Here is a 55,415-nt window from a genome sequence, read left to right as displayed (position 1 = left end):
AGCGGTGGTAGGTGCCGCAGCCGCGGGTGCTGCGGCGGCGGGCAGCGGATCCGCCGAGTCGTCAGATCCGCAGAGCTCGAAGTCGACCACCGATGGCGGCTCCGGCCAGCGCGCGCAGGACGGCGACAGCCCCACGGGAGGCACGGAAACCACTGCAACAGAAGCCGATTCGGGTATTACTGCCACCGTAGGGCCGAAGGGCGATCCGACTGCCGCTGTAGACGCAGGGACCGCAGCCACGGCCACGGCCGCAAAGTCCGGGGTCTCAGGGTCCACTGCTGCCGGGTCCGGTGCCGCCGGGTCCGCGGCTGCCGGGTCCGGTGCCGCCGGGTCCGCGGCTGCCGGGTCCGGGGCCGCCGGGTCCGGTGCTGCCGGGTCCGGGGCCGCCGGGTCCGCGGCTGCCGGGTCCGGTGCTGCCGGGTCCGGGGCCGCCGGGTCCGCGGCTGCCACGGGAGCGGGTGGCTCACGGGGCCAAAAGCCGGGTGACGTCGATGCGACCGAGAAGTTCGAGACGGGTGGGTCGAAGGGCGGCGGTCCCGCTTCCGAGGATCAGACCGTGGCGATGCGGGTGGTGAGTTCGGCGGATGCGCCGACCACCGCCATGCCGGTGCAGCGGGCGAAGACCGCCGGGCCGGGTGGAACCGATCGGGTGGTGCCGCCCGCGGGTGGGCGGCCTGCGATGACGCCGCCGCCGAACACACCGCGCGGTCCTGCCGGGCCGCGTCAGGCCGGGCAACAAGGGCTCGCCGGGCCGGGCCAGGTCGGACCTGCCGGGCCGGGCCAGTACCCGGTCGGTCCCGGACACCAGGGCACTGACCATCGCGGACCAGCAGGACCGGGGCAGCAAGGCTCAGGTCAGCAAGGGCCCGTCGGTTCTCGGCCCGGTGGTCCCGGCCAGCACGGGCCTCTGGGTCCAGGACAACAGAGCCCCGGCCAGCACGGGCCCGCAGGTCAGCACGGACCGGGCGCTTCGAACCAGCAAGGACCCGCAGCGGTCGGCCTGTCAGGACTCGCGGCCGCGGGCAACCAGTCGCCCGGTCGGCCCGGACCGGGCGACTCCGACGAGCAAGGTCCGCGTGGCGCGGGGCCGGGAGTCGAGGAAACTCAGCCCTCGCCGCCGCGCGGGCCGGGTGGGCCGCAGCGAACGGGTGGGTCGGCGCCTTCGCCCGCGGATATCCAGCCGACAAAGCCCGCCCAGCAGTTGGCCGATGGGCAGCGGGCGGTGGCGCCGCCGCAGCGCATCGGGGCCCAGCAAGGCGAGGATGGCGGTGAGGCCGGGGCCAAGCGGCCCAAGAAGTGGTTGCTGGCCGCCGGTGGGGCCGCGGTGCTGGTTGTCGCCTTGATCGCGACGGTCGTGGCGCTGATGGGCGGTGCGGACGATTCGCCCGAGGGGCAGGTGAAGGCGGTAATCGGGGATTACACCGACGCGCTGCGCAGCGGTGACCTGGAGGACCTGCGGGCCAGCACGTGTGGCGAGCTGCACGCGTTCTACCAGGGCATCACACCCGAGCAGTTCAAGGGCGTGCACGAGGTCTCGACCGAGCGCGGATCCATTCCGGTGGTCGACAGCGTGGACGCGGTGCGGATCACCGGCGAAACCGCGCTGGCCCAGGCCACGGTGTACACCACGGCGGATCCGTCGAAGCGGACCGCGCGGACGTTCGACCTGCAGCGCACCGACGGTAGCTGGAAGGTGTGTGACCCCGCGGGTACCCCCTGATCGTGCGTTGACCCGTCGTAGCGGACGCTTCTGCCTGCTATGACGGGTCACACATAACTGGTGATCCAGATGGGTAAACAAGTAAAGTTTTCCGGATCATGAGCAGGGAACAGACAGTGGTGCAGCCGGACATCGAAGCTGTGGTCCCGGATGCGACGCTGGTTGGTCAGCGCTTCGGATTCCGCGATCACTACGAAGTCGGCCGCGAGAAGATCCGAGAATTCGCCAGGGCCGTGCAGAATCTGCACCCCGCCCATCAGCAGGAAGTCGACGCGCGCAAGCTCGGCTATGACGGGGTGATCGCCCCGCCGACCTTCGCCTCGGTGATCGGCATGACCGCCACCCGCGCCCTGCTCGACACCGTGCTCACCGAGTACGACCTCTCCCAGGTGCTGCAGACCGACCAGGTTTTCGAGCTGTTCCACCCGATGCTGGCGGGCGACCGGATCAGCACCGAGATCGAGATCGAGTCGATCCGCCAGTTCGGCGACAACGACTTCATCAATGTCGGTTTCAAGCTGCGCAACCAGCACGACCAGGTCGCCGTGCAGGGCACCACCACGATCGTGGCCCGCCGTGGCATCGAGGTCGACGCCAATATCGTCGAGGCCGTCGAGAACATCAGCATGCAGCCCCGCCCCGATGTCATCGCCGACACCGGCGACCTGCTGATCCGCCGCACCGGCCCCGCCCCCGCGGTTCCACCGCGCGAAACCGTCGCGGTCAACACCACCCCCGAATTCGACACCCTGGCAAAGGGAACCGAACTCCCGCCCGCCACCGCCCGCCTGACCCGCGGCGACCTCGCCAACTACGCAGGCGTCTCCGGCGACCCCAACCCCATCCACTTCAGCGACCGCGCCGCCGAACTGGCCGGCCTGCCCACAGTGGTGGCCCACGGCCTGCTCACCATGGGCCTGGCCGCGCAGTACCTCACCGATTGGCTGGGCGACCCGACCGCCATCGAGAAGTTGAGCGTCCGGTTCTCCGGTTTCGTTCCGGTCCCCCCCGCCGAGGCAGGCGTCATCGAGTTCTCCGGAAAGATCAAGTCGGTCGACCCCGTTCGGCGCGCGGCAACAGTCCTCCTGAGCGGAGTTTCCGAGGGCCGCAAACTCTTCGGCCGAGCAGTAGCCGAGATCCGGCTTACGTAGGCCCCACCCGCGACCCAAGGAGTGGCTGGGTCGCCACACCCGACCCAGCCCTACTTCACCGCGATGAACACCAAAACGGTTCCGCCGATACGGATTACATCCCCGTCAGCCAACAGCGCACCGCTGTCGATAGGCGCCTCATTGACGTAAACCCCGTTGGCGGAGTGCAGATCCTTGATCAGCAGACCAGCCCGGCTCGGCATGATGTGCGCGTGATACCGACTGGCCTTCGGATCATCGAGGACCAGCTCGTTATCCGTCATCCGGCCGATCCTGATGCCGCCGTGCGGAATCGGCAAGGTGCGACCATCCGCGAACCGCAGATTGCCGTTCCGGATCGACTGCGGCACCTCGGTAACCGTCTCGGTCATCGCCGCGGCCACCTGATCAGATCGCCTGGACGCCAACACATTCAACGGCTCCTGCCGCAGAACCCGCTGCTCCAGCTCGATCAGCGCCGCGCCGGGATCGATCCCCAATTCCTCGGCGAGCACCCCACGTACCCGTCGGCACGCCTCCAGCGCATCCGCCTGCCGCCCGGACAGATACAGCGCGGTGATCAACTGCCCCCACAGCGGCTCGCGCAGCGGATGCTCGTTGGTCATCGACACCAGCTCGCCGATCACCGAAGACGCCCGACCGCAGGCGATTTCAGCGTCGACACGGGCGGAGACGGCGAGTAGCCGCTCCTCGTTCATCGCGGTGGCGAAACCGTCGGCGAACTGCAAGCCGGCCAGGTCGGCCAGTGCCCGCCCGGTCCATTCACGCAGTGCCGCACCGAAAAGGTTGGCGGCGCCGGGGTGGTCACCCGCGTCCAGGCATCGCGAACCCGCTTCGCGCGCGCTCTCGAACCGTCCGAGATCACAGGCGGTATCCGGGATTTCGAGCCGATACCCCGCACCCTCGGTCCGCAATACCTGCGCCGAATCGATCCCCGCGTTGCGCAGCGCTTTGCGAATGTTCGACACGAACACCTGCAGACTGGCCGCGTAGGAATCCGGTGGATCCTCGTTCCAGACCATCTCGGCCAGCACAGCAGAAGACACCGCGCGCCGCCTGTTGACGGTGAGCGCGGCAAGGAGAGCGCGCGGCTTGGGCCCGCCGACCGCTACCGGCTCACCGCCGACGAGCAATCGGACGGGCCCGAGCACACGGACATCAAGACTCATGAGCTCGGGCCCCGTTTGTTGATGCGAAAATCAGGAACCGCTGACGGAGCGACCGGCCGACTTCAGGTCGTTGCAGGCCTCGGCCACACGCTCGGCCATCGAGGTCTCGGCCTTCTTGAGGTAGCTGCGCGGGTCGTAGACCTTCTTGTTGCCGACCTCACCGTCGATCTTCAGCACACCGTCGTAGTTGGCGAACATGTGGCCGGCGACCGGGCGGGTGAAGGCGTACTGGGTGTCGGTGTCGACGTTCATCTTCACCACGCCGTAGCGCAGCGAGTCCTCGATCTCGGACTTCAGCGAGCCCGATCCACCGTGGAAGACGAAGTCGAACGGCTGCGCACCCTCGGCCAGGCCCAGCTTGGCGGCCGCGACGCGCTGGCCCTCGGCCAGCACCTCGGGCTTGAGCACCACGTTGCCCGGCTTGTACACACCGTGCACGTTGCCGAAGGTGGCGGCGAGCAGGTACTTGCCGTTCTCGCCACCGCCGAGCGCGTCGATGGTCTTCTCGAAGTCCTCGGGCGAGGTGTAGAGCTTGTCGTTGATCTCGGCCTCGACGCCGTCTTCCTCGCCGCCGACGACACCGATCTCGACCTCGAGAATGATGTTGGCCGACTGACAGGCCTTCAGCAGTTCCTTGGCGATCTCGAGGTTCTCGTCGATCGGGATGGCCGAGCCGTCCCACATGTGCGACTGGAACAGCGGGTTCAGGCCGTTGTTGACGCGCTCCTGCGAGATCGCGATCAGCGGACGCACGTAGGTGTCCAGCTTGTCCTTGGGGCAGTGATCGGTGTGCAGCGCGATCGTCACGTCGTAGCGCGCGGCCACGATGTGCGCGAACTCGGCCAGTGCCACCGCGCCGGTGACCATGTCCTTCACGCCGAGGCCCGAAGCGAATTCGGCGCCACCGGTGGAGAACTGGATGATGCCGTCACTGCCCGCGTCGGCGAAGCCCTTGATGGCGGCGTTGATCGTCTCCGACGAAGTGCAGTTGATAGCCGGGAACGCGAACGAGTGCGCCTTGGCCCGGCCGAGCATCTCGGCGTAGACCTCCGGGGTCGCGATAGGCACAGCAGTGACCTCCGTCTTGTGGGGAAAAAAACATTCTGTCAGGCCACACCCTAAATTACAGCGTGTCCGAACACTTGTTTGCATCCAGACACCGCCCTTCCCGGGCGTCCTCAGCTCACACCACGCGTGGTATGAGCATCAGTTCCCGCGTCGACCGGGACGGTTTCACCGATACCACGAGGGTTCCGGTCAGCGCCTTCCCGTCGGCGGACATTGGTGGCCCGGCCCCCTGCTCGGGGGTCCGGGGATCGTGAAAAGACCTGGTCACTTGTCGGCCACGCAGCGAGATTGACCGCCGCGTTGTGGTCACGGTCGGCACGAAACCCACACCCACAGAAGAACGTCCGATCCGCCAACGTCAGGGTGGGGTTGATCGTCGCGCAGGCCGAGCAGCGCTTGCTCGACGGATACCACTGATCCGCGATCGCGACCGTGCCGCTACGCCACGCCTGTTTGTAGGTCAACAGTCGGGCGAAGTCGGCCCATCCGGCGTCGCTGATCGCGCGAGCCACATGATGGTTGCCGAGCATCCCCGCCACGTTCAAGTCTTCGATCACGAGCCGGTCGTGGGTTTTGACCAGCCTATTGGCGACCTGATGGGCGAAGTGACGACGAACATTCGCGACTCGATGATGATGGCGCGCCAACCGTGCCGTGGCATCTCGACGGTTGTGCGAACCCACCTGTTTCCGGGACACCGACCTCGCCAGACGGCGTTGCCTGCTCACCTCTGTAACCAACGGTCTGGGAGCGGTGACGATGCGCGCGACCTCGGTTCCGTCGGCGGTCGCGGCGACCGCGAACACTGCCAGTCCGCGATCGATCCCGATCCAACCGTGGTGATCGTGATGCTCCCTCGGCCGGTGATGGTGCGCCGGGTGCAAGTCCGCGGCTTCAAGCGTCAGGCAGATCCACCACCGTCGAGCCCGACAGGAGACGGTGACAGAGAGGATCCTCGCGCGTTCCTTGGTGAGTAGGCGCCGCAACCGGCGAGTGTCGTCACGCACCCGGATCGCACCGATTCCGGGCAAGGTCACCGACCGGACGATGCCGTTGTCACCGACACGGACCGTCGGCCGTCCACCTTTGGGGTGCTTGTTGCGGATCCGGAACGATGGCGTGGTCTTGTTCTTCTTCTTGAAACGGGGGAACCCGACCCGTTTACCCGCGCGTTTACCGCTACGGGAGTCCGAGAACGCCGCCAGGCCGCGTCCACAGTCCACGGCGGCCTCTTCGAACACTTGCTGGCACACCTGGGTGCGCCACGCCAACCCGGTTACCTGGATCTCTGCGACCCCGTCGGGGCTGACGGTGAAGACTCGTCCGGCGGCATCAGTCTTCTTCCAGGTGTTGAATGCGTTGATCAAGTCGAACCGGGTCCACGGAACTGGGTGTTGCGGGGTGGTTTTGCGGCGGTCGAGGGCGGTTCTGACGAAGTCGAGGCTTTGGTTGAATGCGAACCGGGCCGCACCGGCATGCCGCGCGAGCACGTCGGACTGCTCGACGGTGGGGTCGAGGCAGTATCGGAAAGTGGTGTGGCGGCTCATCGTCGACGAGTGTGACACGGGACACCGACACTGATCGCTCGAGGACAGCGGGACCGTAACTGGGCTCTCGATCAGTAGGATTCAGGCAGGCGCTGGACGTGGGCGGGCAGAGGGTCTCGGACATCCTCTCAGGAGGACGAGAGCGGAATCACCCGGTCGCGAGGTTCACCCGCAGGGCACTCATGTCACAGATCGGACCGGTACTGTGGGGGCCGTGACTTTGCTGGCGGTATCCGATGCGGTGACGAGCAACCTTGCGTTGACCCAGTTGCTGGACCCGATGTATCTGCTCCAGGAGACGTGGCTCAAGAATGCGGTTCTGCCCGCCATCCTGGCGATCGTGTTCATCGAGACCGGTCTGCTGTTCCCGTTGCTGCCGGGTGACTCGCTGCTGTTCACCGGCGGCATGCTCGCGGCGCAGGAGAACCCTGTGGTCTCGATCTGGTGGCTCGTGCCGCTGGTGATTCTCACAGCATTCGCCGGCGACCAGTGTGCGTATTGGATCGGCCGCAAGATCGGTCCGGCCATCTTCAAGAAGGAAGACAGCCGCTTCTTCAAGAAGCACTACGTCACCGAGACGCACGAGTTCTTCGAGAAGCACGGCCCCAAGACCATCATCCTGGCCAGGTTCGTGCCGATCGTGCGCACGTTCATGCCGGTGCTCGCGGGTGTGTCGCAGATGAGCTACCGCAAGTACGTGGCGTTCGACATCGTCGGCGCGGTGCTGTGGGGTGGCGGTGTCACGGTCATCGGCTACTTCCTCGGCAATGTGCCGTTCATCCGCGACCACGTGGAAGCGATCTTCCTGCTGATCGTGTTCGTCTCGATCCTGCCCGCGATCATCACGGTCGGTAAGAAGGTGCTCGAGCGCCGTAATGCCCCGGCCGCCCCGGCACAGAGCGGCGAGCTGGCTGCTTCGACGAACGAGACACACTGATCCCTGTGACCGCAGTACCGTCGACCCTCGCTATGGGCAGCTTCGATCCGCTGATCTCGGCAGGCCCCGCTGTGGTCTGCACGGTGGTGCTAGTTTTCGTCTTTCTCGAATGCGCGTTCATCATCGGGCTGTTCCTGCCCGGTGATTCGATGCTGATCACCGCAGGCATCGTGCTTGCCTCGCACGCCAACGGCGAAGCGCAGGTCTGGGCGTTGTCGGTGGGCACGATGCTCGCGGCGATCGCGGGTAACCAAGTGGGCTATGTCGTCGGGGCGCGTACCGGGCATCGCGTGGTGGCGCGCAAGAACGGCCGCTACATCAACACCAAGAATCTGGCCAAGGTCACCGATCTGCTCGAACGGCACGGGTTCCTCGCGGTGCTGGTGGCCCGCTGGATTCCGTGGGTGCGCACGCTGTGCCCGATGGTGGCGGGTGCGGCCGGGATGGATCATCGGCGCTACACCGTGGCCAGCACGCTCGGCGCGATCATCTGGGCGCCGGTGCTGTTGCTGATCGGGTATTACGCGGGCGAGTTCCTCGAGCAGGTGCCGTGGCTCATGCCCGTCGTGGTCGGCACGCTGATCGTCGGTCTGATCATCGGCACCGTCGTCGGTATCCGGCACTATCGCCAGGAGATGGCGAGGCCGGTCGAGGACTACGACCTCGAGCCCAGCATCGCGGCCGACGCCGAGCGCTGAGCTACAGCCCGGCCGCGCTGACCTGGTAGGCCGCTTCCATCAGCATCCAGCCGGACAGCTGCACGGATAAGTCGCGTTCCGGCACGGCCGAGGCGGTCACCGAACCACCCGCGGTGAACTTGCCCGCGCCCGCGGTACCGCCGGGAAGCCGGGACGGTTTGCTCCAGTCGTGCCCGAACAGCGGCTCGCCTTCGACCTCTAGTCGATTGGCCCAGGCCGCGGTGGCCGAGGCTTTGACGATGGCCGCGGCGGTGCGCCGATCGGTTTCGGCCTGCTTGCCCTCGCCGGGCAACATCAGGGCGACCACCGCGAGATAGCGCGCCAGCACGCCGTTGAACAGGCCACCGTCACCGCCGCCGCCGCCGTTGATCACCAGGCGGGTGGTCATGTGTTCTTCCACCGCGGCCAGCAGGGTGCTCACCCGAGCGATGTGACGTTCGTCGTCGGTGTGCACGGCCAGCTCGGCTTCCAAACCGAGGACAACACCCTGGCAGTAGCTGAACACCGGGCGTTCGATCTCACCGGAGGGTAGGTGGATGCCGTCGAGGATCAGGCCGGTTTCGGGGTCGCGGAGGGTCGCGTCGAGCCAGTCGGCCATCTCTCGCGCGCGCTCGACGCGACCCAGGCGTAAGAGCGCGATGCCCGCCGGGCCGTTGGCGGGGGCGTTGAAGAAGTCCGATTTGATCCGCCACGGAATGCCGCCGCCGACCTCGGGTTCCCACGCGCCGTAGAGCTTCTGTTCGAGGGCGAGGAGTCCGCTGCGGGCCGAGGTGAGTTCCTGGGTTCGCTCGGCGCGCTCCAGGACGATGGCCAGCCAGGCCATGTCGTCGTAGTAGCGGTTGGTCCAGCCGGTGATGTTGCGTAGCCGGATGCCGCGGGCGATCGCGCCGATGCGCCTGCGCCTGGCGGGGGTGGGGACGCGATTGGCGGCGTCGACCGCCACATCGAGCAGGTGGGCCTGCCACCAGTAGTGCCAGCCGACGAAGGCCCGTTCACGACGGGTCGCCGGCCAGCCGACAACACCCAATTCCGTTCCCGGACAACCCCACAGCATTCGCAGATGCCGCGAGATGATCGCGGACTCGGCCATATCGGCACGCTCGGACCACAGCGCCGGGGTTGGCACGGATCCGGCGCGATCAAAGGGCTGGGGGCGCCGGCCGCTGCGCGAGGTCATGGCTCCATGGTGCCAGGTGGAACCGACATTGGCGTGCCCATTCCGTTACCAAGCCGCGGATAGGTCGGCGTGTTGACGGATCCAGGCGTGCATGGCGATGCCCGCGGCGACACCGGCGTTGATGCTGCGGGTGGAGCCGAACTGGGCGATCGAAACAGTCAGCGCCGCTGCGTCTTTCGCGTCATCGCTGACGCCGGGGCCTTCCTGGCCGAACAACAGCAGGCAGTTGCGTGGCAGGTCGGCTGTTTCCAGGGGGACCGCGCCGGGCACATTGTCGACGGCAACCACCGTCAAACCCTCGCGCGCGGCGAATTCACGCAGTTCGGCGAGGTCGCTGTGGTGGACGAGGTGCTGGTAGCGGTCGGTCACCATCGCGCCGCGACGGTTCCAGCGCCGCTTGCCGACGATGTGCACCGCCGCGGCGGCGAAGGCGTTGGCGGTGCGCACGACGGTGCCGATATTGGCGTCGTGGCCGAAGTTCTCGATGGCCACGTGGAAGGGGAACCGGCGGGCGTCGATGTCGGCGACGATCGCCTCGCGGGTCCAGTATCGGTAGGCGTCGACGACATTGCGGCGGTCGCCCTCGGCCAGCAGGACGGGGTCATAGCGCGCGTCGGTGGGGACGGGGGTGTCGTATTCCTGCTCCCACGGACCGAGGCCGTACGGGTGCTCGCCCCACTCGGTCGGGCCCGCGACCTCTTGTTCATTCACCCGGCAATGCTAGGCGGGGGCTCAGTAGGTCGAGGAATGCGGGCGCTGATAGTAGCCCGGGGGCGGGTAGCTCATCGGCCAAGCGTAATCGCGGCGGCCGTAGGGCGCTTACCCTGGAAGAACACCGACTTGCGGGTGGTGAGCGAGATGGATCATGAGCGGGTATTCCGGGCGCTGATCGGCGTCGTGGCGGGGTATCTGATCGCGCTCGCGGTGTGGCTGGGATGGTTGGCGCCGCACGCACCTCCGGGCACGGCGCCGTATCAGGTGATGATCATGGTCGGGTTGTTCGGCTCGGCCTGCGGGATCGCGATGACCTGGGCTTCGATGCCGACGCGGGCGGACCGGCAGTTGCGCAAGCACGGGCTCGAGGGATGGGCACGAATCGACGGGGTGCATCCGTTGCGTCGGACCGATCATGCGAGTGAGCTGACCGAGTTCGATGTGGAGCTCACGGTGCCGGGGTCCGAGAGCTACCACGGGACGATCGTGGTGGACGTGATGCCGGTGCACAAACCCAGAATGGTTGTGGGAGAGACGGTTCCGATTCGTGTCGACCCGCAGGACCGGGATCGGATCATCCTGGTTCTGTGAGCGGTCTTTCAATCCGACGGCTGGAAGCACCACGGGCACAGCTTCATTCGAAGGTGCCGGTTCACCCCGCGTGTCCAGGCGTTATGTGGGTGCGGACCCGACCGCCTTGGCGGATACGGGCTCAACCGTTTGCGCGGGCTCCGGTTCGGGCTTGGGCTCGAGTGAGGGAAGGCCGACTATCGGACGGCCGCGGCGGAGTGTGCGCTGCCAGCGGACGGGGTCGAAGACGGCCGGATCGGTCTCTTCGATGAACGAGCGGATCAGTTCGACGAAGCGGTCGGGGTCGAAGTGGTGCGGGAAATGGCCTGCGCCCGCGAAGATTTCGATGCGACTGCCGGGGAAAGCCCGGTGGGCGCGATCGGCGTGGCCCGACGGGATGACGGTATCGCGGGTGCCGCCGATGACCAGCGTCGGGAGGTGGGCGGCGAGGTAGCCGCGGTCGAGCATGGTGATGGTCTGGCCGCGGCGGTCGGCGGCGGCGCGGATGGTGCGCAGGAAGGCGTTGCGGGCGCCCGGTTCGGCGAGGTGGCCGTAGAGGCGGAGCACGTATTCGGCGTCGGGCCCGAGGCCGAGTCCACCCGCCGCCGTCACCACCGGAATCGCGGCGCGCACGGCGGTGCGGACCGGCCAGCTGGTGATCGCCATCAGCGCGGGGCCGGCACCCGCCAGGGTCGCGAGCCGGAACGCGGGGTGCACGCCCGCACCCATCCCCGCCGGGCAGACCAGCGCGATCCGTTCCACCTTCTCGGGGAACTGATAGGCGAACTGCATCGCGACCCCGCCGCCCAGCGAATGCCCGACCACGGTGATCCGCTCGATGCCGAGGATGCTGAGCAGGTCGCGCATGCCGTTGGCGTAGGCCGCTACGGCGTAATCGGCGCGTGGTTTGGCCGATTCACCGTGACCGAGCAGGTCGGGCGCGATCACGGTGTAGTGCTCGGCGAGCGCGTCGAACACGGGCGCCCAAGTCCCCGAACTGTCGGTGATCCCATGGATCAGCAACAGCGGCGGACCGGTGCCTGCCATCCGGAACGCCCGGCGATACCCGTGCACCTCGATGAACTGCGATTGCCGGGTCATCGTTGAAGCGTGCGCGCGGGCTGTTGCGTGGCGACGACACCCAGGTAAGCGCCATGTGACAGTCCCGCCTCTCCGCGATTCACAGCCAGACGGAGGCGCGGGGTAGGTGGCGTCGGCGTCTTGGGGATCGCGATCGGGTTGGCTCGTGCCCGATGAGTTACCCATGTGCCGGCGAGATCAGTGGTTGCGGTCCCGCAGTGCGTCCGTAAGCAGGTATTGCGCAGCGACGTAGGTTGCCAGGATTACACCTTCGGTGACTCTACGGGTGCGGTCGTCGTTGGCGAAGAGGCGGCGTAGGACGATCAGGCCGTCCGAAACCGTGAACAGCAGGGCGCCGATACCGAGGCGACTGCGTGGGTCGGCGTTCGGAATGTTCAGGCCCGCAATATTCTTCGCGTCCGGCGCAAGGGCAGGATCCGAAGCGAGGGTCGCGGCGGTACCAAGGGTCGCGCCGTAGGCGGTGAGCGGGATCGCGAGGACGGGGGCTTTCGCGCGCAGCAGACCAGCCGCGCCTACCCAGGCGATTACCCGGGGAAGCGCGATCTCGGGGCGCGGGCGGGCGCCTCGTTTCCACCACAGCAGCGAGTAGCCGGTCTGCATCACCGCGAACGATGACGCGCCCGCGATGAGGCGGCGGTCGTCGTCGGGGTCGAGGAGCAGCACGTCGCCGACGGTGGCCGCGGCCAGCGAGCCGAGCAGGATCCGGCGTTCGGCCGGATCGATCTCGACTCCGCTGGTCACCGTGTCGGCGGCGAGCAGTGGCATCAGCAGTGGCTTGGCGACCCATTGCAGGCGGTCGCGGCCGGTGACGGCACCGAACACGGTGACCGCACCCGCCGCTAGATAAGCGGCGCGCAGTCTTCGCATGTCAGAAGCTCGGTTCCTTCGGGGCGGGCGGCAGGGTAACGACCTGGCCCGCGTAGCTCAGGCCCGCGCCGAAGCCGAGCAGCAGCGCGAGCTGACCGCCCTTCGCCTTGCCGGTGACCAGCATTTCCTCGATCGCCAGTGGCACCGAGGCGGCGGAGGTGTTGCCGGTGTTCTCGATGTCGTTGGCGATCGGGACGCTCTCGGGCAGGCCGAGGTTCTTCTTCATCAGCTCGTTGATCCGGGCGTTGGCCTGGTGCGGGACGAACACCTCGATGTCGTCCTTGGCCACGCCGGAGGACTCGAGCGCCGCCGAGAGCGCGCGCGGCAGGGTGACCGCGGCCCAGCGGAAGACCTTCGGGCCTTCCATGTGCAACGACATCCGGCCGACGGCCTCGACCGAGGGATCGGTGCCCTGCAGGGCCTGCGCCTTGTCCATGTACGCCAGGAAATCGACGTCCTGGGCGATGGCTTCGGCGTTCTCGCCGTCGCTGCCCCAGACCGTCGGGGAGATGCCGTTGTCCTCGGCCGGGCCAACGACCACAGCGCCCGCGCCGTCACCGAAGATCATCGCGGTGCCGCGGTCGGTGGGGTCGAGGCCGACGGTCATCGTCTCGGCGCCGATCACCAGCACATAGTCGAACGAGCCCGCGCGGATCAGGTCGGCGGCGACACCGAGGCCGTAGCAGAAGCCACCACAGCCGGAGGTGAGGTCGAACGCCGCGACGCCGTTGAGCCCCAGGTCGGAGGCCACCGAGGGGGCACCGTGCGGGGTGAGCTTGAGCCAGCTCGAGGTGCACAGGATGACCGCGCCGATCTTGGATCGATCGATCGGGGTGTTGTTCAGCGCGCGCTCACCGGCGGCCGCGGAGATCGACCGGATCGTCTCGTCGCCACTGATCCAGCGCCGGTTGTGGATACCGGTGCGTTCGAAGATCCAGTCGGGCGTCGAGTCGAGGGTCTCGCACACTTCGGCGTTGGTGACGATGCGCTGCGGACGGTAGGCACCGATCCCGAGCATCGCGACGTTGTCGCGACCTTTGTTAACTGCAATGCTCACCACAGGTGACTCACACGTCCTTCAGACTTTCCGGACAGACCACGTCGTCGTCCGGGTTCGGCGTTGTTCAGGCTAACCCAGGGCGAGATCGTCGAGGCCGAGGATCGATCGATATTCCAGCCCCTCCTCGGCGATCACCTGGTCAGCACCGGTTTCCCGATCGACAACGGTGGCGACGCCGACCACGATCGCACCGGCGTCACGCAGCGCGCGCACCGCGGTGAGCGGCGAGTTGCCGGTCGTGGTGGTGTCTTCGACGACGAGCACTCGCTTGCCGACGATGTTGGGGCCCTCGATCTGGCGCTGCATGCCGTGCGCCTTGGCCGCCTTGCGAACCACGAACGCGTCGATCGGGCGACCCGGCGCGTGCATCACGGCCATCGCGACCGGATCGGCGCCCATGGTGAGCCCGCCGACCGCGTCGAAGTCCCAGTCGGTGACGAGCTCGCGCAGTAGCGAACCGATCAGCGGGGCGGCCTGGTGGTGCAGGGTCGCGCGGCGCAGGTCGACGTAGTAGTCGGCTTCCTTGCCCGAGGACAGCGTCACCTTGCCGTGCACGACCGCGAGCTCGCGCACGAGGGCGGCCAGCTGGTCGCGATCGGCCTTCGTGAGCGACTGACGTGCTTGGTCGATCATCTGAGTCATGTCCTTCCGCGTGCGTTGAAGAGTCCGCGATTCATCCGGGCCACCAGGGTGCGCGGGACGAAGCCCGCGACCGCGGTGAGCACCTTGTACTGCACGCCGGGCACGCTGATCACCCGGCCGGAGTCCAGATCCCGCAGGCACCCTTCGACGACCTGATCGACGTCGAGCCACAGGCGCTTGGGCAGCGAACTCATCTCGATGCCCGCGCGCTCGTGGAACTCGGTCTGCACGAATCCGGGGCACAGCGCTTGGACGCGGACACCCGTGCCCACTAATCCACCCGCCAAACCCTCCGTGAAGGATACGACGTAGGCCTTGGAGGCCGAGTAGGTCGACCCCCGTCCGGGGATCAACCCGGCCACACTCGCCACATTCACGATCGAACCCGCGCCCGCCGCGACCATCAGCGGCAGGGCTGCCCTGGTGAGCTGCAGGACCGCGGTGACGTTCACGTCGAGCTGCGCTTGCAGCTGCGCGGGCTCGAGTGTCCAGAACTCACCCGAATGCGCGAAACCCGCGTTGTTGAAGAGGAAGTCGATGCCGCTCGCGGCGCGCGCGGCGACGCGAGCGCGGTCGTCGTCATCGGCCAGGTCGGCGACAAGGATCTCGGCCGAGGTGGTGAAACGGCGGGCCAGCACGTCGGCGAGTTCACGCAGTCGTTGCTCGTTCCTGGCGACGAGCACCAGGTCGTAGCCGAGGGCGGCGAGGCGGTGGGCGAAGCCCTGCCCGATGCCGGACGTCGGCCCGGTGATCATGGCGACGGGGCGGTGCACGCCGGGTAGGCGTACCTCCGCCTTCGCTCCGGCCGTGCGCGAAAGACTGTCGAACGCTGGCGCGTCAGTGACTGTTGGGCGCAAGGGACTGTCGGTCATCGCAGAGATCGATTCCGGTCGAGGAGGATGCCGCGACGACTACCGCGGCAGGTGGATCACTTCGGGACAGGGCCCTGGTATGGGCGGAAACCGGGGTGGAACGGACCACCCGGCTGGCCCGGTTCCGCGTCGTCGAGCGGTGGCTCGGTGCGGGGACGCGGCTCGGGGACGACGGCCAGCGACGGGCGCTTGGGCTGTTCGCCGAGTGGGCGGCGGCCGGGTGCGGGCTGGTCTTCGAACTCGGGGTCGTCGAGATCGGGGTCGTAGTCGGCGGGCAGCGCGGGGGCGCGGCCGCCGATCGGGGCGCGATCCTCGCGAGACCGGGCGCCATAGGACTCGTCCGGGCGCGCGGCAGCACCGCGCGAGGCGTAGCGCTCGTCGTCGTCGATGCCGACCGCGGCGCCACGACTGTCGTAGGGCTCATCGGTCTCGGGCAGGCGTGCCGCCGGACCACGGGCGGCGTAGGGCTCGTCGTCGGCATCGAGTTCGTCAGGACCGGGGAAGCGGGCACGACCGTGCTCTTCGACGTCGGCGTATTCCGCCCGGCCCGAAGCGAATTCGCGATCGTCGTCTTCGTCGTCGTACTCGGGGCGGAAGCCGGGCGCGAGATTGGCACTCGACCTCGGCCGCGTGAATTCGTTGGGCTCGGCCACCGGCGGCAGCACGTGCAGCAGGCCCGACAGGCGGAGCACCACGTCGATCGCGGTCTCCCAGTCCTTGGATCCGCTGCCGACGGGGAGCATGCCGAGAGTCCAGTTGCCCTCGCTCCACAGCATCTGCACGGTGTCGGACAGCGACTCGATGAAGCCGACCATCCGCTGATCTACGGCGTGGCGCGCGATCTCCGGATCGGTGGCGAACACGACCCGGTCGCCGATGGCGCCGAGCAGTTCCAGATCGTGGTCCTTCGGCGGCGCCGCGGTCTTGAGCCGCATGTCGACATCGATCTCGGAGCCGATCTGGCGTCGCACGGCCACCAGCGTCGCCGCGTCCTCCAGGTCGAAGAGCACGAACTTCTCGCCCTTGCGAATACCGGAGACCACGTCGACCGCCGAGAGGTAGCCGAGCTTGGTCAGCGCGCCACGACGCCACGTCGAGGCGAGCGCGGGCTCCACCGACACGTAGGTGTAGCCCTGGGACTTCGCCCACACCTGTCTCGCGTGTCCGGTGCGCTGCCGCTGGACCCGATCGAAATACAGCAGGACTATCGCACCCACGAGTGCGATCGCTGCTAACCCGAACCACATAGCCGTCATCGTCGCCTAGCCTATCCAGCCGTCGCCGTGATTGCCCGGTAGCACCGGGGATTCGACGCGCGGGTCGCTCATCGGGGGCCGCCCGGCAACGCCGTACTGATGATGATCTTGGCGTGGATCGACCCGTCTGGGTTCTTGTCGCCCTGCACCATAACCATGTCGCCGACGGGAAGCTCGCTCGCCTTCGTGCTGGTCAGCGAGATCACCTGGGTGGCGTCGTCGATCAGCACTCGCACGTCGGATCCGCCGAGGGTGCTCATGGTGATCTCGGTGCCGGTATTCGCGGTGATACTGCCCATGGTGGCGCCGAGATCTTCGCCGCCACCCAGACCCGGCAAGCCGGGGAGCCCGCTCGCGCTCGGCGGCGTGCCCGGAGTGGTCTGTTTCAGCGTCGGCGGGACGAGCAGCTGGGTGGTCGTCGGCGCCGAAGCGGTGTTCTCATCGGAGTTGTTGCCGCTCAGCACGAGACCGGCCAGCACTCCACCGACCGCGATCAACGCCAGCACGCCCAAGCCGAGCGCGATCCACAAACCGGTGTGGCGTTTGGGCGGTTCTTCCTGGTCACCGTCCTGCGGCCGCGGCGGATAGCCCGGTGGCGGCGCGGCGGGATAGCCCTGGTCGTACCCGGGTGGCGGCGCCTGATAACCCTGGCCGTAGCCGGGCGGCGCCTGCTGTGGCGGGGGTTGAGCTGCGGGATAGCCACTTTCGTAGGCACCCCATTGCGCGTCGTGCGGTGGCAACGCCTGCGTCGGGTTCGACGGTTGCCCCCACTCGTCGAACGAATTGCCTCCGTACGGCGTGGTCGAGTCGGTGCCCGGCGAACCCAGCCGTTCGGTCGGCGAATCCTCCGGGCGTTGCCCCCACGGATCGTTCGGGTTCGTCATGGGCTCCAGGGTAGGACAGCCCGGTACGTTTGGGTGGTCCCTACGCACCGGGCTGTGGATAAATCACGGGCTGTGGATAACTTCGCGTTCGACGACGAGCTTGTCGGTGGCGTCGTCCACACTCACCTTCACGGTGTCACCATCGGCGACCGAACCGGAGAGGAGTTCCTTGGCCAGGCTGTCGCCGATGGCCTGCTGGATCAGCCTGCGCAGCGGTCGCGCGCCGTAGGCCGGGTCGTAGCCGCGCACGGCGAGCCACTTCTTGGCCTCGGAGGTGACATCGAGGGTCAGCCTGCGCTGTGAGAGCCGTTTCTGCAGCTGACGCAGGTTGATGTCGACGATCGACTCCAGTTGCTCGGCGTCGAGCGCGTGGAACATCACCACATCGTCGAGCCGGTTGATGAACTCCGGCTTGAACGCGCGCCGCACCGCCTCCATCACCTGATCGCGGTCGCCACCGGCGCCGAGATTGGAGGTGAGAATGAGGATCGTGTTGCGGAAGTCGACCGTGCGACCCTGACTGTCGGTGAGCCTGCCCTCGTCGAGAACTTGCAACAAAATGTCGAAGACATCCGGGTGTGCCTTCTCGATCTCGTCGAACAGCACCACCGAGTACGGCCGCCTGCGCACCGCTTCGGTGAGCTGGCCGCCCTGGTCGTAGCCGACGTATCCCGGCGGTGCGCCCACGAGCCGGGCCACCGAGTGCTTCTCGCTGTACTCGCTCATGTCGATGCGCACCATCGCGCGTTCGTCGGCGAACAGGAAGTCAGCCAGCGATTTCGCCAGCTCCGTCTTGCCGACGCCGGTCGGGCCGACGAACAGGAACGAGCCCGTCGGCCGGTTCGGATCGGCGACACCGGCACGCGCCCTGCGCACCGCGTCGGAGACCGCCTGCACGGCTTCTTCCTGCCCGACAACGCGCCCCGCGACCTCGGTTTCCATCCGCAGCAGCTTGGCGGTCTCGCCCTCGAGCATGCGCCCGACCGGCACCCCGGTCCACGCCGAGACAACATCGGCGATGTCGTCGGGAGTCACTTCCTCGTTGAGCATCACGTCACCGTCAGATGCTGCGGCACTGGCCTTTTCGGCGTCGGCCAGCTCCTTCTCCAGGTCGGGGATGCGCTTGTAGCGCAGCTCTGCGACCTTGCCGAGTTCACCGTCACGTTCTGCCCGTTCGGACTCCCCGCGCAGCGCCTCCAACTGCTCCTTGAGCCCGCGCGCCGAATCGAGCGCGTTCTTCTCGTTCTGCCAGCGGGTGGTGAGCTGGCTGAGCTTCTCGCGGTCATCGGCCAATTCCTGGCGCAACTTCTCGAGCCGCTGCTTGGACGCGGCGTCGGTCTCCTTCTCGAGCGCCACCTCTTCGATCTCGAGGCGCCGCACCGCTCGCTCGATCTCGTCGATCTCGACGGGACGCGAGTCGATTTCCATCCGTAGGCGCGAAGCCGATTCGTCGATCAGGTCGATCGCCTTGTCGGGCAGGAACCGCGAGGTGATGTAGCGGTCCGACAGTGTCGCGGCCGCCACCAGCGCCGAATCGGTGATCCGCACGCCGTGGTGCACCTCGTAGCGTTCCTTGATGCCGCGCAGGATGCCGATGGTGTCGGCCACCGACGGCTCGCCGACCAGCACCTGCTGGAATCGCCGTTCGAGCGCCGCGTCCTTCTCGATGTACCTGCGGTACTCGTCGAGGGTGGTCGCGCCGACCAGGCGCAGCTCGCCGCGGGCCAGCAGCGGCTTGATCATGTTGCCCGCGTCCATCGCCGAGTCGCCGGTGCCGCCCGCGCCGACGATGGTGTGCAGCTCGTCGATGAAGGTGATGATCTCGCCCGCGCTGTTCTTGATGTCGTCGAGCACGGCCTTGAGCCGCTCCTCGAATTCACCGCGATACTTCGCACCCGCCACCATCGCGCCGAGGTCGAGCGAGACAACCTTCTTGTTGCGCAACGACTCCGGCACATCGCCTTCGATGATGCGCCGCGCGAGACCTTCGACGATGGCGGTCTTGCCGACGCCTGGTTCGCCGATGAGGACCGGGTTGTTCTTGGTGCGCCTGCTCAGCACCTGCACCACGCGCCGGATCTCGGTGTCGCGCCCGATCACGGGGTCGAGTTTGCCCGCGCGGGCCAGGTCGGTGAGGTCGGTGGAGTACTTCTCGAGTGCCTGATAGCTCGCTTCCGGATCGGCGCTGGTCACCCGGCCGCTGCCGCCGCGGACCGCGGTGAACGCGTCGCGCAGGGATTCCGGGGTGGCGCCGTGCTTACGCAGCAGCTGGGCGACGTCCGAAGAGCCTTCGGCCAGCCCGACCAGCAGGTTCTCGGTGGAGACGAACTCGTCGCCGAGCTCGGTGGCGAGCCGTTGGGCAGCGGTCATCGCGGCAAGGACTTCGCGGCCCAGTTGTGGTGTGGTGGTGGCGCCGGTAGCACGCGGCAGGCGGTCGACGAGGGCACCTGCCTCACGTTCGACTGTCGCCGGATCGACCCCGATGGCCTTGAGCAACGGTGCGGCGATGCCATCGGTTTGATCCAGCAACGCCACCAGCAAGTGTGCCGGACGGATCTCCGGATTGCCTGCCGCCGCGGCGGCCTGAAGGGCGGCGTTGAAGGCCGCCTGCGTCTTGGTGGTGGGATTGAACGAGTCCACGAATCTCCCTACTTGTGTGTGTCCGGTATCGACTTGTTCAACGCTCACAAAGTTGAGTCTGTTCCGCTCAACTCTAAAAATTTTCGGCGGACTTCGAAGCCGCGCTTCACGGTACGCCGCGACACCACCGAAGACGATCAATCACCGCATGTCGAACGGCTATCCGCCTAGGATTGCGGTGCCCGGCTCACCCCCGATGCGAGGAGTTCACCCCCATGCGCGCGATCGTGGTTCAGAAGTTCGGCGCCACACCGGAGCTCGCCGATGTGCCCGTCCCCGGGGTGGGTCCCGGTGAGGTTCAAGTGGCGCTCGACGCGGCCGGGGTGAACCCGTTCGACCTGAAAATGGCCGACGGCATCCTGGAGGGCAAAATGCCCACCGACTTCCCGATGATCCTCGGCGTCGACGGCGCGGGCACCGTCTCGGCGATCGGCACCGGTGTCACCAAATTCAAGGTCGGCGACAAGGTGGTCGGTAAGTTCCTGACCGCACCGGCGGGACACGGCAGTTGGGCGCAGTACGCCACGGTCCCCGAGGACGCGACCCTCGTCCCGATCCCCGACGGGGTCACCACGGTGGCCGCCGCGGCGCTGCCGGTCGCCGGCGTGACCGCCCAGGATCTGGTCGACGCCGCGCACATCCAGCCCGGCCAGACGGTACTGATCGTCGGCGCGACCGGCGGTGTGGGTTCCTTCCTCGTCCAGCTGGCCAATACCGCCGGTGCGCACGTGATCGCCACCGCCCGCGCCGACGCCACCGACCAGGTCGCCCGCCTCGGCGCCGCCGAAACTGTCGACTACACCCAGATGCGCCCCGCCGACCCGAATTTCGTCGATCCGGACCCGGCCACCCGCCATGACTCGAGCGTCACCGACGCCGTCCGCTTCACCCATCCCGACGGCATCGATGTGCTCTTCGACGTGATCAGCTCGCCGGGAGATTTCGCCTCCCACGCCACCCTGGTCCGCCGAGGCGGCCATGCCTTTTCGACGACCTGGGCGGCCGATGAAGCGGTGCTGCGCGAAAACGACATCACCGGCGGCAACTTCGAATCCAAAGGGCGCTCACCGGAATTGAGCCGACTATTGTCCCGCGTCGCCGCCGGTGATGTTGTCGTTCCGGTGCAGATGACCGTGCCCCTTGAAGCCGCTCCTGCCGTGCTCGGCCAAGGCAACGCACGTGGAAAAACCGTCCTCGCCATCTGATTCCCGCTCGCCGAAGGTTGGAGGAAATGATGACCATGACGTACGAGTATCAGGGTCGGATCGCACGGAAATACGTCGCGCAAGGTCGTGAAGAGGGGCGTGAAGAGGGGCTTGTCGGTGGCATCCTCACTGTTCTGGAAGCCCGCCACCTCACTGTTTCCGCTCTGCAGCGGGCCCGCATCGCAGAATGCGCCGATATCGACCAGCTCACCGCATGGTTGCGGCGCGCGGCAACCGCCGCTGATGCCGACGAGATCTTCGGCTGAGAACACACCGCCGTTCACGCATTCGCTGAATTCAAGGGCGTGACAGCCGCATTGCACGGGCCTGCTCGATGTGGGCTTCTCGATCACCTTCGTTGCGCCGCTCGGTGGGTATCGCCGCGACGACTGACCGACGACGTCCGGTCGGACTACACCGTATGGAGCACCCAAGGGTGCCGGTGTCGTAACCATCCCTGCCCGCTTCCCCGCACCGAACCCCGATTTGCGTCCTCGGCCAACACAATTGGCCCCACGCCTGTTTCGGCGTGTGGCGATGTTGGACCTGGGCGAAGGTGTGCACTCCCGAACCGACCAGGTGCGTACGTGCGAGGCGTACGACGAAGGTGCTCGCAGGAGGCTGGGTGTCAGGGTTGTCTGCCCCTCGGTCGGGCTCTCCGATAACGACCGACAGGAGCGGCCAAGGCCCAGGACACGACACAGACAGCCCGTCGTCAGGGTATGGACACACCCCTGGAACGACGAAAGCCCGGCATCAAGAGACGCCGAGCCGTTGCATGTAGGATTTCACCCTACGGTGCGAACAGCTGTTGACTGTTTCGTACCTAGGCCGTTCGGTGAGTTGGCGCTCGCCGGGCGGCCGTTCTTGTTCGTGTGACGCTACACACTCCCGCGCGCACTAGCAACTAGCGAGTTTCCGCTCTGGCCAGTAACTTCCGCGAGAACCCTGTGACTAGTTCACATCGAGTTTCACCAGGGCCGCGCGGGCGGAAAGATCGTTCCCGCGATCCGATTCGCGCTCGGTACGCTCGCCGTCATGTCTGATGTGACCTTGGCGAACCTGCTCGACGATGCCGCGCTGTATTCCTTCGAGCATCAACTGCATCTCGCCGATATCGCCGGTGATCGTGGGTGGAGTGTCGACTTGGCGGTCGGCCGGTTCACCTTGACCGGGGACCAGCCGATCGAATGCGAGCGGATGCACCTGCTCGGGTCGGCGGCTCCGGGACCTCAGTCGTGGTTGTGGGCGTGGGGTAACCCGGCGGGCTACCCGGATTCGGTCACCGGACTCGCGCAGTCCGTGCGCGACTTCGGAATCCGTTATGGCATCAGTGGACTCGCTGATGCGGAAGTGCCGTTCGCCGTGCTTCCCGGTTCTCCCGATCGGGCCGAGGGTGTGGTGAATGTGTTCATGGACGCAGCCAAGGCGATCTCCGGAGTGTGGACTGCCTATAGCGGGCCGGTCGGTGGCGGGACCAGGGCCGCGTTTCTGATCGAGCATCCGTCGTTCGTGCTGCCCGCGCCCTTCGCACCGCGCATCGCCCGGGTTATCCAGGAGGGGCTCACCGAGTTTCCGCTCACCGATCGACGCCGCGCTCTCCACGCCTACGCCAATCATCGAGGACTCGGCGTCCAGTGGTCCGGCGACCACTCCCTGGCAACGGCCACCGGGCCGGGCCTCACCGGGGAGATCGCCTTCGACGAATTGGCCAGGATGAAGAGCATGGACTTGCAGATGAGCAACGGATAACCCTGCCTCGCAGAACAATAGCCATAACCTCGCCAATGAGACATAGCACACAATAGGGATCCGCGGCACGGCCTCGTGCGTCCAATATCTCGACAGCACTGTTGGGCGAGGTTGGGGTTTGCGATGAGTTCGATCAAGGCTGATCCCGATGCGCTGCGCACTACGCAGTCCTCGTTCGATGCGGTCGCTTCGACTCTGTCTGCGGCGTTGACCACGTTGACCTCGGCGTTGGCCGCCGAAGGTGAGTGCTGGGGTGGGGATGAGATCGGGCAGGCGTTCGCGGGTAACTACACACCGGGTGTGGAGCAGGGCAAGACCTCGGTCGGCAATCTCGCGAAGTCGATGACGCAGCTCGGCACGAATATGGTGACTGTCGCGGACAAGTTGGTCGAGCAGGACACGGCCCGTGCGGCCCAGCTGAAGCAGTCGACGGGGTCATAGTTCGTGGGTATCGAAATCCCGGACTCTTTGCAGTGGGTTGCGAAATACATTCTCGGGGCGGGTGATTGGCCCGAGGGTGACGAGACCGCGATGCGGCGTCTGGCTGATGCATGGACCACTACGGCGAACACGCTCAACACTGTCGACGAGGACGCCGCGCGGGCTTTGAACGCGGCATTGAGCGCCTTGTCTGAAGGCGAGACCCACGACGCGATCGCGGCCTACCGCGACAAGCTCCTCGCTGGTGACGAGGCGGCGTTCACCGCGATTCGTAAGTGGTGTGAGAAGCAGGCCGAGCTGCTCGAAGACGGTGCCAACGATATCGAGCACACCAAGCTGGTGATCATCGGGACGATGATCGTGGCGGCGGTCGAGATCGGTATCGCGTTGGCGACCGCGTGGACCGGGGTCGGTGCTGCGGCGGGTGTGGCGGCGCGGGTTGCGGCGCAGGTCGCGGTGAAGATGGCGATGAAAACGCTGTTGACCAGGATGATCGCGCGCGGTATCGCCAAAGCGGCCGCGCGGGCCGCGATCCGTGGGGCGGCGTTCGAGGCGTTGGAAGAGGGCGGGATCGACGCGCTCGCCCGCACCATCCAGGTCGCCAAGGGCGATCGCTCGACCGATGACTTCGGTTGGGCCGACCTGGGTTTGGCGACGTTCGGTGGTGCTGTTGGTGGTGCTGTCGGTGGTGGTCTCGGGGACAAGCTGGGCGGTGTCGGGGACAACGTCACTTCCGGTCTCGGCAAATTGGCGGCCAAGTCCGCGGCAGGTGCGGCGACTGAGCTCGGTGCTGATCTGTCGGCGCAGGTCGCGTCGGCGAGTGCGGCGTCGTTGTTGATGGGTCAGGATTTCAAGCTCGATATCGGGGTTGATACGTTCACCAGTGCTGGTGCGGGTGGGTTGCAGAGCGGGTTGGAATCCAGCTCGCAGGGCGGCGGGGACTCTCCGGCGCCGACGGTTCCCGAGTTGGGCGATACGGGCTCGCCTACCAGCCCTGCCGGTACGGGAGATCCGGGTTCGTCTCCGGCTCAGACGAACGGTGGTGCGCCGGGATCGACTTCGCCCGCATCGACGGGTACTCCTGGTTCCCCAGCTCCGGCATCTGAGGGCACCCCGTCAACACCTAATGGGGACAACGCAACCCAGCCTTCCGGAGCGGGTTCACCTTCCTCTCCTGGCGACAGCTCGCCATCGAACAGCAATCCGGCCGATACTCCCGGCGCTGCGACACCTGCCGGAACGGGCACCCCATCCGCGGATGGTTCTCCCAGCCCGAGTTCGCCTGCCGACAGTTCACCCAGCCCCAGCACACCCGGCGACAGCACGCCCAGCCCCAACTCGCCCAGCGACAACTCACCGAGCCCGAGCTCACCTGGCGACAACTCGCCAAGCCCCAGCTCACCAGGCAACAGTTCACCAGGCGACAACTCGCCAAGCCCCAGCTCACCAGGCAACAGTTCACCAGGCGACAACTCGCCAAGCCCGAGCTCACCTGGCGACAACTCGCCGAGTTCCAACTCGCCCGGCGACAGTTCCCCTACCTCGCCAGGCGACAGCACGCCTAACCCCAGCTCACCCGGAGAGACCTCCCCCGGCCCGACATCGCCCGCCGACAACGGAAACCCGTCCAGCACAGGTGCACCGGACTCGCCGAGCAACCCCAGCCCGTCGGAGACCAACCCCTCGACACCCTCCGACAACGGAAACCCTTCCAGTACTGGCTCACCGGAATCACCGAGCAACCCCAGCCCCGCGCCGACCAACCCCTCGACACCCGCCGACAACGGCACGCCCTCATCGCCGAGCAACACCGGCACCACGAATCCGAACCCAACCGGATCGCCCAACAGCACAAACCCAAGCACTCCGGGCGACACCTCCAACCCCACCAACCAACCCAGTCCGTCGGCACCCCCCTCGTCCTCGCTCGACCTCCCACCGGTCGATGCGCCCACGACACCTACTGATTCGCCCGCAGCCCAACCAAATCCATCGAGCCCGGCCCCCACCCAGGCACCGACCACCAGCGAACAGACGTCGACCAGCAGCAACCCGACTACCTCCACCCCGTCCACGGTCGGGACGACGCCACAACCCACCACCCCGAGTACGACCACACCAACAGCACCGACCCCGAACAACCAGTCCCCCAGCGACACCACCCGCCAGCCTCAACAAGCCGAGGCATCAACAACCAGCGCGGCGACCACCGCCACAGCACCCAGCACGGCACCCACCGCAACACCGACCACCGCAACACCTCCCAACTCGACACCGTCAACCCCACCCATCAGCGCACCGATCACCCCGGCCACGCACCAATCGCCGACATCGAACACTCCCCAACCATCCACAACCACCAGGCCGACAACCCCCACCGCCCAACCGCCCGCCACCCAGCCGACAACCCCGAACAATCCCGGGTTATCCACAGGCCCCACACCCACGCCAAGCGCCCCACCATCCACTGCGAATCCGGCGACACCGAACACTCCCCACTCATCCACAGGCACCACCCCGACGACTCACACGGCACCCCCGTCCGCTGCTCGACCGACAACCCCGAGAACCTCGCCGACGGGCCGCACCCCAGCCGCACCGAACACGGCCCCCAACTCGCCGACCCCCACAGCGAACGGAACCCACAGCGAGGTTCCCTCGACCACGACAACTCCCACCGACACGACCCAACCCACGAACCCGACAACTCCCACCAACACCACCCCCGCGACGCCGCCAACAGACCCACTCCTCACCCCCCAAAACCTCGAAGCGGCCAACCAGGCCCGACAAGCCCGCGAATCCCTCCGCCCCATCCAGCCCGCCAACAACCAAGCCCTCCAGGTCAACCCACCCACGGGCCGCCCCTACCAAGCCGCCGACTACCCCAACACTTTCGCCCAGCCGGTCCGAGTAGTCCGCCTAACTGTCGCCGTAACCGGCTCCCCCACAACCCCTCCCACCACCATCGACACCGTCGCCGACAATGCCCAAACAGCCACCGACATCGCCTTCAACCAAGGCCATCAATTCCCCCTCGGCGACTGGCTCATGGTCGACGCCGTCCCCACCACCAACCCATCAACAGCCGACCTCACCATCAACGCGGATACCACCCCCACCCTGACCGACCTCGCCAACACAGTCCGCACCAACCTCGGCCTACCCCCACGCGACAACCCCACCCTCACCCCCGACGACATGCACCGCCTCGGCTCCGACATCTCCCGAGCCGACCTCTCCCGAGCAACAATCCCGTCCTGGGCAGACCAACACGCAACCCCCACAACCCAACCCGACAACACCGTAACCACCACCCCCGACACAAACACCACCCCCGACCTCGACACCACCGTCGACCTCGACGCAATCCACAACAACCACGCCGAACAAACCCCAGCCGGCGTCTCCCACCACCGCGGCGACCCCACCATGGGCGACCTCCCCCACCGAGTCCCCGCCGACCCCAACCGCTTCACCGCCGACACCCACATCACCCCCGACGGCCACGCCGTAATCGGCGGCCAAACCCTCACCCCCGAGCAATACGGCGACCTCCTCCGCCGCTCCGGCTGGGACGGCGTAACCCCCATCCGCCTAATCGGCTGCGACGCCTCCACCAACGGCTTCGCCGACCGCCTCGCCCAGCACTTGGGGGTAGAGGTACTCGCACCGACCCAGGCCGCCTGGACCGACGCCAACGGAAACGTATTCAGCACCAGCGGAACCACAAATCCCGACGGCACGCGAACCCCAACGGTGCCACCCGACGGCATGTGGCAGACACACAGGCCCGACGGCACAACAAGACCCGAGGGAACTGGCTCCCATCCGCCCGGCACCATCCCGACGACACTCGCGCCCGAGACCGCCGTCGACAGAAGTAGCTTCCATCGACCGGATCGAAATCCACCGAACGACTACACAGCCCTCGCCGGTGGTCGGCCGATCGAGCATATCCGGCGACCAGATCCGCGCGTGCCTGCGAAAGGTAAGCCATTCGGCCGAGAACGCGGCGGTACATTTGCGAATCCGGCCGACCCCGTGAGTTTGGATCCGAATACCGCCTACCGTGTAACGGATCGGAATGGTCGGGACCGCGGCCTCTTCATTACGGATGAAAACGGAAATATTGTCGAGGTACACACGGACTCCGGGGATTCCGAGCAAGGCTTCAACCCAGATCTCAGGACACCGCTACCCAATTGCCAGTACACAGTCGACGGGGGACGGTTTACGTATATTACCGACGACCACGGCCGTGTCGTACAGGCACGCGGTCGACTCGAACTCGTACCCTCGCTAGACTCACGACGTGGGCCTCGCCAAGCCGATATCGGAAATATTGGCCAAGCAGAGATCGCCCAGATAAACCAGGAAGCGATCGACGCATTCCGGGAAATATACGATCGCGATCCGACCGCGCAAGAAGTGACGCTATACCAAATGGCAACATTCGACGGTGGCCATCTTTTCGCAACACAGTTCGACGGTCCTGGCGAGGAAATAAACATGGTACCCGAGCTGACTAACCTCAATCGATTGATCGGCGACGGTCGCAATGCAACAAACAACTGGCGAGCTTTGGAAGTGCTTATCGGCACTCACTTGTCACGAACACCACCACCTATAGTCGATATGACAATCGACCTCGACTATAATCCGTCTCGAACAGACCTCACTCCGACGAACATCACTGCAGTACTGACGGTAGACGGTGTTCCTGTTCTGACCAATCCGTACCCCAATATGCCACCACTTCAGGAGTAACATTGGTTCAATACGATGCGGTTGACCCACTGGAACAAGCCGCAATATTGCAGTCAATAGGCCAAGACATGGTTTCAGTCGCGCCGGCCGAATGGACGCAGCTCAGATTCATCGCCAGAGAAACGGTTCAGACGGCGGAAAGAATCCTTGAGATCGTCGATGCGGATGGAGCCGTAGATATTTCGCAATCTATAGCCATGCCGTCACAGTCCGACAGAATTCAGAAGCTCCGTACCGGAATGTACGAACCCGATAAAGGCACGTGGTACACGATGGTGCTCGTCGTCGAAAATAGCGGGGAATACCACGCACGATATGAGTACAACGACGAGCCCGAGTTTCGGTTTCCGACGTCGCCCCATGCCTTCGCAGCAGACCTTGAGTATTTCCCTCGCGACACCGCGCACACGCCCGGATGGCTTGCTCAAAGGGCAGTAGATCTCGATAACGGCACTACGGAGCGCGGGTGACCTCCCGAGCGCGGCCGGATCCTCAGAATCGCGAAAGGCTGCTCGCCTGGCAGCAAGCGTTCGCCGATGGGGACCACGAAGATCTATCGGAAATTATCCTCGAAGCGGCGCCCGACGATTGGGACCGGATATTTTACCGAGCCCATACGTTGATCAATTGTTTCGGTTTCAGCGCCGTATCGGTTGCACCGGACGGAAAAAAGACTTCCATCACTCCGGATATCGAAGTTCTTGAGATGTTCGGGGACCTCCGGCCGAGAATGTATCTGCCAGGTATCGGCGCCTGGTTCTCGGTCGACTACACCTTTGACCGGTCGGGAAACCCGCGCATGGCTTTCGACTATGCAAGCGATCCGTTCAATCCCTCCCGGCCACCCGAAGCATACGCAGAAGACTTCGACTACTTTCCGAGAGACGTCGACTTCGTGCCGGATTGGTTGAAATCTAAGCTCGACGCGGCACGCAAACCTGCGGGCTGGTACATCCATCCTCAACTCGATGGGTTGGACAGGCCACGAAAGAAGGTGAGCCGCCCGACCAAGATTCAACGAGACGATGTCGTATCGGGAAATACAGAAATCGTCGGCCTAAAGGTCCGTGATCCCGCGACACCACGCATTGTGGTGCCCACGTCGAACAGAGTTCCTACCCCGGCAAAAGGCGACCACGAACCGACTATCGACGACCTTAAGAATGAGATCACCAGACTATTGACGCAGGTCGTTCCCCCAGGATGGGCTTCGATTAGATATAGCTTTCGCGAAATTTGGTCTTGTAGATCTCGCACATTCGAATGGATTGGGGTCGACGGGCGAGTCACCCGATTTTATCCCGAGAAATCCCCGCTGAAATATTCAACTATAGACGAAGGGAGGCGCGCTGCCGCGGCGAAGGAATGTCCGCCCAGACCGGTTCCAGGTTGGCGTGAAGATGATCTCTTTAGGTGCTTTTCGGCCCTCAGGAGACTGATGTACATTCCAGGAAATGGGACATGGTTTACCGCCGTATCGACAATTGACCGCACCGGGACTCTCACCCTTGCGATCGACCACGACAATGCCCCGACTTTCTTCCCCCGCCTCGTCAACGGAATGTATGCCCGCGACCAAGAACAATACCCACGAGATCAGGACCACATCCCCCATTGGCTGCAGAACAAGTTGAACCGCGCAGCTTCGGAACCATTGGGGTTCTCCTGAACAATCAAATGAACGACGAGAGATTGATTTCCAACCGAGAACCGCTTCACATCATGGAGCAGCAGGAAATTCTCGACGAAATTACGCGCGAGATACTGCCGACCTTGCCACACGAATGGACTCGCCTTATCGCCCGAGGTATGTTTGTCGGCCGACATACCGATGCCGAAACGGGCATCAAAATGCCGAACGGATCGATACTTCCATGGCAGTTTCCAACACCAGTGTGGCGCAGATTCCAGGATCTCCGCAAGGGCATGTACACCGAAGGATTCGGTACATGGTTTGAGTTCGAGTATATTCTGGAGCCGCCCGCGCGGTTCAATATCAGGTACAATCGCGACAACTATCCCGGATTTGCGGTTGCACCGAAGGCCGAAGACTACGCGCTGGAAAATCAACGGTATCCACGTTCGCCACAGTACATACCGGACTGGTTTCGAAACGGTTTGAGCGCGGCCCACTAGAAACGGGCGGGGAGGGGTTTCCCAACCCGTGACTGCCGAAAGATCGCGGAGGTTGATGCCCTATGGCGGGTGAGACAAGCAGGCGAGATATGGAGTCTTTCGGTCAGGATCTGATAGTGTCCGGGTTTGCAACGAATGACTCGATCATTGGATGTGGCGCAGACGAGATCACGCAATCTCGTTCCGGCGCACCCGGCAATTGTCGCATTCGCGGGGATTACTACCCCTTTCTGGGATATATGGGAAAGGAGGCTGGCACCCTCGTTAGAGGAACCGATTTGTTCTTTCCACAGATGCTTAATTCCATCGACGGAGCCAAAGATATCCCCAATGACGGCCTAGCCCTGGAGCACGGCATCACCAAGGCTATAAGATCTATTTCTTCGAACCCGGATTCAGTGCGGTTTATTGCTACCAGGAGGGAAGTGCGGACGTCAAGAAGCTGGCCGACAACTTCCAGGATTTCCTTCGAAACGCCTGGCGCATCCAGCAGAGATTCGCGAAGATACGTCGGCGATTCGCAGCCAAAGCTGATGGAACGATAGAGATGGCGGAAAGAAGAGAATCGAGAGCTGATCGATGACCGATATCGACGACGTCGAAGCCGCTTACCGCAGTGCGGCCGACGCTGGTGACATTACCTCGATGGCCAACCTCGGCATCCTGCTAGCCGAAAGGAACGACATCGAAGAAGCCGAAATCTGGTATCTCCGTGCCGCCGAAGCCGGCAGCACAACCGCCATGACGAATTTCGGCCTCATGCTCGAGGAGTACGAACGCGAGGAAGAGGCTGAAGTCTGGTATCGCCGTGCTGCCGACGCCGGTGACACCGAAGGCATGTTCTATCTCGGCCACCTGATGTGGCTGAACGAAAACTTGGAGGAAGCCGAAACCTGGTGGCGCCGTTCCGCGCAGGGCGGTGACACTGATGGCAGCATCCACCTCAGCAGCCTATTGATCAAACGAGGCGACCTCGACGAAGCCGCAACCTGGCTACGCAAAGCCGCAGACCACGGCTCAGAGTCGGCGATGCACCACCTCGGCCGTCTGTTGATGAAGCGCGGGAATCACGAAGAGGCCGAGATCTGGTACCGCCGCGCCACAGATCTCGGTTCGACGTACGCCATGTATGACCTCGGTGTCCTGCTGAAGGAGCGCGGCGACCTCGACGAAGCCGTGGCCTTGTGGCGCCATGCCTCCGAATCCGACCCTTCCCAATACCGGAGGCCCGGCCACACCGGCGCCATGCACGCCCTCGGCACCCTGATGAAGGAGCGGGGCGATCTCGACGAGGCCGAAAGCTGGTTCCGCCGCGCTGCCGACCACGGATACAAACGTGCGATGGCCGACCTAGGTGCACTGCAGCTGGAGCGCGGAAACCTTGACGAAGCCGAAGTTTGGTTGCGCCGCGCCGTCAAGATCGGCTACAGGCCTGCCATGACCCGCCTCGGCAAGCTACTCGAGGAGCGCGGGCAATTCGACGAAGCCAAAACCTGGTACCGCCGCGCCGCCGGTATCGTCGCAGTGCCGCCGGGCACCCCCACTGGGCAGTACCACGTCGCTCACTAGCTGGTGCAACTGCGCATCTGCCCTTTCCGACATCGGCTCCCCGACGCCTAGATGCCCCAGAGTCGACCGGTTCTCAACGCAGACACCGACGCCACCAAGCCCGCGCTTTCCAACGCATCGAGGACGTCCTCAACAGACTCAGGTGGATTGCGCCGCGAATCGGCAATCTGCTGAACGCACGCCCACACGATCCGGTCATCGAGCGCGATCTGGTCCAGCACGAACTCGTCGGGGCTCTTAGCCTCCATGTTCCAGTCGGCCAATATGTCTGCGGGGAAGTCGCGCAGGTTCGCAGTGACGATCACCTGCGCACCGATCTTGATGGCAGCCGCGAGAACGTGACGATCATCGAGATCCGGCAACTTCAAACCCTCGATCAACGGCTCGAACCCGGACACTAGGCAGTCGGGGACTGCGGCGATCATCAGTTCACGTAGCCGACGCAACTTCGCTGGCTCGATATCCGGCCGTTTTGCGGCCAGGTTGGACGTCATTTCGTCGAGTATGGTCTCGGTCCACTTGGCTTGGACCAGACCTGACCTTGCCAGTCGGATCATCATGTCCCGCAGGGTGTTTCCGTACAGCACATTTGCGTCGAACAACACGGTGAAGGCCATGGTCAGATGCCGAGTTCCTGTCCGAGGTCGGAGAGTTCATCTGCTGCGGCACGACTGCGGGAAGCACTGCGGCGCTGATAATCCTTGAGGTCGTCGTAGCGGATGCGTCGGTGAGTTCCCACCAGACGGAAGGGGATCTCGCCGGCTTCCAGCAGGCTGACGACGAACGGTCGCGACACGTTGAGCAGATCTGCAACCTGTTGCGTGGTCAACTCAGCATGGGAAGGAACGATCGAGACGCCCTGGCCATCCGCTGCCTGAGCAAGGATGAAGGCGACCATGTTCACGACCGACCGCGGCAGGATCAGGGCGTTCTCCGCGCCGGTTTCACCCGCGACCTGAATGATCTGGTCAGTCGGATGGCTTGTCAGGTAATCCCTGACACGGCGCAGCGCGCGTTCGGCTACCTCGGCATCGATCTCGCCGGGCTCGATCCGCTTGGCTTGGATTCCGGCCATGGCTACCTCCTTCTAAACGAATTATACGCAACAATCGAAACAAACGAAATGATTCAGGTATAGCCAGGCATGGCTTCGGTCGCGATCATAGGGATATGACCAAGACGATCACCGAGGCCGAGCTTGGTAGCGCGGGCGTGATGGACGCGCTCGCAGCGGGCGATACCTTCATCATCACCAGGAACGGAAACCCGGTTGGAGAGCTGCGTGCGATTCGGGTGCAGCGGAACGTGTCGACCTGCGACATCAAGGCACGACTCGCACGCTTCGCCGGGGCAGGGGATGCGACGGCTGAACGAGCTGAAATCGATGCAGCGTTCGGTGAACACCGCCTCGATGACTGATCAGCGGCACTTCGGTTGGGTCCTCGGCGGCTCGACGATTCACGACGATGGCCGAACTGGTTGTTGCCAAAGGCCGGAACCCGAAGCCACGCAAGTGCGATCTGATGATCGCGGCCATCGCATCGGTCAACAACCCCCGCTCTATACCCCGAAATCCCGATGGCTGTTCGAGGCGCTTGACCCAGTTCTCACCCTGGTGCCGTAACCGAAACTTGCCCGCGGTTAGTGGGGGAGGTAGGTGCCGGTGCGGGCTTTGGTGGCTGTGGTGGTGAGGATGGTGGCGAGGGTGGCTTGGATTCGGGGTGGGGTGGTGGGTTTGGCTATGAAGGTGGTTTCGCCGTAGAAGACGTAGCGGCCGTCGCCGGGGATGTCGTGGAGCTGGAAGTCGTCGCGGCCTTCGGCGTGGCGGTTGTCGACGCTGGCGTGGGCGTAGACGCCGATGTGGGTGAGGGTGGTGGTGGGTTTGGCCAGGAAGGATTCGAGTTGTTCGCGGGGGGTGGGGTTCCAGCGGTCGCGGACGTGGGGGCGGGGGGCGGCGAGTTCTGCTGCGGTGACGCGGATTTCGCGGCCTTTACCGGGGGCGACCTTCGGGAGGGTGGAGAGGACGGCGGCGGCCAGGGCATCGGGGGCGCAGAGGTGGAGGGTGATGTCGCCGGGGTTGGTCTCGTCGCCGGGGGCTTGGACGGCGAGGGCGGCGTAGGTGTCGCGGGTGCCGCCGTGGGCTCGGATGGTTTTGACACCCTTGGCCGCGCCCGCGACCTCGACGCGGGCGTGCGGGGCGAGCAGGGCGGCCATGGCGCGGTCGAGATCGCTGTCGTATTCGGCCATCAGGTTCTCGGCGGCCTTGCTGCGCAGGCGCAGGACCTCGGCGTGGGTTTCGACGTCGGTGTGGCGGTGATGCAGGGGGTACGGGAGCACGTCGCGGCCCGCTGCTTCCCATAGGGTGCGGAAATCTAAAGCCGTTAAATGCCAGGTACGCACGGGAGATCTACTCTGTTCCATCAGGATTGGCGACTAGTCGGCGCCGATGACGGGCGGGACCATCTTGGGCAGGGTGTCCAGTCCGGTGAGTTCGTCACCGTGTTCCTGAGTGATGAGGTAGTCGGGGATGCCCTTGGTCGATTCGTCGTCCTTGCCGCCACCCTTGCCCGCACCGGGGCTCATCATGCCGGGCATGCCGGAGCGGCCCGCTGTGCCGGAACCCGTGCCGGTGCCACGGCCCGCTGCGGTGCCTGCCGCCGTCGGACTGCCGGCGACCGCACCGCCGGGAGTGCCCGCGCCCGGCGTGCCCGCGCCCGGCGACCCGCCGCCGGGAGAGCCTGCGCCACTGGGTGATCCGGAAGGTGAGCCGGGGATGGTCGAGCTCGGGGTGGTCGAGGCGGGGGTCGTCGAACCCGGCTCCGTCGACTGGGGAGTGGTCGATTCGGGGGTGGTCGAATCGTCGGTCGAATCGTCGGTGTCGTCCGGGTCGGTGGTGGGAGTGGTCGACGCCGGTGTGGTCGGCGTCGTCGTGGGCTGGGTGGTGGGTTGAGTTGTCGAGCCCTGGGTGGTGGGTTGTGTTGTGGTGGGTTTTGTTTCGGGTTCGCCGCCGTTTTCGATGGTCTTCGGGATGGGGATCACCGGGACCTTGTTGTCGGACTCGTAAATCACTGGGGCGTAGACGGTTTGGAGGATACGGACAGCCTCGACGCGCGCGTTCTCGTTCGCGACATCGTCATTGCGCCACCCGCGGCCGGTGAGCAGGGCGCCGACGTTGTCGAGACCGCTCCGGTGCTCGGGCGCGTGCGGGACGAGACGTTTCGTCGGTTCGAGGCCGGTGCGGAGTTCATCCAGTTTGGTGCTGGTGAGCGCGGCCGCGGTGGTGACCTTCTTGCCCGTAGTGTCATATGCCGCAACGGTTTGCGCTGCCGCGTTCGCTGCTGAGCCTGCCCAGACGTCGGGGGACATGCCGCGTGCGATCTGCTTGCGGAAGTCGTCGAGGGAAGTGCTGTTGCGGGTGGAGATTTCGGTCCAGGCGCCGATCAGACCGTTGACGGCGTCGAGATCGATCTTGTCGACCTTGGTCCGCAGTTCCTCGACAGTTCCCGGGAAACCATCGTTCCTGGCCACGGTGCTGGGGCGGTACTCACCGTCGAAACCGAGGTCGCCGGCCTTCTTTCGGTTGCCATCGCGCTGAGTGTTGTACTTGTTCTGGATGTCTGCGATTTCGGAGCTGTCGAGTTCGCCGTCGTCGTCGGAGAACGGGGACATGACGAAGTTGCGGAGGTTGCCGAGTAGGTCGACGCCGCCGATGCTCTGCATGCCGGTCATGTCAGCTCACCTGCCCGGTGGCGTAGTCGAGGGCGTTGGCGTTCTCGATGTCTTTGCCTGCGATGCGCTTGAAGGAGATGGAGAAGACCTCACGCAGTTGCTGCACAGCCTCAATGTCCTTCCTCACCACGGCATCGATCGAGTTCTGATCTCCAGTCGCCTGAAGGAGGAACTTCTTCTCGAGATCCTTGCCTATCTGGAAGTCACCGAAGCCGGTGACGCTCTGGACTCGGCGGGTAACAACCAAGATCTCTTGCAAGTCTGCAAGTCGGTCGTCGCACGCCTTGAACATATGGAAGGCCGCAGCCTCGTCGTTCAGATAGACCTCGCCCGCCTTCGCCTGCGCAAGCAAATTGGTGTACGCGGTGTTTTCACTCATGAACCCTCCCCGGTTCAGCTCGGAAAGATCGGAACGAGCACTTCGCCCACACGCTCGAGGTACGTGCAGGGGTCATCCAGCCCCGTCTTCAGCGCCGAGTTGAAAATCTGCAACTGGACGACGCCTTGCTTCGCAGGAAAGACCACGTCACATCCGAGATCCTTCGACGCACCCGTGACCTTGAACTCGCGTCCTGTACGGCCCGCGATGGTCACGTCCCGGAAGTCGACATTGCCAGGCTTCTGCTCAAACTCATCCACAGGCTTGTTCGTCGTGTACACAGTGAGCGAGAAGTCTGGCCCAGCCCATCCGCAGATCTCCCACCCTGATTGCGGAACCCCCGCGACACCCTTCTCCTCCGTCGCCGGATCCACCCCCGCCTCCGTCAACGCAGCATCGGAAATCTCCGTGCACGGATTCCACAGAACCGGCTTAGCCGTAGTCGTCGCCCCCTTCGACGTCGACTCCCCCGAGTCACACCCGACCAGCCCGACAACCGCCAAACCGGCAACCAGCATCGCCGTACCTGCGCGTTTCATCCCCACCCCTTCCGGCCGAGCACTGCCTTGACCAGGCACATTAGCACGGTCAGCCGCTGCGAGCCGGGGCCGCGTAGGTTGTGTGAGCATGAGCGAACTTCGACTTTCGGCGCCGTTCGACGGGCGTGATCCCCAGGGCAAACCGGTAGTGAACCGATCGGCGGTAGACTCCGACATCCAGGATCAGGTGCTGGCCTACCTCGAGCACGCACCGGTGATTCTGAGCGCCCGCAGCCACGACGCCGACGAGTTCGACCCCACCCAGCGCGACGTGCCGTTGAACTTCCACACCGACGGCGTCTTCGTCTGGCCGGGCGCTGTCGGGTACTACCTGCGCAAGTACGGACTGCCGCCGGAGCCCGCGCTGGTCCAGCACATCGTGGGCAAGGGGTTCGAGATCGGGGACGTCGATGAACAGGCGCGGCAGGCGGCCGTGCAGAAGGTCGTCGGCTGACGCGGTCTCAGCGCAGGCTGTGCGACAGCGCTTCGACGCCCGGTCCACGCAGGTTCGCCACGGCCACCGATCTGCCGGTCATCACGAGCAGTAGGTCGAGGATCGGGCCGTGCACCGGAGTTCCTGCGCCCGTTGACCATTCGATATCGTCAGCGGCCAGGTGCAGGCCGCGCAGGTGGCGCTTGGCCCAGAAGGGCCAGCCCATCGTCCAGACCCGTTGTGCGGCAACGGCGGCCGCGCGCGGGGCGACGTCGACGGTGCGGCCGAGCGGGCGGGCGATGTCCTGGGCGTGGACGATCACGTCGAAGAAGATGTTGCGGTAGCTGGTCACTGCGGGCAATCGGCGCGACGCCGCGTGCGCGCGGATCTCCCCTGCCAGGTCGGGGCGATCCGAATAGTGCACCGCTACATCGTGATTCATTCGATGGAAGCGGCCGCCCGCCTGGATCCCCAGCCGAACCATCGCGGCAGGCCCGGGCGGCTGCGGTGCCATCGCCAGATGTGCGGCGACATCGCGCACCCGCCAGCCCGCGCACAGTGACGGCGATTCCCATTCGGCCGGGGTGAGGTCGTCGAGTAGGTCGGCGACGGCGCGGCGCTGCTGTTCGATGACCTCCCACTGCTGCTCGCGATCCATGATCGACCTCCGAATATTAGTCAGTGTATCTGACCAATATAGTCAGATACACTGACCGAAACAAGGAGGAGAGCATGAGCGACGAGCTCAACCTGGGCGTGCTCCTGTTCGTCCCGTACCGGGAAATGGAGCGCCGGGTATTCGCCGCGCTCACCGCGGGCGGTCACGCCGAACTCACCCCCGCCAAGGCCCGCCTGGTCGCCCGGATCGCCCCCGACGGCACCCGCCTCACCGACCTCGCCGCCCAGGCCCAAGTCACCAAACAAACCGCGAGCACCCTCGCCGACCAGCTGGTCCGCGCCGACTACCTCGAACGCGTCCCCGACCCCACCGACGGCCGCGCCCGCCTCCTGCGCCTCACCCCCACCGGCCGCGCCGCCGCCGACCTCGCCAACCGCACCGCCGACGAGGTTCAGTCCGAATGGCTCGCCCACCTGGGAAAACGAGCCTCCACCGAACTACGTAAGACGCTCACCACCCTCCGCGAAATCACCGACCCGTACGACTGAGCGCGGGTACTGGCGCCTAAGACACGGAGGGTGATCCGGCGGGCTCGGCGTTCGATCGCCTCGCTCCGTGCTGCGCCCAGAAGGAGGTGGCCGATGCCGCGTCCTTGGTGGCTTCCGAGGGCGGCGTTGTTGCCGTGTGCGAGCAGAACGTTCCCCGGTGATGTCCGATCAGCGACGCAAGAACTCGATACTCACTCGTTCGAAGGCATCCTTGGCCTCGGTGTTCACCCAGTGGCCGCAGTTGGGGAACACATGCAGTTCGGCATCGGGGATCAACCGCAGTGGGATCGTCGCCATGTCCAGGGGGCACTGCCGGTCGTCGAAGCCCCAGGTGAGCAAGGTGGGGCACTGCACCTTGTGCAGCATCGACCAGTAAGGCGGCACATCCGAATCGGCCAGGAATTGTTGTTGCCGCGCAATCGCTTCCGAGCCGTACATCGCCCGTATTGTCCGCAGCGCACCCGGATCATTCGCCGCCTGCCAGCGCTCCTCGATCAGCTCGTCGGTGACCAATTTCGGGTCGAACAACATACAGTTCAGCCACCGAATCAGTCCGTCCCTGGTGGGATTATCGGCAAATTCCTGCAGCAGCCGCGACCCCTCGCTCGGCCCAGGACTGAAGATGTTGGTGCCCACGCCGCCGATAGCAACGAGCTTGTCGATCCGCGTCGCATGGTTGATGGAGACGTTCGCCCCGACGACACCGCCCATGGAATTGCCCACCACAGAAGCGGATTCGATGCCCAGCGCATCCATGAAGCGCACGACCGAGTCGACGGCAGTGAGGACCGGATGGCCCCGCACCGGGTCACTGACGCCGAATCCAGGGAACTCGAGCGCGTAGCAGTGAAAGTGTTCAGCGAACGCCGCCAGATTGCCGCGATAGTTTCGCCAGCCGTTGACGCCGATTCCAGAACCGTGCAACAGCAGCAACGGCGGCCCGTCACCGACCTCGTGATAGCGCAGCACCCCCTTCTCGGTGCCGACCTCCCTCAACGTGTTCTCGTATGTCACATCCACACATCCAGACTAGAACACGTTTCAGTTTCCGCACCAGGGCCTTACCCACTCGACCAGTTGCCGATCGCACCCACCTCCGATATACCATCAAATGCATGGCCTTGTTCGAGATCCGCGCCGAGCCGGAGGTAGTCGAGTGGTTGCGAGAGCTTGCTCCAGCTCAGCTGGCTCGAGTTGACGAGGTCGAATGATGAAGGGCCACAATCGAATGGCCGACGATCCAGTCTTGGCGGCGAAGCGAGACACCGACGAATATCGCGCAGCGCGAGACATCGCCAGAGTTGAAATCGCGCTCGGCCGGGCCGTTTTCACGCGACGCACCGCCTTGGGCATGTCGCAGACCGAACTAGCTCGACGAGCACAGATGACGCAGCCTGCGGTGTCGCGATTGGAGGGCGGAGGAGGCGGAGTACCGACGCTCTCGGTCCTGGATCGGCTCGGCCGCGCGCTCGGCGTCCGGTTCTCGGTCAGTGTCGGCGCGGACCCCGACACCGCAGAGGAAACACTCGGCCTCATCGCATAGTCAGGGCAGGACCGCGAAATCACCGACCCGTACGCGTGAGGTCGGCGCATTCCGTCGTAGCCGACGGTTCAAGCTGACCGACCGGACACCGCGCTACCAGCTTCGCTGCACAGCCGCCTTGGAGCCAGTCACCAAGCTATTAGCCGGAACGTCGTCGGCGACGATCGCGCCCGCGGCGATCACCGAGTCGCGGCCGATGGTGACGCCCGGCAGGATCATCGCACCCGCCCCGATCCATACGTTGTCCGCGACGTCGATCGGTGCGCCGGTGAGGAATCGGCGCCGTTCCTCCGGGTCGACGGGGTGGCCCATGGTGATGAAGGTGGCCTTCGGGCCGACCATCACGCCCTTCCCCAACCGGATTCCGGCGTAGTCGAGAAACGTGCAGCCCTGATTGATGAACACCCGCTCGGCCAGGTCCAGGTTCAGCCCGTGATCGGTGTAGAAGGGCGGGTAGATGGTGAGCCCCGACGGGAGCGGGCGGCCCAGGATCTCTTCGAGCAGCGCCGCCTTCCCGGTCTCGTCGTCGAAGGGCAGCAAGTTGAGCCGGGAGGTCAACGCGCTGACCCGCAGAACCCGCTCGTGCATCGCCCTGAACTCGGCCCCGAGAACCCGCTCACCCCGGGCCAGAAGTTCAGGATCGTGAATGTCCATGAAGTTGTCGCTCGCCATCCCCCGATTCTCACACCCTGATCACCGGCGCACGACGTCGAAGACGAACCCCTCGATCGTGACTCCTGGCGCGAACGAGAACGCGATGCCCGTAGGCGCATGAGTCGAGGATCTAGCGGGTCGACCGCGAATCGCCGGGTGTTGATACCCCACCCGGTGCTTGTTCCGTGGCCCGTGCCGGTCGTTTCGAAAGCGATACCCTTGAGCAGGGAGGACTGGCACTGAGGAGATAATGTGGGGCAACCACGATCCTGGGCCGCGCGCGCAGCAGCCACGTTATCGCCCGAGCCGATCGACCTGGTCGATTCGGCTGAACAAACCCGCACCGCGCTTGCCACCGCCGTGGCACGGTTTTCCGAGGCTTGGGCCGCCGGATCCCCACCCGAGGTGTCGGCATACCTGCCCCGTGAACCGGCCAAGCGGCGAACGGTACTGATCGAACTGATCAAGATCGACCTCGAGTACCGCTGGCTTCGGTATCACTTTCCCAAACGACTGGTCGACTATCGTGCGGAGTTCGCCGAGCTGCAAGATGGTCCGCTGCCAGCCGAGCTGGTCTACGAGGAATTCCACGCAGTGCGCCGTGGTTCACCCGCCCCCGATCCGGCTATCGCCGAGGTCACCGACGCGGCGGCCGGCTCCGAGCTCGTCGGAGTCACCGACGATTACCGCAGCACATTGATCGCGCGGCCGAATGCCCAAGTAGTGCTCGACGCCATCGCTGTCGGACACCATGTCGAGGACTTCGACCTCTTGATGCGGATCGGGGCGGGCGCCTTCGCCCAGGTGTATCTCGCTCGGCAGCAATCGATGCAACGATTGGTCGCGGTCAAGATTTCCCACAATCACGGCACCGAGCCGCAGACCCTCGCGCAATTGGACCACGAATACATCGTGCGCGTCTTCGACCAGCGACTCATTGCCGATGGCGAGCTGAAACTGCTCTACATGCAGTACCTACCCGGGGGCACACTGCTCGATGTGCTGCGCTTGGTGCGCTCGACGCCACCGGAACACCGCAGCGGGCAATTGCTGCTCGATGCCATCGACAAGGTACTGGAGAAGAAGGGCGAGGTTCGACCGACAGAATCAGCTGTTCGGATACGGACCGCCGCATTGACGTGGCCGGAGACCATCGCCTGGTTGGGCCGCCGACTCGCGGACGCGCTCGAGCACGCGGCTGAACGGGGGGTATTGCATCGAGACATCAAACCCGCGAACGTGCTGTTGAGCGCCGAGGGGATCCCGAAGCTGGCTGACTACAACGTCAGCTCCAGCACAGGCGTCAAAGGCACAAATCCCCTGGCTTACTTCGGCGGATCGCTGGCGTACATGTCACCCGAACAGCTCGAAGCCTGCCATCCGGACCTGCCGACGACCGCCGCCGACCTCGACACTCGAAGCGACATCTTCGCGCTGGCCGTGATGCTGTGGGAGTTGCTCACGGGACACCGCCCCTTCGCGGACGAAACGGCCGCGGGCGAGACGGAGACGTCGCTGTCGCGCATGCTCGAACTGCGGCGCAGACCCGTCGACTCCGAGATTCTGTCGGAGCTTCCGCCCGATTGCCCCATGGCGTTGCGCCTGGTGCTGCTGAGGTGTTTGTCGCCGCACCGCGAAGACCGCTACTCCAGTGGCACGGAATTGGCCCAGCAGCTCGACTTGTGTCTGGAGGAACGGGCGCGCGACCTGGTCTATCCGCCGCCGCACAGTTGGCGGGCACGACTTTCACGATGGCCGACCCCCATCCTGTGGTCATCGTCGCTGGTCGGCGTCGGCCTGGCTACGATCTACCTGGCGGTGCACCTCCAGGAACTGATCGCCGAGCGCCTGCCCGCTGCCACCGCCGAGCGGCTGTACAACGGCACCACCATTTTCATCCTCTGTGTCTTACCGCCGTCGGTCCTCATCTACCGATACATATCGCGCAATTTGCTCGCTGTCCCTCGCGGTTTGCGCGATGGCAGGCGCTACGACGAGGGAACGCTCGCGCGGGTGCGGTCGCGAACATTGTTGTGGGGCGACCTGTGTGCGATGAACACCCTGTTGTTCGCGGTGCTCGCAACCGTGATGGGGGTGATTCTGCTCGTCTGGTTCACCGAGCTCCCGACGCGGCTGCTGGTCCATGCGGCAACGACGGTTCTGGTGACGGGCACCATCTCGGTCGCCTACACGTTCTTCCTCTCGACGTTCTACATCGTCCGCTGTGTTTATCCCATCTACCTGCGCCACGGCCCCACGACGGTGAACGACTCGGATGAAGTTCGGGCGCTGCGCCGCAGAGCCACGGTCTATCTCGCGGTGACGGCGTCGGTGCCGGTGGTCGGGGTTCTGGCCGGATTCAGCGCCCTCGAACCCGAGGAGCTTCCGCTTGTGCGCGATTCGGTTCTCGGTTTGTGCGCGGCCTCCGGGCTCGCGTTCGTCGCCGTCTACTGGTTGTTCAGGAAGCTGGATGCAGACCTGCGCGCGCTCGAGCGGGTGGTCGTGTAAATCAGCCGTGGCTGCTCCGAACAAGATCACTGACACGTATCGATGGCGGGGAGATCGTGCTGATCGGGAGTGGGCGGTTTAGGATCCGTGCGGTTGGGCAAGGCGTGACGAGCATCCCTGCACCAAGACGGCAGTTTCGGGGGATACTGGGAAGGGCGCCACCCACGGGTGAGCCACATTGCGGCAATTGCAGAGAATGGAGCTTGACGACGTGGATGCGCGTTCGCTTGCGCTGGTCCGCGCCGATTTCCGCGGGGTGTCGGAGACACCTGGCGGGTCCGAGCGGCTGATCAGCGCCTTTTACGGTCACCTGTTCGCGCAGGACCCGAGATTGCGTGAGCTGTTTCCGCCTGCCATGGACATGCAGGCCAAGCGGATCACGACGGCGGTGCAGTTCGTCCTCGACCATCTCGAGGACTTCGAACGAGCGCAACGCTTCCTCGAGCAACTGGCCCGCGACCATCGCAAGTACGGGGTCGAAGCCGACCACTACGACCTGGCCGGACGCGCGCTGCTCGCGGCGCTGCGCACCTTCCACGGCAACCGCTGGACCAGGGAGCTCGACGAGGGCTGGCGCGACATCACCCTGTTGATCTCGGCGTCGATGGCGATCGGCGCCAATGAGGACACGTCGCAGCCGTACTGGGACGCCACCGTGGTGGGTCACCGGCGGGTGCTCGACGATCTGGCGATCGTGCGGTTGCAGGCCGACGGGCCCATTCCGTTCAAGGCCGGTCAGTATGTGCCGGTCGCGGTGCCGCAGCGGCCGAATATGTGGCGCTACTTCTCCCCCGCCATCCCCGCGAACCCCTATGGCGAAATCGAATTCCATGTGCGGCGGATCAGTGGTGGCTGGGTGAGCCCGGCGATCGTCAACGACACCAAGGTCGGCGATCGGTGGAAGATCGCCGGACCGCTCGGTGGTTTGCACGTGGACCGGGAGTCGGGGCGCGATGTGCTGATGATCGGCTCCGGCACGGGGATCGCGCCGTTGCGGGCGCAGCTGATCGAGATGAGTCAGCGTGGGATCAATCCGCGCGTGCACTTCTTCATCGGCGGGCGCTATCCCGGCGACCTCTACGACGTGGACAACATGTGGCAGCTCTCGCAATCCAATCCGTGGCTGACCGTGGTGCCGGTGTGCGAGGAACACACCAATCCCTGGTGGTATCCCCAGGATTCGGGCGAGGCGCCGATGGGCATGCCGCGTCGGCTGGTCGGTAATCTAGGAGCGGTGGTGACCAGCTTCGGCGCGTGGTCGGACCGTCAGATCCAGATCGCGGGATCGCCGACGATGATCGCCAACACCCGTTACGCGCTCCAGCGAGCCGGTACACCGAGTGAGATCATCGCCGCCGACCCTGTCTGAACCCGCCCTTCTCTTCGCGAAAGAGGCTGATGAGCAACGCTTTTCCAGACCCCGCATGGACGGCGACCGTCGTCGGTCACCACCGCTTGCGCCACGACCTCGCCGTGATCCGGCTGATCGGCGATTTCGTGCCGTTCGAAGCCGGGGGTTCGGTAGAGGTGGAGGTGCCACAGCATCCCGGAGTGCGGCGGCGGTTCTCCCCCGCGCTGCCGCCCTCGCTGGACGGCAAGCTCGAGTTCCATGTGCGGACGGTGCCCGGTGGGTGGTGTTCGAGTTCTATCGTCGCCGACACCAAACCCGGTGATCAGTGGCGAATCAATGCTCCCCATGGGGTTTTCGCGGTTGATCCCGATGCTGTCGAGGTGGTGATGATCGCCGGCGGTACCGGACTGGCGCCGATGCGCGCCCAGATCCTTGACCTGGCCCGCCGCGATACTCCGCCGCGCACCTATTTGTTCTTCGGCGGACGCTCGCCGCGCGACCTCTACGCCAACGACATGCTGTTCCTGCTGGCGGGCGAATTGCCTTGGCTTTCCGTCATTCCGGTTGTCGAGAACCCGGATGATCCTGCGGTGCGCGATGAATGGCATGAGCAGACCCGCTCCGACGTGGGCTTCGGTCCCGAGGAAATGCTCTACGGCACCCTCGCCGATGTCGCCGCCGCGCACGGTCCGTTCACCAAACACCAAGTCCTGGTGTGCGGCTCACCCGCGATGGTTCGCACCACCGTCGACCGCCTGATCGAATCAGGCACTCCCCCAGCGAACATCATCTCCGAAGGCGCCTGACATCCGCCGTAGGGATCAGCGATGGGTCGACGACAAACGGTGCCGACCTCAACGAGCGGGCCCGCAAGTGGGCAGGAACGATCGGGTTGGACGCCGAGTTCGAGGCTGCCGTCGATGCGATCGATCAGTATGCGATCGCCGACAAAGACAGCGACCCGCGGCAAACCTGATCCTCGATATGGGCGGCTGGTTGGCTTACCCTCAGCAGGGATTATGCGATACGCATGTCGCTCAGAGAGGTGGCGGTCGCGGATCTGGTCGTCCATCGACGCAACTGCTCCTGGTCGGCCCTGGATACCGCGTCGGTGATCTTGGTGGGTAGGTTACCGAACTTGATGGTCAACAGTTCGGTCAGCATCTCTCGCAGAGCGGCAATCCGCCCTTCGACCCGGCCTTCAGCCCGGCCTTCGGTACGTCCTTCGGTTCGGAGTCGGTCGGCGGTTGTCACGAAGGCCTCCTTCGCTTCGGGTCCGATGCTGTCAACGATGGGCTGCAGGCGCTCGTCAGGAGTGTCGCCCACACTCACAATGTACGTCAGGATCGCGATCAAGTCATCGCCAACCAACGCCATCAGGGCTGGTAGCAGCCGTTTGAGATCACTATCAAGGCGCTGATTGTCCGGAGCGGTCTTCAACAGCACTTGCAAGGCAAGGGTCTCGGGGATGTTGGGACGGGCGTAGAGCTCATCGATGGTCGCGGCGGTGAGGTCATCGAGGAGAAATCGTAGGTGGGGAACATGCTGGTCGAAAGCGGCCCGCAGGTCGGGACCGAGGTCGATCAGGTCGGCAACATCGGTCGGGGCGGTCCACCGCTTCCCATCGGGGCTGGCGTGGACGACGATCGGGATAACCAGCGGAAGGGTCTTGCTCTTCGGGTGATCACGCAGGTACCTGTTCCAGATCGACACCATGTAGTCGAGCATGCGTAGCGACATGAAATGGTCGCTGCTGGACTGGTGTTCCAGCAATAGGTAGAGGTATGCGTCACGGCCATCGAAACGGGCGCTGAACAACAGATCACTGTAGGTTCCGCGCAAGTGCCGGGAGACGAAGCTGATCGACTCGAGGGCGAGGCTGGACCAGTCGATGCGCGCGGCTAGAGCGGATGTGATGACCGGGCGAGCTTGGGCGGCTGCGTTGCTCGGCTGGCCGATGAAGTGCCGGAAGAGAGCATCGTGCGGTTTCGCTGCTGAATCCCCCATAGCGACAAGCTATCTCACGAGCTGGCGGCCGCCAAATGCGTGAAGCCGCACCAACCACCAGATGGCAATCCGCTCACCGCTCAGAACAAGGGATCGTGGCGGATCGATTGGGCTTGGGTGCCTGCTGGAATGACAAGTCAGAACAAGGGGTCGTGTCTGATCGACTGGGCTTGGGTACCTGCTGGAATGACAAGTCAGAACAGGGGATCGTGTCTGATCGACTGGGCTTGGGTGCCTGCTGCCATCAAGCGGAACTTGGTGGTTTGGACCATCGAGGGGGAGCCGACTATTTGGACGTCGCGGTCTGCCCAGGGGCCGTAGCTGGCTACTACCTTGCCGATTTGGCCGGTCATGCGAGGTTCGAGGCCGGGGAGTTCGGGGTGGGGTTCGCCGGAGTCGTAGTACCACCAGGGGTTTTCGTCACTTTCGGTGACGGGGGTGACGGTGAGCCATTTGTTGGTGATGGCGAGTTTGCTCAGGACCTGGAGGTCGTAGAGGTCGCAGGGGTGGTGGCCGCCGACGAACAGGTGGACCTTCGGGTTCACCCGGCGCTGGGCCATCGCCATGATCTGGGCGCGCAGGGGGGCGATGCCGGAGCCACAGCCGACCATCAGCATCTTGCGTTTGGTGTTGCGTGGCACGCCGAGGCCGCCGAGGGGCGAGCCGAGTCGCCACTGGTCGCCGACGGCGGTGTGCGCGACCATCGCGGGGCTGACCCAGCCGCCGAGCACTCCGCGAATGTGGAACTCGATCTCGCCGTTGGCATTAGCCGGATTCGCGGGCGAGAGATAACGCCACATGCGCGGCCGCGAGGGGATCTGCACGCTGAGGTACTGACCTGCGGCATACTGCATCGGCTCGTCGAGCTGTACCCGGACGATCGAGAGATTGCGCAGCACCTCGCGATGTTCGACGACGGTGCCCGTCCAGGTGGCCGGTGTCGTTTCCTTGTCGGCTGCGCTGATCATCGCGCCGCTGATAGTGGCCAGGCCCTCATCCCACGCGCTGGCGACCTCGTCGGTCCACATCTCCGCACCGGCGAACAACCGCAGCGCCGACTTCAGCGAGTTGGCCACGGCCACATAGTGCGCCGGTTGCACGCCGTACTTGCGATGGTCGCGCCCGAGCTGGGCCAGGAACGGCAGCAGCTTGTCGGGCTCCTCCAGTCGTTCGAGGGCGTAGGCGATCGCGGTGACGAGTCGGTCGCGCTGGGCATCCATGGCAGCCGGGAAGTAGTCGCGGACACCGGGGTAGTCCGTGAAGAGGATCGAGTAGAACGAACTCGACAGCTTCTCGGACCCACCTTCTTCCGCAGCAACCGCCTTGAACGTAGTACGGATCAAAGCGATAGTCCGCGAATCCATATGTGTCACAACCTCGTTTCGCCATCGAACGCTAGCCGCGCCGGCGAGTGACGGGCTGGGAGGACACTCGTCAGCAGCCGATGCGAGAAGTCTAGGCGAGGTTTGCCAGCTTAGGAATCGTACTCTTAAACATCACGCATGTAATTCTTGAAATACCAGGCGGTTCCTAGTAGTTTCCCATGAAAACATACCCGAAGACCGTTAATTGCGGGTGAACACCTGCCCATGATTCCTCAAACCGCCCCGCATGCCAGACACCTGGATACCAAAGTGCCTGGTAGAGCGACTCTTCCGCTACACCTGCCGCCTGCCACAATCCGACGCGCCGGGCCATGACACGCCAGGTAGGTGCACCGGAGTGGCTGGGCGGGCACGGTGAATTGCGTTCCGTTTGATCCGAATTCAGCATCCCGGCAGCAAATTTTTGGACGTCCAGGGTGATAAATCCGCACCTCAGCGCGCCGCGGCACTACTTCCGATCAGCAAGATCATGAATAAGTGAGTTGCTGAATAGTCGCTGTACGGTCGCCGGGGGTTGACCGGAGACGGGCGAGCCCCCGGCTCGCATCCACCGCAGCGGATGTCGAACCGGAGGCTCGTCGCATCGAATACTGCTCAGCGCCGATGCCGTGGCTGCCACACCACGAGCGCGGTACTGCGCGCCGGCGGCGACAGATCGGGCCGGTAGCCCGCCCGCAACCGCTCCAGCTCCGCACTCATCTCCTCGACGCGCTGCTGCAACGCCTCCACCTGATTGGTGAGCTCGATGATGCGCTTGATGCCGGCGAGATTGACGCCCTCGTCCTGCGACAGGCGCTGCACTTCGCGCAGCACCTCCACATCGCGGGCCGAGTAACGGCGTCCGCCACCCGAGGTCCGTTGTGGGGTGACCAAACCCAGCCGGTCGTAGGTACGCAACGTCTGCGCGTGCATCCCCGCCAGCTGAGCCGCCACCGAGATCATGAAGAACTCGGCACGCGAGGTAGCACCCGAAACGGACTTCGGATCATCGGACATCAAGCACCCGCCCATCCTCCACGCGGTTCGAAGCCACTGGCCTTCTCCGCTTCCTGATAGCGCTTGAGCGCATCGGTGGCGTCGGAGTCGAGCGATTGCGGGACCGCGACCTTCACCGTGACCAGCAGGTCACCGGCGCCGCCTGCCGCACCGCGCTTGGGCACACCACGACCGCGAACCCGCAGGATACGCCCGTCGGCGGTGCCCGCGGGCACCTTCACGCCGACCCGGCCGTCCAGCGTCGGCACGGAAACTGTTGTCCCCAGTACCAATTCGCTGTAGCTCACCGGGAGCACCAGGGTGAGGTCGTCGCCCTGACGGCCGAAGACCTTGTCCTGGCTGACGTGCACGGTGACATACAGATCGCCCGAAGGCGCACCGCGCAGACCCGCCTCGCCCTGACCGGCGAGCCGGATCTTCTGCCCATCGCTGACGCCCGGTGGGATCCGGACGGTGATGGTGCGGGTGCGGTTCTGGATACCGGTACCCGAGCAGTCGGTGCACGGGTCGTCGATGATCGACCCGGTGCCGCGGCAGTCGTCGCAGGGCTCGCTGAAACCGAACGCGCCCTGATTACGGCTGACCACGCCAGCACCGTTGCAGTGCGGGCACACGCGCGGGCTGGTGCCCGGCTTGGCACCACTGCCGTGACAGGTGGTGCACGGCGACGGACTTGTCATCCGCAGCGGAACGGTGACACCCTGGGCGGCCTCGCGGAAACCCAGGGTCGTCTCGGTCTCCACATCGGCACCGCGGCGCGGACGAGCCGCCGCCCGGCCGCCGCCACCCCGGTTGAACAGCCCGCCCAGCAGATCGCCGAGCCCGCCGTCGCCCGCGGCGGCACCGGTGCCACCGGCCTGACCGAAGATGTCACCGATGTTGAAGTCCTGCGAAAAGCCGCCGCCGGCACCGGGGTTGAACCCGCCGCCGCCGTAGGCCCGGCCGCCACCGCCGCCGCCCGCGAACAGGCGGCGCGTGTCGTCGTACTCCTTGCGCTTGGCCGGATCCGACAGCACCGCGTTGGCCTCGCTGACGGTCTTGAACCGCTCCTCGGCCTTGGTATCACCCGGGTTGGAATCCGGGTGCAGGTCGCGGGCGAGCTTGCGGTAGGCCTTCTTGATCTCGTCCTGCGAGGCGCCAGAGGAGACACCCAGCTCCTTGTAGAAGTCCTTTTCGATCCACTCCCGTTGACTCACCGGGCATCTCCTCCTTTCTTATTCCTCGTTCGCGGCGGCATCCGCGTCCGATGCCTCCGCGTCGGTTACCCCGACCAACGCGTGCCGAAGCACCCGGTCGCCGAACCGATAGCCCTTGCGCATGACGATGCCGATCACCGGGTCGGCGCCCGAACCCTCGTGCTGCACTGCCTCGTGCAGCGTGGGGTCGAACGGGTCACCGGTGGCACCGAATTCGACGAGACCCTGCTTGGTGAGCGCGGTCTCGAGCTTGTCGGCGACGGACTTCAGCGGGCCGGAATCGAGGTCGCCGTGCGCCCTCGCCCGATCCAGATCGTCGAGCACCGCGAGCAATTCGGTGACCACCGACGCCTTGGCGGCGTCGATGTTGGCCTGCCTGTCACGCTCGACCCGGCGACGGTAGTTCGCGTATTCCGCGGTCAACCGCTGCAGGTCGGCCGTGCGCTCGGCCAGCTCGTCGTGCTCCGGTTCGACGACTTCGGCGTCGAGCGCGGAGTCCGCCGGGGCGGCCTCCGCGTTCTCGTCGGCAGTGTCGTCCAGGATTTCCTCGACCAACTCCTGCTCCGAGGAGTTCGCCTCGGTCACTTCTTGTCCGTGTCGACCGGCTCGTCCACGACCTCCGCGTCGACGACCTGGTCGTCGTCGGCCTGGCTCGGGCCCGCGCCGTTGCCGGACTGCGCGTCGGCGGCGGCACTGGCCTCGTAGATCGCCTGGCCCAGGGCCTGCGACTCGGTGGCCAGCTTCTCCACGGCCGACTTCACCGCGGAGATATCGGTGCCCTCGAGCGCCTGCTTGGCCTCGGTGACCGCGTTCTCCACCTTCGCCAGCTGATCGGCGGAGACCTGTGCGCCACCCTCGCTCAGCTTCTGCTCGTTGATGAACTTCTCGGTCTGGTGCACCAGCGACTCGGCCTGGTTGCGGGTCTCGGCCTCTTCACGGCGCGCCTTGTCGTCGGCGGCGTGCGCCTCGGCGTCGGCGACCATGCGCTCGATCTCTTCCTTGGACAGACCGGAGCCGTCCTGGATCTTGATCTTGTTTTCCTTGCCGGTGCCCTTGTCCTTCGCGGTGACGTGCACGATGCCGTTGGCGTCGATGTCGAAGGTGACCTCGATCTGCGGCACGCCGCGCGGGGCCGGGGGCAGGCCGGTGAGCTCGAAGGAGCCGAGCAGCTTGTTGTGCGAGGCGATCTCGCGCTCACCCTGGAACACCTGGATCTGCACCGAAGGCTGGTTGTCGTCAGCGGTGGTGAAGGTTTCCGAGCGCTTGGTGGGGATGGTGGTGTTGCGCTCGATGAGCTTGGTCATCACGCCACCCTTGGTCTCGATACCCAGCGACAGCGGGGTGACATCGAGCAGCAGGACGTCCTTGACCTCGCCCTTGAGCACGCCGGCCTGCAGCGCGGCGCCGACGGCGACGACCTCGTCCGGGTTCACGCCCTTGTTGGGCTCACGGCCGCCGGTCAGCTCCTTGACCAGGTCGGACACGGCGGGCATACGGGTGGAGCCACCGACGAGCACGACGTGGTCGATATCGGCCACGTTCAGGCCCGAGTCCTTGATCACGGACTGGAACGGCGCGCGGGTGCGATCCAGCAGATCGGAGGTGATCTTCTGGAACTCCGAGCGGGTGAGCTGCTCGTCGAGGAACAGCGGGTTCTTGTCCGCGTCGACGGTGATGTAGGGCAGGTTGATCGAGGTGGACTGGCCCGAGGACAGTTCGATCTTGGCCTTCTCCGAGGCCTCACGCAGACGCTGCATGGCCATCTTGTCCTTGGTCAGGTCGATGCCCGAGGACGCCTTGAACTTGTCGACCAGCCAGGAAACGACGCGCTCGTCCCAGTCGTCGCCACCGAGGTGGTTGTCACCGGAGGTCGCGCGGACCTCGACGACGCCCTCACCGATTTCCAGCAGCGAGACGTCGAAGGTGCCGCCACCGAGGTCGAAGACCAGGATGGTCTGCTCTTTGTCGCCCTTGTCCAGGCCGTACGCGAGCGCGGCCGCGGTGGGCTCGTTGACGATGCGCAGCACGTTGAGACCGGCGATCTGGCCGGCTTCCTTGGTGGCCTGACGCTGGGCGTCTTCGAAGTAGGCCGGGACGGTGATCACGGCGTCGGTGATCTCCTCGCCCAGGTAGGCCTCGGCGTCGCGCTTCAGCTTCATCAGCGTGCGCGCGGAGATCTCCTGCGGCGTGTACTTCTTGTCGTCGATCTCCACGTTCCAGTCGGTGCCGATGTGGCGCTTGACCGAGCGGATGGTGCGATCGACGTTGGTGACCGCCTGGTTCTTCGCGGGCTGACCGACGAGAACCTCGCCGTTCTTCGCGAAGGCGACGATCGAGGGGGTGGTGCGCGAGCCTTCCGAGTTCGCGACGACGACCGGCTCGCCGCCTTCGAGCACGGCGACGACGGAGTTCGTGGTCCCGAGGTCGATTCCGACCGCACGAGCCATAGTGGTTTCCTCCTGTTTGACGTTTCGGTTGATGCAACGCTGAGCGTAGTGGGCTCAATCCTGCCTGCGAGATCCACCGCGAGTCAACCCGAAGTTGAGTCAGGGTCGCTCATGTTGTTGATCAGCACAACCAGTAGCTGCGGCGATTCATTCCCGCCACCCGAAAAAATTTCCCGACCCCCGAGCCATTCTTGCCACGAGTGCGCTCAACTGCAGCCCCTGATGCGCGATCGTGACGGTCCGGAGACCAACGACGGGCTATCGGGTGAGGCCGGGATGGATGCCGGGGCGAAGGCCGTTGCCCTCGGCGGTTCGGCGCAGTAGGTCGAGGAAGACGGCACGGTCCCCGGGAGACAGCGGAGACAGGACCTCGGCGTCCAGCTCGACCACTCGCTGCTCGGCTTCGGCCAAGAGGGCATGCGCGGCGGGCAGGAGATAGAGGGCGTGGGCTCGGCGGTCGCTGGGATGGCGGCGGCGTTCTACCAGGTCACGTTTCTCCAGTTCATCGACCAGTCCGACCATGACATTGCGGTGGATACCCAGCGCCTCGCCGAGCTCCTGCTGAGGGGTTCCCCTACTCGAAGAGAGACGATCGTGACTACCTCCCCCACTCCCCCCGCCGCGGATCCGCGGCGCTGGATCGCGTTCGCGGTGGTGCTGGCCGCCGGCTTCATGGATCTACTCGACGTGACCATCGTCAATGTGGCCGTGCCGAGCATTCGCAACGACCTGCGGGCCGAGTACTCACAGCTCGAATGGATCATCGCCGCCTACGTGCTCGCCTTCGCCGCGGTGTTGATCACCGGCGGGCGACTCGGCGACATCTACGGTCGCAAACGCGTCTTCCTGACCGGCATGGCCGGTTTCACGATCGCGTCGGCCGCCTGCGGACTGGCCACCGATCCGACCGTGCTCATCGGCTCCCGCTTCGCGCAGGGCGCGATGGGGGCGCTGATGGTGCCGCAGATCCTGGCCATCATCCAGACCACGTTCCCGAAAGAGGAGCGGGCCAAGGCGATTGCCGTCTACAGCGGTGTCGGCGGCTCCGCCTCAGCGGTCGGGCTCGCGCTCGGCGGCGTGCTGGTGCAGGCCGATCTGTTCGGGTTGGCTTGGCGGCCGATCTTCTTGGTGAACATCCCGGTCGGGATCGCGGGGTTCATCGCGGCGTGGTTCGTGATGAGCGATTCGAAGTCGGCGAAGCCGCCTCGACTGGATCCGGTCGGGATGGTGCTGGCGGTTTCCGCCGTACTGCTGCTGGTCTATCCACTGACCGAGGGGCGTCGACTCGATTGGCCTGCTTGGACTTTCGTGATGATGGGTGCGGCTCTCGTGGTGTTCGCCGCCTTCCTGTTCTATGAGCGCGGGCTCGCGCGGGCGGGGCGATCGCCACTGGTCGACCTCGGGCTGTTCCGGTCTCGGCCGTTCGCGATCGGGCTCGGCGCCTGGTTGCTGTTCTGGATCGCGATGGGTGGATTCTTCCTGGTGTGGACGTTGTTCATGCAGGGTGGTCTCGGGTGGTCGCCGTTGCGGGCCGGGCTCACTTCGGCGCTGTTCGCGGTGGGTGCCGGTGTGGGAGCGGGGCTTTCGGTCGGGGTGCTCGCCGCTCGCTACGGGCGCAAGGTGTTGATGATCGGGGCCCTGGTGAACGCGGCGGGATTCGCGCTGTACGGGGCGATGGGAGTGCGGTACGGGAGTGAGTTCACCTCGTGGCAGATGGCGTTGCCGTTGCTGATCACCGGGGCCGGGTTCGGGATGGTGGTCGCGCCGACGCTCGAGCTGCTACTCGGGCAGGTGCCGATTCGAGAGGCCGGGTCGGCGTCCGGCTTGCTCAACACGGGGCAGCAGTTGGGGACCGCGCTGGGTGTCGCGCTGGTCGGCGTGCTGTTCTTCACCGCACTGGACCGGGATTCGGATCGCGGGGTGGAATCGGTGACGCCGCAGATCCGGGCGGAGTTGGCGGTCGAAGGAGTGCCGGTGGGGGTGCGGGATCAGATCGTGGCCGGGTTCGCGGCGTGTGTGCACGATCGGTCGGCCGAGGACGACCCGGCTGTGGTGCCTGCCAGCTGTCAGCCGAATTCTGTTGGTGACGCGGCAGTTTCGCGAGTTCTCGCGGAAGCGGGCACCGAGGCGAACGCGGTGAACTTCGCCGAGTCGTTCCGGCACACGCTGTTCTACGGCATCGGGATGCTGCTGTTGGTGTGCCTCGGATTCCTCGCCCTGCCGAAGGCCGCGAAGCTGGAACAACGGGTGCTCGATGATGAGCGGGAAAACGTCACAGTATGAAACGGCCAGGGGCGTACGGATTGCCGTGCGCCCCGGCACTCTGGAAGGAATCGCATGTACACAGTTGATTTGCTTGCCGTCGGGCGTGGTCGCGAAGTTGTCGATGCCGCACTCGGCTATGTCGGCGGGCTCGGATTCCGCGTTCTCGGGTCGACCGCCGACGAGGAGGCTCTTGCGGTTCTCGGGCGAGAGCGGGTTCGTCTGCTGGTGATCGGCGGTGGGGTCGAAGCCGAGTCTCGGAAGGTGTTGACGGCTGCGGCCGAGGCGCACGGCGCCACCGTTGTCCAAGCGGAGCGTGCCGGGCGTGGGATCGAGCAGTATCTCGCGGAAGAGGTCGTGCCGGTGCTGGGTGGGTGACCGCACGCTCGAGTCCAAACCTCGCTTTGCCCTTAATATTCGGGGCATCGATACGGGTGCGAACCAGTTGTGGCGGCACTAGTTTCGGGGGTATGCGTGCATTGAGCAAGGTTCAGTGGAAGCGGGCGTTCGGCGGGGTCGCTGTGATTGCCGCGTTGGCCGGGGGCGGGATGGTCGCGTCCGCGGGAAGTGCCGTGGCTGACAGCGGGGTCGCCATTGCCGATGACGGGTGCACGTTTTCTTCGCTCGGCGGGTCTTGCAGCGATCCGGGACCGGTGGGGCATGCGCTGATCGCGGTTCGGGAGTTCGCGAAGAGTCTGGGGTACGGGACCGGAAGTTCTTCGGGCACTGCCTATTTCATCTGACGGCTGTCGGCGACACGACATCGGCGGGCCTGCCAGTGGCAGGCCCGCCGCTGCTGCCCGCCTCCGCGTGGAGGGGGGGGCGTCCTGGGGTGGATGTCAGTGTTTCGGGCGGTGATGGGCCGGCCGCAGA

56 protein-coding genes (1 of these 56 cut by a window edge) are annotated in these 55,415 nt (G+C 65.3%); 24 read left to right on the top strand and 32 right to left on the bottom strand.

The window, feature by feature from the left end:
• Together ACFXKN_RS21810 and ACFXKN_RS21805 are read left to right on the top strand one after the other, a co-directional pair.
• A protein-coding gene (locus ACFXKN_RS21810) for a hypothetical protein (RefSeq protein ID WP_378942714.1) crosses the window boundary here: on the top strand, nt 1-1,720 show its 3' portion. It extends 212 nt beyond the left edge of the window; the window shows 1,720 of its 1,932 coding nt (coding positions 213-1,932); its start codon lies beyond the left edge, outside the window; its stop codon occupies nt 1,718-1,720.
• 98 nt (nt 1,721-1,818) lie between these two features.
• The gene (locus ACFXKN_RS21805; RefSeq protein WP_378942722.1) at nt 1,819-2,871 is read left to right on the top strand and encodes a fused (3R)-hydroxyacyl-ACP dehydratase subunits HadA/HadB; all 1,053 of its coding nucleotides are present in this window, start codon (nt 1,819-1,821) and stop codon (nt 2,869-2,871) included.
• A gap of 50 nt (nt 2,872-2,921) precedes the next feature.
• On the opposite strand, the gene ACFXKN_RS21800 is transcribed toward ACFXKN_RS21805, so the two are convergent.
• From ACFXKN_RS21800 to ACFXKN_RS21790, 3 genes are all read right to left on the bottom strand, one after another.
• Nucleotides 2,922-4,040: a BTAD domain-containing putative transcriptional regulator gene (locus ACFXKN_RS21800; protein ID WP_378942733.1), complete on the bottom strand. Its 1,119-nt coding sequence runs from the start codon at nt 4,038-4,040 to the stop codon at nt 2,922-2,924.
• Nucleotides 4,041-4,070: 30 nt separating this feature from the next.
• Nucleotides 4,071-5,108: a class II fructose-bisphosphate aldolase gene (gene fbaA, locus ACFXKN_RS21795; protein WP_378942741.1), complete on the bottom strand. Its 1,038-nt coding sequence runs from the start codon at nt 5,106-5,108 to the stop codon at nt 4,071-4,073.
• 110 nt (nt 5,109-5,218) lie between these two features.
• Nucleotides 5,219-6,655: an RNA-guided endonuclease InsQ/TnpB family protein gene (locus tag ACFXKN_RS21790; RefSeq protein ID WP_378942745.1), complete on the bottom strand. Its 1,437-nt coding sequence runs from the start codon at nt 6,653-6,655 to the stop codon at nt 5,219-5,221.
• Nucleotides 6,656-6,935: 280 nt separating this feature from the next.
• On the opposite strand from ACFXKN_RS21790, the gene ACFXKN_RS21785 reads away from it, so the two are divergent.
• Together ACFXKN_RS21785 and ACFXKN_RS21780 are read left to right on the top strand one after the other, a co-directional pair.
• A complete protein-coding gene (locus ACFXKN_RS21785; RefSeq protein ID WP_378943241.1) occupies nt 6,936-7,592 on the top strand; it encodes a DedA family protein in 657 nt (218 codons plus the stop codon).
• A gap of 32 nt (nt 7,593-7,624) precedes the next feature.
• Complete coding sequence (locus tag ACFXKN_RS21780) at nt 7,625-8,290, top strand: DedA family protein (RefSeq protein ID WP_378943246.1); 666 nt, start codon at nt 7,625-7,627, stop codon at nt 8,288-8,290.
• A gap of 1 nt (nt 8,291) precedes the next feature.
• Here ACFXKN_RS21780 and ACFXKN_RS21775 read toward each other — a convergent pair whose 3' ends face one another.
• The gene (locus ACFXKN_RS21775; protein WP_378943251.1) at nt 8,292-9,380 is read right to left on the bottom strand and encodes a glycoside hydrolase family 76 protein; all 1,089 of its coding nucleotides are present in this window, start codon (nt 9,378-9,380) and stop codon (nt 8,292-8,294) included.
• A 132-nt stretch (nt 9,381-9,512) separates the two neighbouring features.
• Nucleotides 9,513-10,178, bottom strand: coding sequence for a TrmH family RNA methyltransferase (locus ACFXKN_RS21770; RefSeq protein WP_378942756.1), 666 nt, complete (start codon nt 10,176-10,178; stop codon nt 9,513-9,515).
• A 147-nt stretch (nt 10,179-10,325) separates the two neighbouring features.
• On the opposite strand from ACFXKN_RS21770, the gene ACFXKN_RS21765 reads away from it, so the two are divergent.
• Nucleotides 10,326-10,772 (top strand): hypothetical protein, encoded by a 447-nt coding sequence (locus ACFXKN_RS21765; RefSeq protein WP_378942761.1) that lies wholly within the window; start codon nt 10,326-10,328, stop codon nt 10,770-10,772.
• 81 nt (nt 10,773-10,853) lie between these two features.
• Here the strand turns inward: ACFXKN_RS21765 and ACFXKN_RS21760 are convergent, their stop codons facing one another.
• The 8 genes from ACFXKN_RS21760 to clpB all read right to left on the bottom strand — a co-directional run bounded on the left by ACFXKN_RS21760 (nt 10,854) and on the right by clpB (nt 20,073).
• Nucleotides 10,854-11,852, bottom strand: a complete 999-nt coding sequence (locus tag ACFXKN_RS21760) for an alpha/beta hydrolase (RefSeq protein WP_379433690.1) — start codon at nt 11,850-11,852, stop codon at nt 10,854-10,856.
• Between the two features lie 177 nt (nt 11,853-12,029).
• Complete coding sequence (locus ACFXKN_RS21755) at nt 12,030-12,719, bottom strand: lysoplasmalogenase family protein (RefSeq protein ID WP_378942770.1); 690 nt, start codon at nt 12,717-12,719, stop codon at nt 12,030-12,032.
• Between the two features lies 1 nt (nt 12,720).
• Nucleotides 12,721-13,779, bottom strand: coding sequence for a beta-ketoacyl-ACP synthase III (locus tag ACFXKN_RS21750; RefSeq protein ID WP_378942775.1), 1,059 nt, complete (start codon nt 13,777-13,779; stop codon nt 12,721-12,723).
• Between the two features lie 69 nt (nt 13,780-13,848).
• The gene (gene pyrE, locus ACFXKN_RS21745; protein ID WP_378943255.1) at nt 13,849-14,412 is read right to left on the bottom strand and encodes an orotate phosphoribosyltransferase; all 564 of its coding nucleotides are present in this window, start codon (nt 14,410-14,412) and stop codon (nt 13,849-13,851) included.
• A gap of 5 nt (nt 14,413-14,417) precedes the next feature.
• Entirely contained in the window at nt 14,418-15,176 is a 759-nt protein-coding gene (locus tag ACFXKN_RS21740) for an SDR family NAD(P)-dependent oxidoreductase (protein ID WP_378943260.1), read from the bottom strand.
• A gap of 173 nt (nt 15,177-15,349) precedes the next feature.
• Entirely contained in the window at nt 15,350-16,549 is a 1,200-nt protein-coding gene (locus ACFXKN_RS21735; RefSeq protein WP_378942779.1) for a hypothetical protein, read from the bottom strand.
• Between the two features lie 68 nt (nt 16,550-16,617).
• A complete protein-coding gene (locus tag ACFXKN_RS21730) occupies nt 16,618-17,433 on the bottom strand; it encodes a DUF5666 domain-containing protein (RefSeq protein WP_378942782.1) in 816 nt (271 codons plus the stop codon).
• 63 nt (nt 17,434-17,496) lie between these two features.
• Nucleotides 17,497-20,073: an ATP-dependent chaperone ClpB gene (gene clpB / locus ACFXKN_RS21725; protein WP_378942788.1), complete on the bottom strand. Its 2,577-nt coding sequence runs from the start codon at nt 20,071-20,073 to the stop codon at nt 17,497-17,499.
• 215 nt (nt 20,074-20,288) lie between these two features.
• Between clpB and ACFXKN_RS21720 the strand changes: the two genes are divergently transcribed.
• The 4 genes from ACFXKN_RS21720 to ACFXKN_RS21705 all read left to right on the top strand — a co-directional run bounded on the left by ACFXKN_RS21720 (nt 20,289) and on the right by ACFXKN_RS21705 (nt 23,471).
• Complete coding sequence (locus tag ACFXKN_RS21720; RefSeq protein ID WP_378942793.1) at nt 20,289-21,278, top strand: NADP-dependent oxidoreductase; 990 nt, start codon at nt 20,289-20,291, stop codon at nt 21,276-21,278.
• Between the two features lie 26 nt (nt 21,279-21,304).
• A complete protein-coding gene (locus ACFXKN_RS21715) occupies nt 21,305-21,544 on the top strand; it encodes a hypothetical protein (protein ID WP_378942796.1) in 240 nt (79 codons plus the stop codon).
• A 772-nt stretch (nt 21,545-22,316) separates the two neighbouring features.
• Entirely contained in the window at nt 22,317-23,030 is a 714-nt protein-coding gene (locus tag ACFXKN_RS21710) for a DUF6882 domain-containing protein (protein WP_379433689.1), read from the top strand.
• Nucleotides 23,031-23,153: 123 nt separating this feature from the next.
• Nucleotides 23,154-23,471 carry a WXG100 family type VII secretion target gene (locus ACFXKN_RS21705; protein ID WP_378942805.1) on the top strand — a complete coding sequence of 106 codons (318 nt, stop codon included), beginning with the start codon at nt 23,154-23,156 and terminating at the stop codon, nt 23,469-23,471.
• Here ACFXKN_RS21705 and ACFXKN_RS21700 read toward each other — a convergent pair.
• The 3 genes from ACFXKN_RS21700 to ACFXKN_RS21690 all read right to left on the bottom strand — a co-directional run bounded on the left by ACFXKN_RS21700 (nt 23,466) and on the right by ACFXKN_RS21690 (nt 25,963).
• Nucleotides 23,466-23,801, bottom strand: a complete 336-nt coding sequence (locus ACFXKN_RS21700; RefSeq protein ID WP_379433688.1) for a hypothetical protein — start codon at nt 23,799-23,801, stop codon at nt 23,466-23,468. The genes ACFXKN_RS21705 and ACFXKN_RS21700 overlap by 6 nt on opposite strands.
• Before the next feature lie 698 nt (nt 23,802-24,499).
• Nucleotides 24,500-25,522, bottom strand: a complete 1,023-nt coding sequence (locus ACFXKN_RS21695) for a hypothetical protein (protein ID WP_379433687.1) — start codon at nt 25,520-25,522, stop codon at nt 24,500-24,502.
• A gap of 120 nt (nt 25,523-25,642) precedes the next feature.
• On the bottom strand, nt 25,643-25,963 hold the full coding sequence (locus ACFXKN_RS21690; RefSeq protein WP_378942816.1) for a hypothetical protein: 321 nt from the start codon (nt 25,961-25,963) through the stop codon (nt 25,643-25,645).
• Between the two features lie 559 nt (nt 25,964-26,522).
• Between ACFXKN_RS21690 and ACFXKN_RS21685 the strand changes: the two genes are divergently transcribed.
• The 5 genes from ACFXKN_RS21685 to ACFXKN_RS21665 all read left to right on the top strand — a co-directional run bounded on the left by ACFXKN_RS21685 (nt 26,523) and on the right by ACFXKN_RS21665 (nt 31,946).
• Complete coding sequence (locus tag ACFXKN_RS21685) at nt 26,523-28,241, top strand: DNA/RNA non-specific endonuclease (protein ID WP_378942819.1); 1,719 nt, start codon at nt 26,523-26,525, stop codon at nt 28,239-28,241.
• A gap of 2 nt (nt 28,242-28,243) precedes the next feature.
• A complete protein-coding gene (locus ACFXKN_RS21680; protein WP_378942824.1) occupies nt 28,244-28,711 on the top strand; it encodes a hypothetical protein in 468 nt (155 codons plus the stop codon).
• Nucleotides 28,708-29,910 (top strand): hypothetical protein, encoded by a 1,203-nt coding sequence (locus ACFXKN_RS21675; protein ID WP_378942827.1) that lies wholly within the window; start codon nt 28,708-28,710, stop codon nt 29,908-29,910. Before ACFXKN_RS21680 ends, ACFXKN_RS21675 begins: the two co-directional genes overlap by 4 nt.
• 8 nt (nt 29,911-29,918) lie before the next feature.
• Entirely contained in the window at nt 29,919-30,377 is a 459-nt protein-coding gene (locus tag ACFXKN_RS21670) for a hypothetical protein (RefSeq protein ID WP_378942832.1), read from the top strand.
• 579 nt (nt 30,378-30,956) lie between these two features.
• A complete protein-coding gene (locus ACFXKN_RS21665) occupies nt 30,957-31,946 on the top strand; it encodes a tetratricopeptide repeat protein (protein WP_378942845.1) in 990 nt (329 codons plus the stop codon).
• Between the two features lie 47 nt (nt 31,947-31,993).
• Here ACFXKN_RS21665 and ACFXKN_RS21660 read toward each other — a convergent pair whose 3' ends face one another.
• Together ACFXKN_RS21660 and ACFXKN_RS21655 are read right to left on the bottom strand one after the other, a co-directional pair.
• A complete protein-coding gene (locus ACFXKN_RS21660) occupies nt 31,994-32,563 on the bottom strand; it encodes a PIN domain-containing protein (protein ID WP_378942856.1) in 570 nt (189 codons plus the stop codon).
• Nucleotides 32,564-32,565: 2 nt separating this feature from the next.
• Nucleotides 32,566-33,021 carry a helix-turn-helix domain-containing protein gene (locus ACFXKN_RS21655; protein ID WP_378942861.1) on the bottom strand — a complete coding sequence of 152 codons (456 nt, stop codon included), beginning with the start codon at nt 33,019-33,021 and terminating at the stop codon, nt 32,566-32,568.
• Nucleotides 33,022-33,116: 95 nt separating this feature from the next.
• Between ACFXKN_RS21655 and ACFXKN_RS21650 the strand changes: the two genes are divergently transcribed.
• Nucleotides 33,117-33,365, top strand: coding sequence for a prevent-host-death protein (locus tag ACFXKN_RS21650; protein ID WP_378942866.1), 249 nt, complete (start codon nt 33,117-33,119; stop codon nt 33,363-33,365).
• 222 nt (nt 33,366-33,587) lie between these two features.
• Here the strand turns inward: ACFXKN_RS21650 and ACFXKN_RS21645 are convergent, their stop codons facing one another.
• From ACFXKN_RS21645 to ACFXKN_RS21630, 4 genes are read right to left on the bottom strand one after another with little or no spacing between them, the layout of a single operon-like run.
• Entirely contained in the window at nt 33,588-34,367 is a 780-nt protein-coding gene (locus ACFXKN_RS21645) for an ESX secretion-associated protein EspG (RefSeq protein ID WP_378942872.1), read from the bottom strand.
• A 12-nt stretch (nt 34,368-34,379) separates the two neighbouring features.
• Complete coding sequence (locus ACFXKN_RS21640; RefSeq protein WP_379433686.1) at nt 34,380-35,675, bottom strand: hypothetical protein; 1,296 nt, start codon at nt 35,673-35,675, stop codon at nt 34,380-34,382.
• 1 nt (nt 35,676) lies between these two features.
• Nucleotides 35,677-36,054 (bottom strand): hypothetical protein, encoded by a 378-nt coding sequence (locus ACFXKN_RS21635; protein WP_378948137.1) that lies wholly within the window; start codon nt 36,052-36,054, stop codon nt 35,677-35,679.
• A 14-nt stretch (nt 36,055-36,068) separates the two neighbouring features.
• Nucleotides 36,069-36,593 carry a DUF3558 domain-containing protein gene (locus ACFXKN_RS21630; RefSeq protein ID WP_378948134.1) on the bottom strand — a complete coding sequence of 175 codons (525 nt, stop codon included), beginning with the start codon at nt 36,591-36,593 and terminating at the stop codon, nt 36,069-36,071.
• 88 nt (nt 36,594-36,681) lie between these two features.
• Here ACFXKN_RS21630 and ACFXKN_RS21625 point away from each other — a divergent pair, with 88 nt between their 5' ends.
• On the top strand, nt 36,682-37,047 hold the full coding sequence (locus ACFXKN_RS21625; protein ID WP_378948132.1) for a hypothetical protein: 366 nt from the start codon (nt 36,682-36,684) through the stop codon (nt 37,045-37,047).
• A gap of 7 nt (nt 37,048-37,054) precedes the next feature.
• Here ACFXKN_RS21625 and ACFXKN_RS21620 read toward each other — a convergent pair whose 3' ends face one another.
• Nucleotides 37,055-37,684, bottom strand: coding sequence for a maleylpyruvate isomerase family mycothiol-dependent enzyme (locus ACFXKN_RS21620; protein WP_379433685.1), 630 nt, complete (start codon nt 37,682-37,684; stop codon nt 37,055-37,057).
• Nucleotides 37,685-37,758: 74 nt separating this feature from the next.
• On the opposite strand from ACFXKN_RS21620, the gene ACFXKN_RS21615 reads away from it, so the two are divergent.
• Complete coding sequence (locus ACFXKN_RS21615; RefSeq protein WP_379433684.1) at nt 37,759-38,193, top strand: MarR family winged helix-turn-helix transcriptional regulator; 435 nt, start codon at nt 37,759-37,761, stop codon at nt 38,191-38,193.
• Between the two features lie 168 nt (nt 38,194-38,361).
• On the opposite strand, the gene ACFXKN_RS21610 is transcribed toward ACFXKN_RS21615, so the two are convergent.
• Nucleotides 38,362-39,213 carry an alpha/beta fold hydrolase gene (locus tag ACFXKN_RS21610; protein ID WP_378948124.1) on the bottom strand — a complete coding sequence of 284 codons (852 nt, stop codon included), beginning with the start codon at nt 39,211-39,213 and terminating at the stop codon, nt 38,362-38,364.
• 187 nt (nt 39,214-39,400) lie between these two features.
• Between ACFXKN_RS21610 and ACFXKN_RS21605 the strand changes: the two genes are divergently transcribed.
• Nucleotides 39,401-39,736, top strand: coding sequence for a helix-turn-helix domain-containing protein (locus ACFXKN_RS21605; protein ID WP_378948121.1), 336 nt, complete (start codon nt 39,401-39,403; stop codon nt 39,734-39,736).
• Nucleotides 39,737-39,829: 93 nt separating this feature from the next.
• On the opposite strand, the gene ACFXKN_RS21600 is transcribed toward ACFXKN_RS21605, so the two are convergent.
• Entirely contained in the window at nt 39,830-40,408 is a 579-nt protein-coding gene (locus ACFXKN_RS21600) for a sugar O-acetyltransferase (protein ID WP_379433683.1), read from the bottom strand.
• A gap of 234 nt (nt 40,409-40,642) precedes the next feature.
• On the opposite strand from ACFXKN_RS21600, the gene ACFXKN_RS21595 reads away from it, so the two are divergent.
• The 3 genes from ACFXKN_RS21595 to ACFXKN_RS21585 all read left to right on the top strand — a co-directional run bounded on the left by ACFXKN_RS21595 (nt 40,643) and on the right by ACFXKN_RS21585 (nt 45,055).
• Entirely contained in the window at nt 40,643-42,898 is a 2,256-nt protein-coding gene (locus ACFXKN_RS21595) for a serine/threonine-protein kinase (protein WP_379433682.1), read from the top strand.
• Between the two features lie 211 nt (nt 42,899-43,109).
• Nucleotides 43,110-44,267: an FAD-binding oxidoreductase gene (locus ACFXKN_RS21590; RefSeq protein ID WP_378948112.1), complete on the top strand. Its 1,158-nt coding sequence runs from the start codon at nt 43,110-43,112 to the stop codon at nt 44,265-44,267.
• A 29-nt stretch (nt 44,268-44,296) separates the two neighbouring features.
• Entirely contained in the window at nt 44,297-45,055 is a 759-nt protein-coding gene (locus ACFXKN_RS21585) for an FAD-binding oxidoreductase (protein WP_378948109.1), read from the top strand.
• A 211-nt stretch (nt 45,056-45,266) separates the two neighbouring features.
• On the opposite strand, the gene ACFXKN_RS21580 is transcribed toward ACFXKN_RS21585, so the two are convergent.
• From ACFXKN_RS21580 to ACFXKN_RS21550, 7 genes are all read right to left on the bottom strand, one after another.
• Nucleotides 45,267-46,256, bottom strand: coding sequence for an Rpn family recombination-promoting nuclease/putative transposase (locus ACFXKN_RS21580; RefSeq protein WP_378948106.1), 990 nt, complete (start codon nt 46,254-46,256; stop codon nt 45,267-45,269).
• Nucleotides 46,257-46,450: 194 nt separating this feature from the next.
• The gene (locus ACFXKN_RS21575) at nt 46,451-47,620 is read right to left on the bottom strand and encodes an FAD-binding oxidoreductase (protein ID WP_379433681.1); all 1,170 of its coding nucleotides are present in this window, start codon (nt 47,618-47,620) and stop codon (nt 46,451-46,453) included.
• Nucleotides 47,621-48,235: 615 nt separating this feature from the next.
• Nucleotides 48,236-48,637 carry a heat shock protein transcriptional repressor HspR gene (locus ACFXKN_RS21570; protein ID WP_101468370.1) on the bottom strand — a complete coding sequence of 134 codons (402 nt, stop codon included), beginning with the start codon at nt 48,635-48,637 and terminating at the stop codon, nt 48,236-48,238.
• Entirely contained in the window at nt 48,637-49,833 is a 1,197-nt protein-coding gene (gene dnaJ / locus ACFXKN_RS21565; protein ID WP_378948097.1) for a molecular chaperone DnaJ, read from the bottom strand. Before dnaJ ends, ACFXKN_RS21570 begins: the two co-directional genes overlap by 1 nt.
• A gap of 18 nt (nt 49,834-49,851) precedes the next feature.
• On the bottom strand, nt 49,852-50,418 hold the full coding sequence (grpE, locus tag ACFXKN_RS21560) for a nucleotide exchange factor GrpE (RefSeq protein WP_379433680.1): 567 nt from the start codon (nt 50,416-50,418) through the stop codon (nt 49,852-49,854).
• Complete coding sequence (gene dnaK, locus ACFXKN_RS21555; protein ID WP_378948089.1) at nt 50,415-52,280, bottom strand: molecular chaperone DnaK; 1,866 nt, start codon at nt 52,278-52,280, stop codon at nt 50,415-50,417. The genes grpE and dnaK overlap by 4 nt, the downstream gene beginning before the upstream one ends.
• A 258-nt stretch (nt 52,281-52,538) precedes the next feature.
• Nucleotides 52,539-52,907, bottom strand: a complete 369-nt coding sequence (locus ACFXKN_RS21550) for a MarR family winged helix-turn-helix transcriptional regulator (protein ID WP_378948262.1) — start codon at nt 52,905-52,907, stop codon at nt 52,539-52,541.
• Here ACFXKN_RS21550 and ACFXKN_RS21545 point away from each other — a divergent pair.
• The 3 genes from ACFXKN_RS21545 (at nt 52,875) to ACFXKN_RS21535 (ending at nt 55,285) form a co-directional block, all read left to right on the top strand.
• Nucleotides 52,875-54,563: an MFS transporter gene (locus tag ACFXKN_RS21545; RefSeq protein ID WP_378948084.1), complete on the top strand. Its 1,689-nt coding sequence runs from the start codon at nt 52,875-52,877 to the stop codon at nt 54,561-54,563. The two genes, ACFXKN_RS21550 and ACFXKN_RS21545, sit on opposite strands and share 33 nt — an antisense overlap.
• 54 nt (nt 54,564-54,617) lie before the next feature.
• A complete protein-coding gene (locus tag ACFXKN_RS21540) occupies nt 54,618-54,920 on the top strand; it encodes a hypothetical protein (protein ID WP_378948081.1) in 303 nt (100 codons plus the stop codon).
• Between the two features lie 92 nt (nt 54,921-55,012).
• Nucleotides 55,013-55,285, top strand: a complete 273-nt coding sequence (locus tag ACFXKN_RS21535) for a hypothetical protein (protein WP_378948078.1) — start codon at nt 55,013-55,015, stop codon at nt 55,283-55,285.
• Nucleotides 55,286-55,415: the final 130 nt, after the last annotated feature.

The sequence above is a fragment of the Nocardia sp. NPDC059195 genome, from assembly GCF_042754695.1.
Taxonomy (GTDB): Bacteria; Actinomycetota; Actinomycetes; order Mycobacteriales; family Mycobacteriaceae; genus Nocardia.
Note: the sequence above shows the minus strand (reverse complement) of the source record. Positions and strands in the feature narration are given on the sequence as shown.

What these genes read in the sequence shown, in the direction of transcription:
- ACFXKN_RS21660 (WP_378942856.1), bottom strand. Translation starts at nt 32,563, where the DNA reads ATGGCCTTCACCGTGTTGTTCGACGCAAATGTGCTGTACGGAAACACC.
- pyrE (WP_378943255.1), bottom strand. Translation starts at nt 14,412, where the DNA reads ATGATCGACCAAGCACGTCAGTCGCTCACGAAGGCCGATCGCGACCAG.
- ACFXKN_RS21645 (WP_378942872.1), bottom strand. Translation starts at nt 34,367, where the DNA reads ATGGAACAGAGTAGATCTCCCGTGCGTACCTGGCATTTAACGGCTTTA.
- ACFXKN_RS21650 (WP_378942866.1), top strand. Translation starts at nt 33,117, where the DNA reads ATGACCAAGACGATCACCGAGGCCGAGCTTGGTAGCGCGGGCGTGATG.
- ACFXKN_RS21625 (WP_378948132.1), top strand. Translation starts at nt 36,682, where the DNA reads ATGAGCGAACTTCGACTTTCGGCGCCGTTCGACGGGCGTGATCCCCAG.
- ACFXKN_RS21575 (WP_379433681.1), bottom strand. Translation starts at nt 47,620, where the DNA reads ATGGATTCGCGGACTATCGCTTTGATCCGTACTACGTTCAAGGCGGTT.
- ACFXKN_RS21655 (WP_378942861.1), bottom strand. Translation starts at nt 33,021, where the DNA reads ATGGCCGGAATCCAAGCCAAGCGGATCGAGCCCGGCGAGATCGATGCC.
- ACFXKN_RS21755 (WP_378942770.1), bottom strand. Translation starts at nt 12,719, where the DNA reads ATGCGAAGACTGCGCGCCGCTTATCTAGCGGCGGGTGCGGTCACCGTG.
- ACFXKN_RS21685 (WP_378942819.1), top strand. Translation starts at nt 26,523, where the DNA reads ATGGTCGACGCCGTCCCCACCACCAACCCATCAACAGCCGACCTCACC.
- ACFXKN_RS21805 (WP_378942722.1), top strand. Translation starts at nt 1,819, where the DNA reads ATGAGCAGGGAACAGACAGTGGTGCAGCCGGACATCGAAGCTGTGGTC.
- ACFXKN_RS21715 (WP_378942796.1), top strand. Translation starts at nt 21,305, where the DNA reads ATGATGACCATGACGTACGAGTATCAGGGTCGGATCGCACGGAAATAC.
- ACFXKN_RS21535 (WP_378948078.1), top strand. Translation starts at nt 55,013, where the DNA reads ATGCGTGCATTGAGCAAGGTTCAGTGGAAGCGGGCGTTCGGCGGGGTC.
- ACFXKN_RS21640 (WP_379433686.1), bottom strand. Translation starts at nt 35,675, where the DNA reads ATGACCGGCATGCAGAGCATCGGCGGCGTCGACCTACTCGGCAACCTC.
- ACFXKN_RS21730 (WP_378942782.1), bottom strand. Translation starts at nt 17,433, where the DNA reads ATGACGAACCCGAACGATCCGTGGGGGCAACGCCCGGAGGATTCGCCG.
- ACFXKN_RS21540 (WP_378948081.1), top strand. Translation starts at nt 54,618, where the DNA reads ATGTACACAGTTGATTTGCTTGCCGTCGGGCGTGGTCGCGAAGTTGTC.
- ACFXKN_RS21800 (WP_378942733.1), bottom strand. Translation starts at nt 4,040, where the DNA reads ATGAGTCTTGATGTCCGTGTGCTCGGGCCCGTCCGATTGCTCGTCGGC.
- ACFXKN_RS21615 (WP_379433684.1), top strand. Translation starts at nt 37,759, where the DNA reads ATGAGCGACGAGCTCAACCTGGGCGTGCTCCTGTTCGTCCCGTACCGG.
- ACFXKN_RS21620 (WP_379433685.1), bottom strand. Translation starts at nt 37,684, where the DNA reads ATGGATCGCGAGCAGCAGTGGGAGGTCATCGAACAGCAGCGCCGCGCC.
- ACFXKN_RS21670 (WP_378942832.1), top strand. Translation starts at nt 29,919, where the DNA reads ATGAACGACGAGAGATTGATTTCCAACCGAGAACCGCTTCACATCATG.
- ACFXKN_RS21705 (WP_378942805.1), top strand. Translation starts at nt 23,154, where the DNA reads ATGAGTTCGATCAAGGCTGATCCCGATGCGCTGCGCACTACGCAGTCC.
- ACFXKN_RS21760 (WP_379433690.1), bottom strand. Translation starts at nt 11,852, where the DNA reads ATGACCCGGCAATCGCAGTTCATCGAGGTGCACGGGTATCGCCGGGCG.
- ACFXKN_RS21775 (WP_378943251.1), bottom strand. Translation starts at nt 9,380, where the DNA reads ATGGCCGAGTCCGCGATCATCTCGCGGCATCTGCGAATGCTGTGGGGT.
- ACFXKN_RS21720 (WP_378942793.1), top strand. Translation starts at nt 20,289, where the DNA reads ATGCGCGCGATCGTGGTTCAGAAGTTCGGCGCCACACCGGAGCTCGCC.
- ACFXKN_RS21570 (WP_101468370.1), bottom strand. Translation starts at nt 48,637, where the DNA reads ATGTCCGATGATCCGAAGTCCGTTTCGGGTGCTACCTCGCGTGCCGAG.
- ACFXKN_RS21635 (WP_378948137.1), bottom strand. Translation starts at nt 36,054, where the DNA reads ATGAGTGAAAACACCGCGTACACCAATTTGCTTGCGCAGGCGAAGGCG.
- ACFXKN_RS21665 (WP_378942845.1), top strand. Translation starts at nt 30,957, where the DNA reads ATGACCGATATCGACGACGTCGAAGCCGCTTACCGCAGTGCGGCCGAC.
- ACFXKN_RS21585 (WP_378948109.1), top strand. Translation starts at nt 44,297, where the DNA reads ATGAGCAACGCTTTTCCAGACCCCGCATGGACGGCGACCGTCGTCGGT.
- ACFXKN_RS21630 (WP_378948134.1), bottom strand. Translation starts at nt 36,593, where the DNA reads ATGAAACGCGCAGGTACGGCGATGCTGGTTGCCGGTTTGGCGGTTGTC.
- ACFXKN_RS21780 (WP_378943246.1), top strand. Translation starts at nt 7,625, where the DNA reads ATGGGCAGCTTCGATCCGCTGATCTCGGCAGGCCCCGCTGTGGTCTGC.
- ACFXKN_RS21735 (WP_378942779.1), bottom strand. Translation starts at nt 16,549, where the DNA reads ATGACGGCTATGTGGTTCGGGTTAGCAGCGATCGCACTCGTGGGTGCG.
- ACFXKN_RS21710 (WP_379433689.1), top strand. Translation starts at nt 22,317, where the DNA reads ATGTCTGATGTGACCTTGGCGAACCTGCTCGACGATGCCGCGCTGTAT.
- dnaK (WP_378948089.1), bottom strand. Translation starts at nt 52,280, where the DNA reads ATGGCTCGTGCGGTCGGAATCGACCTCGGGACCACGAACTCCGTCGTC.
- ACFXKN_RS21580 (WP_378948106.1), bottom strand. Translation starts at nt 46,256, where the DNA reads ATGGGGGATTCAGCAGCGAAACCGCACGATGCTCTCTTCCGGCACTTC.
- ACFXKN_RS21600 (WP_379433683.1), bottom strand. Translation starts at nt 40,408, where the DNA reads ATGGCGAGCGACAACTTCATGGACATTCACGATCCTGAACTTCTGGCC.
- ACFXKN_RS21740 (WP_378943260.1), bottom strand. Translation starts at nt 15,176, where the DNA reads ATGATCACCGGGCCGACGTCCGGCATCGGGCAGGGCTTCGCCCACCGC.
- ACFXKN_RS21605 (WP_378948121.1), top strand. Translation starts at nt 39,401, where the DNA reads ATGATGAAGGGCCACAATCGAATGGCCGACGATCCAGTCTTGGCGGCG.
- ACFXKN_RS21785 (WP_378943241.1), top strand. Translation starts at nt 6,936, where the DNA reads ATGTATCTGCTCCAGGAGACGTGGCTCAAGAATGCGGTTCTGCCCGCC.
- ACFXKN_RS21790 (WP_378942745.1), bottom strand. Translation starts at nt 6,655, where the DNA reads ATGAGCCGCCACACCACTTTCCGATACTGCCTCGACCCCACCGTCGAG.
- ACFXKN_RS21765 (WP_378942761.1), top strand. Translation starts at nt 10,326, where the DNA reads ATGGATCATGAGCGGGTATTCCGGGCGCTGATCGGCGTCGTGGCGGGG.